This window comes from Bradyrhizobium sp. Ken01, from assembly GCF_055807355.1.
The window spans coordinates 1-57671 of record NZ_JBVVPC010000019.1; the positions used below are offsets into that span (position 1 = coordinate 1).

At 61.2% G+C, this 57671-nt stretch carries 48 protein-coding genes and 5 pseudogenes (1 of these 53 running past the window's edge); 13 read left to right on the top strand and 40 right to left on the bottom strand.

Annotated elements, in window-relative coordinates; all coding sequences use genetic code 11:
- Both AC0L3S_RS19030 and AC0L3S_RS19035 read left to right on the top strand, forming a co-directional pair.
- The coding region (locus AC0L3S_RS19030) for a polysaccharide biosynthesis protein (RefSeq protein WP_473280352.1) at nt 1–594 on the top strand (594 nt) is incomplete at its 5' end.
- A 34-nt stretch (nt 595–628) separates the two neighbouring features.
- Nucleotides 629–1603, top strand: coding sequence for an NAD-dependent epimerase/dehydratase family protein (locus AC0L3S_RS19035; protein WP_473280353.1), 975 nt, complete (start codon nt 629–631; stop codon nt 1601–1603).
- Between the two features lie 419 nt (nt 1604–2022).
- On the opposite strand, the gene AC0L3S_RS19040 is transcribed toward AC0L3S_RS19035, so the two are convergent.
- The 21 genes and pseudogenes from AC0L3S_RS19040 to AC0L3S_RS19140 form a co-directional block, all read right to left on the bottom strand.
- Nucleotides 2023–2469, bottom strand: a complete 447-nt coding sequence (locus AC0L3S_RS19040) for an NUDIX domain-containing protein (protein WP_473280356.1) — start codon at nt 2467–2469, stop codon at nt 2023–2025.
- A 217-nt stretch (nt 2470–2686) separates the two neighbouring features.
- Nucleotides 2687–2965: an ElyC/SanA/YdcF family protein gene (locus AC0L3S_RS19045; RefSeq protein WP_473280602.1), complete on the bottom strand. Its 279-nt coding sequence runs from the start codon at nt 2963–2965 to the stop codon at nt 2687–2689.
- A gap of 645 nt (nt 2966–3610) precedes the next feature.
- Nucleotides 3611–4576, bottom strand: coding sequence for a glycosyltransferase family 2 protein (locus AC0L3S_RS19050; RefSeq protein ID WP_473280359.1), 966 nt, complete (start codon nt 4574–4576; stop codon nt 3611–3613).
- Nucleotides 4576–6072 (bottom strand): hypothetical protein, encoded by a 1497-nt coding sequence (locus AC0L3S_RS19055; protein ID WP_473280362.1) that lies wholly within the window; start codon nt 6070–6072, stop codon nt 4576–4578. Before AC0L3S_RS19055 ends, AC0L3S_RS19050 begins: the two co-directional genes overlap by 1 nt.
- Nucleotides 6073–6677: 605 nt before the next feature.
- Nucleotides 6678–7271, bottom strand: a pseudogene (locus tag AC0L3S_RS19060) (sugar nucleotidyltransferase); the annotation flags it as partial.
- 53 nt (nt 7272–7324) lie between these two features.
- Nucleotides 7325–7822 (bottom strand): annotated as a pseudogene (locus AC0L3S_RS19065) (SDR family oxidoreductase); the annotation flags it as partial.
- A gap of 109 nt (nt 7823–7931) precedes the next feature.
- Nucleotides 7932–8993: a dTDP-glucose 4,6-dehydratase gene (rfbB, locus tag AC0L3S_RS19070; RefSeq protein WP_473280365.1), complete on the bottom strand. Its 1062-nt coding sequence runs from the start codon at nt 8991–8993 to the stop codon at nt 7932–7934.
- A gap of 15 nt (nt 8994–9008) precedes the next feature.
- Nucleotides 9009–9561 (bottom strand): annotated as a pseudogene (gene rfbC / locus AC0L3S_RS19075) (dTDP-4-dehydrorhamnose 3,5-epimerase).
- A gap of 149 nt (nt 9562–9710) precedes the next feature.
- Nucleotides 9711–10631: a glycosyltransferase family 2 protein gene (locus AC0L3S_RS19080; protein ID WP_473280367.1), complete on the bottom strand. Its 921-nt coding sequence runs from the start codon at nt 10629–10631 to the stop codon at nt 9711–9713.
- 166 nt (nt 10632–10797) lie between these two features.
- On the bottom strand, nt 10798–11607 hold the full coding sequence (locus AC0L3S_RS19085) for a hypothetical protein (RefSeq protein ID WP_473280369.1): 810 nt from the start codon (nt 11605–11607) through the stop codon (nt 10798–10800).
- A 27-nt stretch (nt 11608–11634) separates the two neighbouring features.
- Entirely contained in the window at nt 11635–12768 is a 1134-nt protein-coding gene (locus tag AC0L3S_RS19090) for a hypothetical protein (RefSeq protein ID WP_473280371.1), read from the bottom strand.
- Entirely contained in the window at nt 12765–13721 is a 957-nt protein-coding gene (locus tag AC0L3S_RS19095; RefSeq protein WP_473280374.1) for a glycosyltransferase, read from the bottom strand. The genes AC0L3S_RS19090 and AC0L3S_RS19095 overlap by 4 nt, the downstream gene beginning before the upstream one ends.
- A 111-nt stretch (nt 13722–13832) precedes the next feature.
- Nucleotides 13833–14936, bottom strand: coding sequence for a DegT/DnrJ/EryC1/StrS family aminotransferase (locus AC0L3S_RS19100; RefSeq protein ID WP_473280377.1), 1104 nt, complete (start codon nt 14934–14936; stop codon nt 13833–13835).
- The gene (locus tag AC0L3S_RS19105) at nt 14933–15769 is read right to left on the bottom strand and encodes a GNAT family N-acetyltransferase (protein WP_473280380.1); all 837 of its coding nucleotides are present in this window, start codon (nt 15767–15769) and stop codon (nt 14933–14935) included. The genes AC0L3S_RS19100 and AC0L3S_RS19105 overlap by 4 nt, the downstream gene beginning before the upstream one ends.
- Before the next feature lie 117 nt (nt 15770–15886).
- Nucleotides 15887–16816 carry a glucosyl hydrolase gene (locus AC0L3S_RS19110; RefSeq protein ID WP_473280383.1) on the bottom strand — a complete coding sequence of 310 codons (930 nt, stop codon included), beginning with the start codon at nt 16814–16816 and terminating at the stop codon, nt 15887–15889.
- A gap of 9 nt (nt 16817–16825) precedes the next feature.
- Nucleotides 16826–17488 (bottom strand): acetyltransferase, encoded by a 663-nt coding sequence (locus AC0L3S_RS19115; RefSeq protein WP_473280386.1) that lies wholly within the window; start codon nt 17486–17488, stop codon nt 16826–16828.
- Complete coding sequence (locus tag AC0L3S_RS19120; protein ID WP_473280388.1) at nt 17488–17895, bottom strand: sugar 3,4-ketoisomerase; 408 nt, start codon at nt 17893–17895, stop codon at nt 17488–17490. Before AC0L3S_RS19120 ends, AC0L3S_RS19115 begins: the two co-directional genes overlap by 1 nt.
- A gap of 421 nt (nt 17896–18316) precedes the next feature.
- On the bottom strand, nt 18317–18472 hold the full coding sequence (locus AC0L3S_RS19125) for a hypothetical protein (RefSeq protein WP_473280391.1): 156 nt from the start codon (nt 18470–18472) through the stop codon (nt 18317–18319).
- 102 nt (nt 18473–18574) lie between these two features.
- Nucleotides 18575–18793 (bottom strand): annotated as a pseudogene (locus AC0L3S_RS19130) (transposase); the annotation flags it as partial.
- A gap of 105 nt (nt 18794–18898) precedes the next feature.
- Nucleotides 18899–20377: a lipopolysaccharide biosynthesis protein gene (locus AC0L3S_RS19135; protein ID WP_473280394.1), complete on the bottom strand. Its 1479-nt coding sequence runs from the start codon at nt 20375–20377 to the stop codon at nt 18899–18901.
- Nucleotides 20378–20824: 447 nt separating this feature from the next.
- Nucleotides 20825–23188 (bottom strand): FG-GAP-like repeat-containing protein, encoded by a 2364-nt coding sequence (locus AC0L3S_RS19140; protein WP_473280397.1) that lies wholly within the window; start codon nt 23186–23188, stop codon nt 20825–20827.
- 198 nt (nt 23189–23386) lie between these two features.
- On the opposite strand from AC0L3S_RS19140, the gene AC0L3S_RS19145 reads away from it, so the two are divergent.
- Together AC0L3S_RS19145 and AC0L3S_RS19150 are read left to right on the top strand one after the other, a co-directional pair.
- The gene (locus tag AC0L3S_RS19145) at nt 23387–23701 is read left to right on the top strand and encodes a hypothetical protein (protein WP_473280401.1); all 315 of its coding nucleotides are present in this window, start codon (nt 23387–23389) and stop codon (nt 23699–23701) included.
- A gap of 136 nt (nt 23702–23837) precedes the next feature.
- A pseudogene (locus AC0L3S_RS19150) lies at nt 23838–24155 on the top strand (CoA transferase); the annotation flags it as partial.
- Between the two features lie 493 nt (nt 24156–24648).
- Here the strand turns inward: AC0L3S_RS19150 and AC0L3S_RS19155 are convergent.
- Nucleotides 24649–24783, bottom strand: coding sequence for a hypothetical protein (locus tag AC0L3S_RS19155; RefSeq protein ID WP_473280404.1), 135 nt, complete (start codon nt 24781–24783; stop codon nt 24649–24651).
- Between the two features lie 157 nt (nt 24784–24940).
- Here AC0L3S_RS19155 and AC0L3S_RS19160 point away from each other — a divergent pair, with 157 nt between their 5' ends.
- The gene (locus tag AC0L3S_RS19160) at nt 24941–26017 is read left to right on the top strand and encodes an acyltransferase family protein (RefSeq protein ID WP_473280407.1); all 1077 of its coding nucleotides are present in this window, start codon (nt 24941–24943) and stop codon (nt 26015–26017) included.
- A gap of 280 nt (nt 26018–26297) precedes the next feature.
- The gene (locus tag AC0L3S_RS19165) at nt 26298–26711 is read left to right on the top strand and encodes an NUDIX domain-containing protein (protein WP_473280409.1); all 414 of its coding nucleotides are present in this window, start codon (nt 26298–26300) and stop codon (nt 26709–26711) included.
- An 894-nt stretch (nt 26712–27605) separates the two neighbouring features.
- Here AC0L3S_RS19165 and AC0L3S_RS19170 read toward each other — a convergent pair.
- The 9 genes from AC0L3S_RS19170 to AC0L3S_RS19210 all read right to left on the bottom strand — a co-directional run bounded on the left by AC0L3S_RS19170 (nt 27606) and on the right by AC0L3S_RS19210 (nt 37463).
- Complete coding sequence (locus AC0L3S_RS19170) at nt 27606–28751, bottom strand: hypothetical protein (protein ID WP_473280412.1); 1146 nt, start codon at nt 28749–28751, stop codon at nt 27606–27608.
- Nucleotides 28752–28924: 173 nt separating this feature from the next.
- Nucleotides 28925–30130 carry a glycosyltransferase family 4 protein gene (locus AC0L3S_RS19175; RefSeq protein WP_473280415.1) on the bottom strand — a complete coding sequence of 402 codons (1206 nt, stop codon included), beginning with the start codon at nt 30128–30130 and terminating at the stop codon, nt 28925–28927.
- Nucleotides 30123–31055: an NAD-dependent epimerase/dehydratase family protein gene (locus tag AC0L3S_RS19180; RefSeq protein WP_473280418.1), complete on the bottom strand. Its 933-nt coding sequence runs from the start codon at nt 31053–31055 to the stop codon at nt 30123–30125. The genes AC0L3S_RS19175 and AC0L3S_RS19180 overlap by 8 nt, the downstream gene beginning before the upstream one ends.
- A gap of 3 nt (nt 31056–31058) precedes the next feature.
- Nucleotides 31059–31910: a class I SAM-dependent methyltransferase gene (locus AC0L3S_RS19185; RefSeq protein WP_473280423.1), complete on the bottom strand. Its 852-nt coding sequence runs from the start codon at nt 31908–31910 to the stop codon at nt 31059–31061.
- Nucleotides 31900–32505: an acyltransferase gene (locus AC0L3S_RS19190; protein ID WP_473280426.1), complete on the bottom strand. Its 606-nt coding sequence runs from the start codon at nt 32503–32505 to the stop codon at nt 31900–31902. The genes AC0L3S_RS19185 and AC0L3S_RS19190 overlap by 11 nt, the downstream gene beginning before the upstream one ends.
- Before the next feature lie 41 nt (nt 32506–32546).
- Nucleotides 32547–33635: a glycosyltransferase family protein gene (locus AC0L3S_RS19195; RefSeq protein WP_473280428.1), complete on the bottom strand. Its 1089-nt coding sequence runs from the start codon at nt 33633–33635 to the stop codon at nt 32547–32549.
- A 3-nt stretch (nt 33636–33638) separates the two neighbouring features.
- Nucleotides 33639–35477: an asparagine synthase (glutamine-hydrolyzing) gene (gene asnB, locus AC0L3S_RS19200; protein ID WP_473280431.1), complete on the bottom strand. Its 1839-nt coding sequence runs from the start codon at nt 35475–35477 to the stop codon at nt 33639–33641.
- Between the two features lie 3 nt (nt 35478–35480).
- A complete protein-coding gene (locus AC0L3S_RS19205; RefSeq protein WP_473280433.1) occupies nt 35481–37034 on the bottom strand; it encodes a lipopolysaccharide biosynthesis protein in 1554 nt (517 codons plus the stop codon).
- Nucleotides 37035–37256: 222 nt separating this feature from the next.
- Nucleotides 37257–37463: a hypothetical protein gene (locus AC0L3S_RS19210; protein WP_473280436.1), complete on the bottom strand. Its 207-nt coding sequence runs from the start codon at nt 37461–37463 to the stop codon at nt 37257–37259.
- Between the two features lie 660 nt (nt 37464–38123).
- Here AC0L3S_RS19210 and AC0L3S_RS19215 point away from each other — a divergent pair.
- Nucleotides 38124–39317, top strand: a complete 1194-nt coding sequence (locus tag AC0L3S_RS19215; RefSeq protein ID WP_473280439.1) for a CaiB/BaiF CoA transferase family protein — start codon at nt 38124–38126, stop codon at nt 39315–39317.
- Nucleotides 39318–39788: 471 nt separating this feature from the next.
- Here AC0L3S_RS19215 and AC0L3S_RS19220 read toward each other — a convergent pair whose 3' ends face one another.
- The 5 genes from AC0L3S_RS19220 to AC0L3S_RS19240 form a co-directional block, all read right to left on the bottom strand.
- Entirely contained in the window at nt 39789–41276 is a 1488-nt protein-coding gene (locus tag AC0L3S_RS19220) for a tripartite tricarboxylate transporter permease (RefSeq protein WP_473280441.1), read from the bottom strand.
- Nucleotides 41277–41288: 12 nt separating this feature from the next.
- Nucleotides 41289–41831, bottom strand: a complete 543-nt coding sequence (locus AC0L3S_RS19225; RefSeq protein WP_473280443.1) for a tripartite tricarboxylate transporter TctB family protein — start codon at nt 41829–41831, stop codon at nt 41289–41291.
- A gap of 171 nt (nt 41832–42002) precedes the next feature.
- A complete protein-coding gene (locus tag AC0L3S_RS19230; protein ID WP_473280445.1) occupies nt 42003–42989 on the bottom strand; it encodes a Bug family tripartite tricarboxylate transporter substrate binding protein in 987 nt (328 codons plus the stop codon).
- 127 nt (nt 42990–43116) lie between these two features.
- Nucleotides 43117–43914 (bottom strand): enoyl-CoA hydratase/isomerase family protein, encoded by a 798-nt coding sequence (locus tag AC0L3S_RS19235; RefSeq protein ID WP_473280447.1) that lies wholly within the window; start codon nt 43912–43914, stop codon nt 43117–43119.
- 44 nt (nt 43915–43958) lie between these two features.
- Nucleotides 43959–45158, bottom strand: a complete 1200-nt coding sequence (locus AC0L3S_RS19240; protein ID WP_473280450.1) for a pyridoxal-phosphate-dependent aminotransferase family protein — start codon at nt 45156–45158, stop codon at nt 43959–43961.
- Nucleotides 45159–45375: 217 nt separating this feature from the next.
- Between AC0L3S_RS19240 and AC0L3S_RS19245 the strand changes: the two genes are divergently transcribed.
- Together AC0L3S_RS19245 and AC0L3S_RS19250 are read left to right on the top strand one after the other, a co-directional pair.
- A complete protein-coding gene (locus AC0L3S_RS19245) occupies nt 45376–48387 on the top strand; it encodes an FAD-binding and (Fe-S)-binding domain-containing protein (RefSeq protein WP_473280453.1) in 3012 nt (1003 codons plus the stop codon).
- Nucleotides 48380–48808, top strand: a complete 429-nt coding sequence (locus AC0L3S_RS19250) for a GlcG/HbpS family heme-binding protein (protein WP_473280456.1) — start codon at nt 48380–48382, stop codon at nt 48806–48808. Before AC0L3S_RS19245 ends, AC0L3S_RS19250 begins: the two co-directional genes overlap by 8 nt.
- Nucleotides 48809–48961: 153 nt before the next feature.
- On the opposite strand, the gene AC0L3S_RS19255 is transcribed toward AC0L3S_RS19250, so the two are convergent.
- Both AC0L3S_RS19255 and AC0L3S_RS19260 read right to left on the bottom strand, forming a co-directional pair.
- On the bottom strand, nt 48962–49744 hold the full coding sequence (locus AC0L3S_RS19255) for an enoyl-CoA hydratase/isomerase family protein (protein ID WP_473280460.1): 783 nt from the start codon (nt 49742–49744) through the stop codon (nt 48962–48964).
- A gap of 135 nt (nt 49745–49879) precedes the next feature.
- Nucleotides 49880–51970, bottom strand: a complete 2091-nt coding sequence (locus AC0L3S_RS19260) for a molybdopterin-dependent oxidoreductase (RefSeq protein ID WP_473280463.1) — start codon at nt 51968–51970, stop codon at nt 49880–49882.
- A 252-nt stretch (nt 51971–52222) separates the two neighbouring features.
- Here AC0L3S_RS19260 and AC0L3S_RS19265 point away from each other — a divergent pair, with 252 nt between their 5' ends.
- Genes AC0L3S_RS19265 through AC0L3S_RS19280 form a run of 4 tightly spaced genes read left to right on the top strand, consistent with a single transcriptional unit; the run spans nt 52223 to nt 56492 of the window.
- Nucleotides 52223–53179 (top strand): tripartite tricarboxylate transporter substrate binding protein, encoded by a 957-nt coding sequence (locus tag AC0L3S_RS19265; RefSeq protein WP_473280605.1) that lies wholly within the window; start codon nt 52223–52225, stop codon nt 53177–53179.
- Between the two features lie 15 nt (nt 53180–53194).
- Complete coding sequence (locus AC0L3S_RS19270; protein WP_473280465.1) at nt 53195–53665, top strand: (2Fe-2S)-binding protein; 471 nt, start codon at nt 53195–53197, stop codon at nt 53663–53665.
- Nucleotides 53662–55797, top strand: a complete 2136-nt coding sequence (locus tag AC0L3S_RS19275; RefSeq protein WP_473280467.1) for a xanthine dehydrogenase family protein molybdopterin-binding subunit — start codon at nt 53662–53664, stop codon at nt 55795–55797. Before AC0L3S_RS19270 ends, AC0L3S_RS19275 begins: the two co-directional genes overlap by 4 nt.
- Nucleotides 55794–56492, top strand: coding sequence for a molybdate ABC transporter substrate-binding protein (locus tag AC0L3S_RS19280; protein ID WP_473280469.1), 699 nt, complete (start codon nt 55794–55796; stop codon nt 56490–56492). The genes AC0L3S_RS19275 and AC0L3S_RS19280 overlap by 4 nt, the downstream gene beginning before the upstream one ends.
- A 9-nt stretch (nt 56493–56501) precedes the next feature.
- Here AC0L3S_RS19280 and AC0L3S_RS19285 read toward each other — a convergent pair whose 3' ends face one another.
- Together AC0L3S_RS19285 and AC0L3S_RS19290 are read right to left on the bottom strand one after the other, a co-directional pair.
- Nucleotides 56502–57308: an SDR family NAD(P)-dependent oxidoreductase gene (locus tag AC0L3S_RS19285; protein ID WP_473280471.1), complete on the bottom strand. Its 807-nt coding sequence runs from the start codon at nt 57306–57308 to the stop codon at nt 56502–56504.
- A 24-nt stretch (nt 57309–57332) separates the two neighbouring features.
- Nucleotides 57333–57671, bottom strand: the final stretch of a protein-coding gene (locus AC0L3S_RS19290) for a TRAP transporter large permease (protein ID WP_473280474.1). The gene runs 954 nt beyond the window's last position; only the last 339 of its 1293 coding nucleotides appear in the window; its start codon lies off the right edge, out of view; the stop codon is at nt 57333–57335.

Sequence of the window (57671 nt, forward strand, 5' to 3'; positions counted from 1 at the left end):
CAGGCGCTCGACCATGATCTTGCGGCGGGTCACGGCGGCGCCAGGCGGTCGATGCGGCTGATCTCGGTCCGGTTCGGCAACGTGCTGGCGTCGAACGGCTCGGTGGTGCCGAAGTTCAAGGCCCAGATCGATGCCGGCGGTCCCGTGACGGTCACGCATCCCGACATGGTCCGCTACTTCATGACCATCCGTGAGGCCTGCGATCTCGTCATCACGGCGGCAACGCATGCGCTCGGAACGCAGCGTTCGGACGTGTCGGTCTATGTGCTCAACATGGGCCAGCCGGTGAAGATCGTCGATCTCGCCGAGCGCATGATTCGTCTCTCGGGCTTGCAACCCGGCTACGACATCGAAATCGTGTTCACGGGCATGCGGCCCGGCGAACGCCTGCACGAAATCCTGTTCGCCTCTGAGGAACCGACCCGCGAGATCGGCGTCGCCGGCATCATGGCCGCGCAGCCGAACGAGCCGCCGATGCAGACGCTGCGCAAATGGATTGCGGCGCTGGACCAGGCGATCGCGCGCGACGATCGGGCCACCATCAGGGCCATCCTGAAGGATGCGGTTCCGGAATTCGGGTCGAGCGCGGCCTGACCATGACATGCTGATGCACGGGGATAAGCGAACGATGAGCGACGTTAAACAGATTGTGCTGCTCACCGGCGCCAACGGTTTCATCGGGCGACACCTTGCACCCGCGCTCCTGCGAGAGGGATGGGAAGTCCGGGGTACCGTTCGAAAACCGGCGAAGATGGAACACGAGATTTTACTTAAATCGATAGGTCCCGGAACCGACTGGGGGCCTGCGCTGGCGGGTGTCGGTGCCGTCATTCATCTGGCCGCGCGAGTGCATCACAAGCACGATGAGCACGCGGCTAGGTTGTACCGCGACGTCAACATCGAAGGCACACTAAACCTCGCTCGCAGCGCGGCAAAAGCTGGAGTGCGCCACTTCATCTTCCTCAGCACCGTGCTCGTACATGGCCGCAGCAATGACGGTCGCGCCCCCTTCGATGAAGAAGACGACCTTACCCCTGTCGGCCTTTACGGAATGTCTAAGGCCGCGGCCGAGAGGGGGCTCAGAATGCTCGCACGCGATAGCGCTATGCGTATCTCGATAATTAGACCGCCGTTGGTGTACGGTGCCGGCGCTAAAGGGAACTTTGCCCTGCTGGCACGTGCAGTGAACTTGGGGCTGCCACTACCCTTTGCGGCGATTCGTAATCAGCGAGCCTTCCTGGCCGTACAAAACCTCTCATCTTTTATTCTTCGGCGGCTGGCCCACCCCGATCCTACGAGCAATTTCGAGATCTTCCTGGTGGCTGACGGTCAGCAAATCTCCACGCCCGAATTCATCGAGAGCTTGGGAAGAGCATCTGGCAAGAGCCCGTGGCTCTTCCGCGCGCACCCCGACTTGTTGAGCTTCCTCTTTAAAGCGCTTGGCCGACAAGACACGCATGATAGCCTGCTCGGCTCGCTAAAGCTGAACATCTCCAAAGCCATCGAAACTGGATGGAGGCCGCAGATTTCCATTGACGAAGGCTTGGCCCTTGCGCTGTCGTCTCGAAAGGTGGGAGGGGCTCACTCGCACTATCATCGGTGACTTGCCAATTTCAGCAGATGCATCACCGCACTTTAGGGAGCACGGCACTAGTTCGATTCAATTTCGCCTCGATTGCATCTGCGGCTCGCCGCCGATCCTCGGCCACCTTCAACAGGGCATCTCGCTCAAAGGTCAGTCGTCGCGAGACCCGCCTGCCGCGAGCAGATCTGCTCTAACCTCCTGAACTCCTTCCGTCGAACTACCTTCTCGCTGCAGCTGCGAGATCGGCTGGTGGTCGCGCAGAAGATCGGTCCAAGGGCCAGTTAGGTTCCGGTGCCTCGGTAGCTGGGTCGTCAAGCCGATCGATTGGCCTCGTCAATGAATCGCCGAATTAGCGGGTGCCAAGCCCAATCGGCCGATCAGATATGTACGAAGTCCGGCGCACCTCGGTCAACGACACTAAATCAATAGCAAGACTTTCAGGCGCGCGCCAGAAAGTGGCGCAACGCCATTGATGTCACGGGTTCGAGCTCAGTTTTGACTGACCGTAGGCTCTCCGAATTTACGATCAAAAGCTTGCCTTCGGTAATTCTAAGACGTTCGGCCGGAACGGCCACCGCAATATAGATTTCGGCTCTTACGTAACCGCCAATATCGTTCAAGCCAGGCGAGTATAGACTCGCTAGACGGCAAAACCGTTCGGAACCGAGAGAATAACTGGTCTCTTCAGCAATCTCACGAACAATACAATCCAGGCGACTCTCTCCAGCTTCTCGTCGGCCGCCGAACAGTGAGATCTTGCCGGGCCACATGATGCCGGCCTTCATATCCCGGCGCTGCAACAGGAAGCGCCCGAAGGTGTCGATCAGGATTGCTGACGAGTACTCTTGAATGGAAACCCCTAGCATGCGACGGCCGTAGTACATCAGCTTTGAACTTCACTCAGCATACGCTTCCCACTCAAGCCTAGCTATCGTTCCGAGCAGTTCCAAGACTAACTGACGCTCGACGCCTGAAATAAGTGCTCTCTCAGCTCCCTTCGCATCCCAGACCGATTGATCCCCCTAACATTCTACCGGCAACTTCACGCTGGATCATGACGGAATGCATTCGTGTTTCTGTGGGGTATCAATCGACGAGTAACTATCCATTTTCTGCGCACAAATCGGTGCGACCCGACGCGAGCGAAGGACTAGCCACCCAAAACACATAAGCGTCGCCCGTCACCAAGTCCGTGGGGTAAGCCACGGACCGGACCCAACCTGCACCTGGGAACAGGCCGACAGAGCGCCGCATGTGATATGCCGAAGTGAACGTCGCAGGTTTGGGGTATGCGGTGGCCTTCGTCGAAACGGCATTTTCTACGGTATTTCGTGCTCCTTTTTCTCCCTGAGATGAACGTCGAAAGCTATCGAAGGAGATCCGCTCTCAAGCAAAAACGGGGTTCAGGACGCTTAACCCCGCATGCGACAACCAAAACCGTCGCTGATTGACCCTGCGCGAAAAGCAGACTTCAACAAAAACTGTTGCGTGCGACAGCCGTCGCGGCAATCATCACCGACTCGATACTGATACCATCCTGATTGCCGCGCCAATCGACCCGGGAGCGGCGGGAGGCGAAAGAGACACATGAAAACAGCACTCATCGTGCTCGCTATCGTTGCAGGATTGTTAATTGTCAGCGCTGTCACCTACGACGAGACTCCAGAAGCTCCGAGGCACACGATACACTGAGGACTTTCGACATATGTGTACACCGGCGAATCTAGATGCCCCCACGAGGAGCTCGCATACAGAATCCTAGTACACAGGCGCATACCGGTCGTACGCGGCGACATCTGCAATTCGGCGCCGATCTCCTCAGCTGCTCGCTGGCATTCCTCTGAAAGCTTCAATCGGGCGGATCATCTCAATATCCCTAAGTGAAGCAAAGCATCGAATTGTCATTCCTTCACGGAAGCGAGCTCCTTAGGAGAAGCAACGTCGACAGCTCACGATCGGAGTCTTGGGCTGACACAGAAACCGAAGCTACACCGCACTTCTTCAAGGCCAATGTCGGATTCACATTCAATTCGCCTGGGACGAATGCTGTTCCTCGGACGGCCCGTCAACGATCTGATCAATTACCGCATAGGGATGTCGATTTACCTCGTCGAAAATACGCCAAACATACTCGCTGATGATGCCCAGCATGAGGATTATAAGCCCGAGTAAGAACGACATGAGTGCCGCGAGCGTGGCGAATCCGGGCACAGCGATCTTGCCGACCAGAGCGCTGACGACAACTAATGCGCCGTAACCAAAGCTCGCAACCGACACAAACAGGCCGATGCCGGAAATAATTCGCACCGGCGCGAACGAGAACGAGAAGATCGAATCGATCAGAAGCTTCCACTTCTTGCCGAACGTCCAACGGGACTTTCCGTGCTTTCGCGCGAGCCGCTTGTATTTGATCTTCTCTGGAGTAAATCCCAGCCAAAACGGGAACAACGGGAAATTGACGTGCTTGCCGCTTTCCCGCAGGTACGGCAGGAATGCCTTATCCATCAGAGCCAGGTCAAAGCCTTGCTTAGGATATGATGGCGCCACGAATTTGCGAAGCAGCTTGTAATAGATGACCGAGAACATTCTTGAGCTCAGAGGATCCTCTCGATCTGTGCGCTCGCAAATGACATACTTCTTCCCACTGAGCCAATGGGCCACCATCTCGGGGATAAGATCGGGCGGGTCTTGCAGATCGGCGGCCAGGAAGAGAAACGCATCCCCGGAAAGGTGGTCGATTCCGACCTTGACGGCGCTAATCGCGCCAAAGTTGCGTGCGAGCTTGATGACCATCGTTGTTGGACGGACCAATTTGAATTGTCGCAACAAGGCCAGAGAATTGTCCCCCGAACCATCATCAACGAAGATGAGCTCGAGCTTGACACCCTGCTTCTCGAGCTTGTCTTCGACATAGCGCAACTTGCTGAAGAGATCCGGCAGCGCCTGCTCGTTGAAGTAGATCGGCACGACGACGGATAAGGTTTTAGCCATCACGACTTAGCCCAAGAGTGGGATGGTTGAATCGGAAGCTTGCGCAGCAATGCAGCGATCGCGAGACTGCAAATCAGCGTGACCGCTAGAAAGACCTGATACATCTGGTTCGACATCCAGGGGCCCGTGTACATATAGAGCATCTGGTCGGGAAAGTGCTGGAAATCACCGGTCCAGGGGCCGACATTGATGGAAATCCAGCAGCGCGAGAGAAGGAATCCCATACCAGCAATGGAATAGGTGAACCACCAATCGATGCGATAGCGTTCATCAAGTTGATTGAGCGCCTGGCAGACGAGCACGATCAGCGCGGGCCAGGCATTCAGGAATTGGCGAGATTCCGACCCTACCGAGAGCGCCGCGAACAGCATCGTGAACAGAGTGAGGCCAAGACCTTCGGCCCGTCCTACGGCGACGACTCGGGGCCACAAAAACAACGCCAGCAGATAGAACGGACCGTAGTGCATGGCGTGCGCGACAACGTTTACCAATGGATTGGCCAGCGAGGCCTGGGTGAGAAGCCCAATATAACTGACGATCGTGAGCGGCCCGGTCGTCCGGTCCGAAAAATGGGTGCTCAACCATTTGGCTGCGATGAGAAGGACGAGTGCCGCCACCATATGCCGCCAGTTAACGTCCCGCAACGCGCGCAATTTCGCTGGAATGTTGATGAGCGGAAGCTCCGCAAAGTAGAGGTATCCTACATAGAGGACCGCGCAGAGCGGTAGGAATGCGAGCCTGATCTCCGTCGTACCGGGCGTTTGACGGAGCCCTTTAACAAAATAGAGCCACGCCGATAGCCCGAGCAGAAAAACACCACCGGCCAGCGCCAAAAGATGTGCGTGACGCGGGGTGGGTCTCGTTTCCAACTTGGCATGCCCAAAGGCGATCAAAAGAAAGGAGCCGTAGATCATAGTCGGCCAAACAAATCCGCAGAGGAAGCTGAAGAGCCAGAGCGAGAGCATATTGCGGCGCAGATAGGCATGAACGATCGCCAAGCCCAACACATAGCCCGACATGTCGGTGAGCGTCGGATTGTACGAAAGATTGGTTAGCACCGCATAATTGAACAGGAAGCCGGAGATTGCGAGATAAGAGATGTTGCGTCGCCATTGGAAGTAGTGCGCGATGGAGAAGATCAAGCCCACACCGCAACAGAGAAGCGCGCAGTTCAGGAGGAAGAACGCTCGGATTACGTTAGCGGTACCGCTGATGTCGTAACGCAACCACTCACTTAGGAAGTGCACGACCAGCGATGGGAGGATGCGCCCTACGTAGTATTCGGAAATTGTGCGGCTGCGCAATACTTCAATTGTGTCGCGCTGGGCCCAGTCTGCATAGGCCGCGCCATCCCAGCCGAGACCGGAATTGTGCTGAATCCGTTCCCCGTGCAAAAACCAATAAGAGAAGAGTAGAATGCAGCCCAAAAAGACGAGGAGACCTATGAAATCGTGGATGTCTGGGCGACCACAGAGCTGAAGTCGGTCAACTTTCATTGTTGGATAGCCGTCTAACCACTTGCCGGACCCGCCGACAACCCATGTGCAAATTGAATTGCCCTTATACTGTCTTGAGGCAGCTCGGCAAACGGCCAGCGCCGGAAAACGTCATTTTTCAGTCCAGCGCATTGGACATCTACAATTCGTTCTTTTCGACCCCCATACCTCTTTTCCCAGGTGTCGTTTCTCAAGTCTCTGGTGTCAATCCCTACGACTTCCCTCTGTCAATCGCTTTGCAACTCGATGGGTTACATGAACTCTTCTCTGTTTGCGACTGAGGCGTAGCGTCGATAGGCCTGTGGTGGGCTCCGATCTCGGCACTAGCTTGCGGCGTAGTTTTCGCGATCGCCAATTGAGCTTCGTCGGAGCTGCCGCCCCGGTTCATTTCTTTTGTGGAGCGGATTGATGCCGCAAATACTCACTAATGTACCGATCACTGCTGACGCACGGAATGGCGTTACCTCTTGCACGATGGTACGTTGCGCCAAGATCGATCCTGGGAGCGCCGCTTAATGGTGAGGACCACGCGTGGGCACCAGCCCGCCGGATGAGCTGATTTGGCTTTCAACTCAGTATCCATTCGGTATTGATTGCAAGGCGCCTTAAGCGTTCGCCAGATTATGCAGGTAGGAAGCGTAATCGCCCTTGCCCATGTTAGTAGCCAGTCGCTCGAGTTGAGCCCGGTCGATATAGCCCTGATTGAAGGCGACCTCCTCGGGGCAAGCTATTCGGAACCCCTGCCGTCTTTCGATTGTCGCCACAAATTCTGCGGCATCGAGCAGACTCGCGGGCGTGCCAGCATCCAACCAGGCGAAGCCGCGGCCCAATCGTTCGACGTGCAGTTCGCCGCGCTCGAGATATAGGTTGTTCAAATCGGTGATCTCCAGCTCGCCACGGGCCGAAGGCCTGATGCCCGAAGCCAGGCTCGCCACTCGCTCATCGTAAAAATAAAGACCAGTGACCGCGAAGTTCGATCTGGGGTTTTGCGGCTTCTCCTCGATGGAACGGGCCCTGCCCTGTTCGTCGAAATCCACCACACCATAGCGATTTGGATCAACTACTCTGTAAGCGAAGATGCTCGCTCCACTCGTTCGAGCGGCGGCGTTGGCGAGCAGGCGCTGGATCCCCTGGCCGAAGAATATGTTATCGCCCAGAATGAGAGCCGAGCGCGCTCCCTCGACAAAATCGGGTGCCAATTGAGAGCGTCAGGACCCGCGATGTGTGTGATCCCGGAATATTCGGGCCGCCAGCCAAACCGCATCATGCGGCGCGCCAGCGCGATCGTCGCATCAGCTAGGTCCGGGGCATAAGTTGGACAACCCGTTTGGTCGTTGACGATCCTGAGCTGCCCCTCGAGTAGTTTCCGCCAGATCGTCCCGACGAAATTGGTGCCAAACGGCGCGTATACCCAGCACGTTCGTAGCACGAGGTGTTGCGCATTCGCCGACATCACGGCTCGTTCGCCTGCCAGCTTCGAACGACCGTAGACGTTCTGTGGATTCGGAATGTCCTGTTCATTATAAGCGCTGGACTTCATTCCATTGAAGACATAGTCGGTCGAGAAATGGATAATGGGAACGCCGCAGCTTGCTGCTGCGACCGCAACTTCCTGTGCGCCGTTGCAGTTGATCGTAAACGCGAGATCGGGTTCGTCTTCTGCCTTGTCGACGGCGGTATAGGCCGCCGCGTTAACGACAATGTCGGGGCGGAACTTGAAAATAGCCGCCGTTGCACTTCCGGGCCGCAACAGATCTGCATCAGGACGTCCGATACATTGCAGGATGAGACGTTCTCTTTGGCAGCCGATTCACGCAACGAACGGGCGATCTGGCCTTCGCGACCGGCGACCAAAAGCCTCATGAGGCGTCCTGCCCGAGAAGACCCAGCCGCGCGCCGCTGTAAACTCGTTCCCGCAACGGCCGCCACCAATCAGCACGCTCCATGTACCAGCGCACCGTTTTATCGATGCCAGTTTCGAACGTCTCGTTGGCGCGCCAGCCCAGCTCGCTCTCCAGCTTCGTCGCATTGATTGCATAGCGCAGATCGTGACCCGGGCGATCTGTGACAAACGAGATGAACTGATGGTGGGACACACTGGTCGGGCGAAGCCGGTCCAGCAGAGTGCAGATCTGCTGCACCACGTCCAGGTTGGTCTTTTCGTTTCGCCCGCCGACATTGTAGGTCTGACCCGGCCGGCCCTTCGCCAGAATAGCTGCGAGTGCGCGAGCGTGATCCTCCACGTAGAGCCAATCGCGAATGTTCAATCCATTTCCGTAAACAGGTAAAGCCTTACCCTCGAGCCCGTTCAGGATCATCAAGGGGATGAGTTTTTCTGGAAATTGGTAAGGCCCATAATTGTTCGAGCAGTTTGAAACGATGACGGGCAGGCCATAGGTGCGGTGCCACGCCTTCGCCAAATGGTCCGATCCGGCCTTACTCGCGGAATATGGAGAGCTTGGATCATAAGGCGTTGTTTCGCTGAAGGTACCCTCAGGCCCCAAAGATCCAAATACCTCATCAGTCGAAACGTGCACAAAACGAAACGACTGAGCAATGCTCGCCGGGCTGCGCTCGACATAACGACGCGAGGCATCAAGTAGCGTATATGTCCCAAGCACATTCGTTCGCACGAAAACCTCTGACTGTGCGATCGAGCGGTCGACATGGCTCTCGGCCGCGAGGTGAATAACCGCGGCCGGCTCATACTTCCTCAAAACGGAATCCACGGTCTCCCAGTCGCAGATGTCGCCCTTTTCAAAGGCGTAGCGCGGACTGCTCGAAACTGGAGCGAGCGAAGCCAGATTGCCTGCATAACTCAGGTTATCCAGCACGACGACATCGAGTCCAACACAAGAAATGAAATGACGGCAGACTTCCGATCCGATGAACCCTGCACCCCCAGTAATAAGAACCCGCATGATCGTCCTATAGCTCTAGTTGGAGCGCCGTGCCAGCTCGTTCAGACGGGGAAGATTACGATCCTTGTCTGATAAGGTCGCCCCGGTCGCCGAGATCCGCCAATCAATCTGCAGTGCGGGATCGTCCCACACGATTCCGCGTTCATGACCCGGCGAATAGTAGTCGGTAGTCTTATAAATGACCTCGCAATTATCGTCTAGCGTGGCGTAGCCGTGGGCAAAACCGGGCGGGCCACAGCTGCTGCCAATTGGCCTCGGACAGCTCGATGGCGACGTGCTTCGCATAGGTCGGAGACGTTTCGCGAAGGTCTACCGCAATGTCGAGAATGGCTCCTTTCGAACTCCTCACGAGCTTACCCTGAGCACGAGGCGCGAGCTGATAGTGCAAGCCGCGAACGACTCCCCTGCTCTTCGACAGCACGTGATTATCCTGCACAAAGGCCACATCGACGCCATGGGCGGCGAGAAGATCCGCCCGAAAAGTTTCCGAAACCGAGCCACGCTCGTCGGTGTGCCAGAGCGGCGTCACCGGCAACACGTCCGGGATGCTCAAGCGTTCGATCTTCATTGCTGCCGTCCCTGAGGTTGAACGCGTTCAGTCATCCTGGGCCTGATGGCCTGACCCACTCGCAAAAACTTTTCGCCCCCCTTAAAGTCCTTATCCACGCGGACCGACCCTGGTGTCCGGCTCCAAACGGGAAAGCTCGACGCCGCCCATCAAAGCCGACCAAAGACGGCGGCGAGGTAAAGCGCTAGATTTTCGACGGCCGTTTGCCGGTAGACACCTGATCGCCAAAGTAGCCATATTCGAACGGGCAGCCAAGCGGCTCGTGCCTTGGCGAAGCGATCAAGGATTACAGCATTTGCCGGAATCAGTTCGCCGCGGACGCGATTGAGCGAGCTCAAGTTGACCTCGTTCCATATGGCCATCTGTCCAGAAGCAAGTCCAACTGCTCTCGTCAGACGCGCCTGAAGGCCGACATTTTTGCCGAACGTGTTTTCCCCATGCTGCCGGTAGGCTAGACTGGGCCGAGCATCATAGTGCACGAGCCCTCCAACTCCCGTAATCATCTGGTACGTCCACCAATCGTGCGCGATCATCTCCGCGTCCGCCGGACTTTTCTGAAGCACCAATTGCGCCGCGCGGTTGAATACCATGGTGTTTCCGCCGCCCATGTTCTGCACGAGCGCATTAGCAAATCCCGGCGCTCGGCCAAACTTTCGCGAATACCCCATTGGAGCTCCCTCGCGGGTGACCAGCTGGGTCCGCGTGAAGAAGACGGCCGGCTTGTCTTCCGGAACCCGTTCGAACCACGCGACAGCATCCGCCAACTTGTGAGCGAACCAAATGTCGTCCTGATCGCTGTAGGCGAACAGGTCGCCCACAACGTCGAGGCTTCGGACCATCGATGCAAAGTTTTGCCAGAAACCGAGCCTCGGACCATCACAGATCGTCACTTTCTGCGATACGGATTTCGAGAATTCTTCGATGAGCTCCAGCGTGCAATCGGTCGACCCGTCATCAGAAACGATCAGCTCCCAATTCGAATAGGTCTGGGCGCGATAAGATTCGAGCTGCTCGCGGATGAACTCCGCGCCATTTCTAGCCGCAAGCAGGATCGTGACTTTGAGTTGCATTGACAACTGAAATCCTATTGACGCGCCGCCTTTGGAACTCACTCCGGATTGGTCCGTTCGGGGCGGAAATCGAATAGGCCTGTTTACCAAACCACCGCGAGCTTTCCACGCGCTTGTGTGCGCCTGTTCGGGCGACACAGGACCAGATCCCCAAGGTTGCTCATAGCTAGGGGGACAGTCGTTGAGATCGCATCCTGATGACGTGGTCGCGCAGCAGGCCGACTATCAACCCGGCAGCGAGACCCATAATGATGCCGAAGAACACGACGAGCCCCTTGCTCGTTGATGCGATCCTGACTGATGAAACCTCGCCCATCATCTCGGTGGGAGCTGACTGGAACCCGTTGCGACGAATCAGGAAAAATCTCTGGCGCGTCACCTCCGCTATCTCCTTTGCATTTTTTTCCATCGCCGGCGCAATTGCGGCCAGAGCCGCTTGAGCCTCATTCGCACCCGGACCGGTCGCAGACGAGAAAGCCTTCTGGAGGCTGGCCTGTACTTCGCGCAGGCCGGCAAGCTCCTCCCTGTACTCCTCGGCCAGGAGATCGGCTTCCGAGCGGGCCGCCCGTGCGAGTTCTTCGTGGACGGATCTTAGGTGGTCGACGGGCGTTGCTACCAGACGTATCGCCTTTTCCGAGCTGGAGTCCCGCGCCGTGATGCGGATCAGCCCGGTCCCCGGAATGGATTCGATCCTTGTACTTTCGAGCCCTGCCTGCTGCGAAGTTACGCGCATTCGCTCTAGCACTTCCTGAAGCGGCTCGATCGGCCGGCTCACAGCTGCCAACGCATCATAGAGCTGGCCAATTCGGATGGTGGCCTGAGCTTCCCACTGTGGCTTCACTCGGCTGAGCGGCACGATCGTGAGTAAGGACACGATCACGAAGGTCGCTGTGATCCATCTCCATTGCCGCGTGAAGAGACGGACGTGATCCATCGGCTCGAACCGGCCCCCCCTAGTAGTATGTTCTGTCAGCATCGACGCACTCCCTTGAACCACCATTGATCAGCTCACCTTCAGCCGTTCGTTCGCACTGCAAGGGAGAAAGTGCGCGGCGATCGGGATCATCAAACAGATCGCCACAAAGCCGAAATTCGTCCAAGTAAAGGCCTGCGGGGCAAAGGGAGACATTACGGACACGTACGAAATGCGGAGGAAAATAAGCAGGCGCCAGACTGACATGCCCCCACGCAAGAGCACGATGCTCCACAGCAGCATGCCGTAGAGCCCGAGAACGCTGGCGAGCGCGCCACCCCATCCGAGCGCCATCAGAAATGGAAAGAATTCCGTGCCGACATTAATCGTCGGCGCATCCAGCGGTATGTCCGTCCCGAGCGTAGCCACCGAACCGCTGAGCGGGACGAGCTGACCGACCAAGAAGCCGGCGTTGTGATAACCCTTCGCCAGGATGGAAGAGAAGTTATAAACGCCCGCGCTCACGTACAATAACAGCCACTTCACTCCTTGCGGAGCCACCCGGAAGAAGCCACTTACCGGCAAAACGCCACCATCCAGACTCCCGGTGCGAATCGCTCCGAGCAACGAGAAAGTTGCCAGCCCGCCGAGCAGCAGGGGCACGATGACCTTCCAGGAAAACAGCAGCGACTTCTTCTGTCGCAACAGAAGCGTGAGCACCAGAGAAAACAGGGCTGCAAACAGACGGTTTCGATCAATCACTAGGATAGGAAACGTCAGACCGACGACTATCAGCACAACGCGTACGGCCCGGCTCCTGAAACAGAGCAATGCGAGCGGCGGCAATATCCAGCTTAAATTCGAGATGTGGCGCACATGATTGCGTCCGCCTTCGAAGGTTGCATAGGATGACGGATCGACGATAAGCGGGATCGGAAATACGCTGAGGTCGATTACGCAAAACGCGGTGACGACACAGCAGAGTGCCGCAGCGACCTCTCCTTCACGCGTCCCCCAAAAGTCCATACCTTCCAGGGCCCCCAGCGGCGGCAGACGAATACCAAGGACGAAGTCGAGCAAGACAATGGAGACGGCGGCCGCCGTGAAGAACAGCACACCTCCGAGCATACCAACAGAGAACTCAAAACTCACGACCATCACCGACAACGCCAGCAAGATCGGGAACGCGAGATAGAATGACGGATAGCGCAGCGCCTCGCTCACTGCCCCTCCCCCGATTGATCGCTCGGCGAACCACGAGAGGCGATGGCGCTCAGTCCACCAAACATCAGGACATTCCAAGTCGATTTGACATAGCGACTTTCGAGGTAGGCGATCTTTGCCGCGATCAGCCGGCCCTGCGCCTTGAGCATCGTCCTGTACTGGCCGTTGAACAAAGCGAGGTTCCGGCTGACGGCCTCGGCCATATTGCGAAGGTTGGCGATCCGCTTCGCAGTGTCCTTCGTCTTGCTCACGTTCGCCCCGTGAACCCGGTAGGCACCGACCTTGAAGTCGATGAAGCCAACTAAGTCCAGCGCGGCAAGACGAAGGAAGAAATCCCAATCGTCGATTAAAAGATTCTCGTTCCAGCCCTCGGCGGCGTCGAGCCCCTTCTTTCGAAGCAGCGGGACGGGACCGCCGATCGCCCATCGGCAGATGATTTCACGCCGAATTCCCTCATCTGTCCGGTAGCGAGATTTGTCAACGTGGAACAGACCGACCATTGCGCTATCATGGACGATCCGTTCTTGATCATCGATCACAATCGAGTCGCCGACGACCGCGAGCTTATTCGGATTGGCTTCGAGATAAGCGACCTGCGCGGTCGTGCCTTCGGCCAGGAAATAGTCGTCACTCGCGCCCAACCGCAGAAAGTCTCCGCTGGCCAGCGCTGTGAGTTCGTTCAACGTTGCGGCAATGCCCCGGTTCTCGCGATCCACGTAGCGGATATCCAGCAAGGATTCGTGCTGCGAGATCCACTCTGAGATAATTTTCCCCGTCCGATCGCTCGAGCCGTCATTGACGATCACCAGCTGCTTGTTTCCATATTTGTCGAACAGAACGCTGTCTAGGCATTTCCCGATAAACCGCTCGTGGTTAAAGGCAGGAATGAGAAATGACACCAATGGAGGATAGTTCGGTCTGCCCGTTGCGACGTGATCGGGACTGGCACTCATCACGGGGACCTTTCCCTGCGTTGCGGGCGACGAGCTAGACGCTGAGCAGAACGGCCAGCAAACCGACTGCGGCGCCCACAGCGGTGACGATGTCAGCCTTCTTACCAAATTTCAGAAATTGCAGCATACGGATATGACCTTGCTGACCTGCTCGGGCCGCAGCGTCGGTCCGAGGGGAAGGCTGAGGACCTCGCGATGCAGTCTTTCGGATATCGGAAGGGATAGATCTTTGAGGCCTGGATAGGCCGCTTGTAAGTGAGGCGCTACCGGGTAGTGTATCAGCGTTTGGATATCGCTGGATGCAAGATAACGCTGCAACTCCTCACGCTCCTCGCATTGCACGACGAAGACATGCCAGACGTGGGTGTCGGGATCGCCAGCGACAAAGGGCAGCCGAATTCTCGGGTTCTTTATGCCGTTAAGGTAGGCGGTGGCGATCCTGCGGCGAGACGTAATCTCGTTGTCAAGATATTTCAACTTGACGCGCAAGAGAGCCGCCTGAATCTCGTCCAGTCGAGAATTGATCCCTTCGCACTCGTGGTAATATTTGACTTTCGAGCCGTAGTTTCGCAGCGCGCGAAGGCGTTCCGCCAACCCTTCGTCGTTCGTCAAGATCGCACCGGCGTCGCCGAGCGCGCCCAGATTTTTGGTCGGGAAGAAACTGAAGGCGGCAGCGTCGCCCAACGCGCCTGCCTTCACACCACCGTGCATCGCGCCATGGGCCTGCGCTGCATCCTCGATCAACAGGATGCCGCGCGCACGAGCAATTTGGAGCAACTCCGGCATGGCCGCCAATTGCCCATAGAGATGCACGGCCATGATCGCGCGCGTCCTCGGACCTATTGCCCGTGATACGCGCTGAGGATCGATGTTGAAGGTGAGCGGATCCGGCTCGACGAGAACGGGCCGCAAGCGATTCTGCGTGATCGCCAGAATGGTGGCGATGAACGTGTTGGCGGGCACGATGATCTCGTCGCCCTCGGAAATCTTACCGAGCTGCATATAAGCGCGCAGCGTTAGCGTCAGAGCATCAAGGCCGTTCCCCACGCCGATGCAAAAGCGAGACTTGCAATAGGCCGCGAATTCACGCTCGAACGAATTAAGCTCCTCGCCGAGAATGTACCACCCCGACTCGATCACACGGGATGCCGCAGCTTTGAGCTCATCCATGTAAGGGGCATTGGCCTCTTGCAGGCTTAGAAACGGAATGGTCATCTCAGATCCATCTCATAAAAATCGTGGACGACACCGCGTCCTCCGAAGCCTTCCTTCTGCGCCGCGAGCCCTTCGTTGAGAAAATGGCCCGCCTGCTCGGTCGAAATACCGAAGCTGAAGTAACGTCTGTCCGCATAGACCTCATTGACCAGTTCCGAGATCACAAGATCGAGCGCACCGTTCGTTCGGCCCAGTTCGCTTGATCCCATGTACTGCGTGTGCACCGTCATGCCAAAGTCGAAGATAATGACGCCGGCCTGAAGCAGACCGTCCGCTCTCGCTTCGTATAAACCGATCTGATCCGGAAATCGAGATTTTAGCAATTGCAACTCGGGAAGCGAATGGACTACCTGCCTTCCTCGCTCAATCGCCTGGTCCCAGAGCAGTTCGTAGAAGGCATCGAACCTGTCCGACGCCGCCACGACGAGGTTCGCTTTCTTGGCTTTGTTGATCGTCCACTTCCGCCCCTTCGAATACTTTGGCGCCTTGCCGATCTCGACGACCGATGAAATGTCCCGGCGCTGCAGTCGCGCGCCCATCCTGAACAGGGCGTATAAGTCCTCCTCGGACGGATAGCGATGAAAGACGTGAGGCACGGCTTTGTAGATCAGCTTGTCCCGGCCGGCGGCCGAATAATGAGCCGCAATCTTCTCAAGGGCTTCGAGCGTCGAATGGGACCGCATGTCGCTCGTAGAGAGCAGTCCGCCATAGGTCAGCCCTCCGTGACTGCTGATAGCGTCCCCGTGCAAGCTCGCCGGGAACACCGCACAAGGCTGCTCACCCTGCAGAATGATCAGCGACTGATCGATGAAGCGATCAGAGTGATAGTCCATATAGGGTCGGAGATGCAGAAAATTACCCGTCCTGGATCGCAGAACGATCGCGTTCCAAGCTTCCTCGTCCTGAGCCGAGTATGATCGAACGCAAATCATTCGCTCTATCCAATGGGCCTAGTCGAGCGCGCCCTTGGCACGCGCGAGGCCGACGCCGTCAGCGCCCATGTCGTTCCCGTTGTAGAACATCAGAACGTCGTCCCGATGCTGAATCAAAGCGGGATAGCACAAGGTGCGTGAATCCCAACCCGAGGGGCTCAAGGTGATGCCCACGTCCTCGTCTTTACGGACCCATTCGATTCCGTCAACCGAATAGGCAATGCCAGGCAAATAGTCGCCCGAAGTGGTTCCATAGGTGAAGTACATAACGTATTTCCCCCCCACTCTGTAGACGCGCGGCCGTCCGATCCGATACTCGTTGCCCCTCGGCTTCAGACATTCCCGCCCGACCCGCGGTATAGCCATCAGATCGGTCGTCTCGACATAGCGGATGTGGTATTGCGGATACGGCTTTCCGCCAACGTACTCCCAGTCGTCGCCGCAAGCGTACCACATCTTCCACAGCCCCTGCTCGAACATCACGGAATGCACCGCGCCGATCGTGGTCTGCCCTGGCCCCCGATCGAGGATCGGCCCCTCTGAGATTCTACTAAAGCTCTCCCCTCCGTCCGTCGACTTTGCCAGTCCCGTAAAGGCTAGGAATTTGGCCTTAGCGACCAGTTGAAACCCGACATAGAACATGTAGATGCCGTCCGCCGCTACAATGACATCTCCGAGAATGACTCCGTTGTCGTCGAAACAGCCGTTCCGGCCGATGTCCAAAACCGGACGTCGAGACACCCCGACGACCCTAGTCGCAGCCTCGACAAGCACATCCACATAGCCGATGCGGCTCACGCCCTCGCCGTCCCTGAACCCCGAGTAGACACGAATTGTGCTGTCATTCAGGCGCATGGGCGTTGGCGTCAGTGCAGAATTCGCCATCCAACTCCCGGCGCTGTGCTCGGACGTCCGAAAGACCAGCCCTTCCTTCTCCCAGCTGAACATTTTGGCCGCTCAGGTTTCGGTATCTTGGCTCGATTTGCCCGGAACGGCACGCGCGGGCGCGCTCGCATAGATCTTGTCCGCCTCGGTATCCTTCGCGATTAGCGAACCGGATCCGATCACACAACGCGGTGCGATGGTGACGTGGTCATTGATGGTCGCGTTGACGCCAATGAACGAGCTCTCACCGATGTTGCAATAACCGGAAATGACGGCGTGAGACGTAATAAACACGTTGTCGTTGATTACAGTCCGATGACCGATATGATTGCCGCTCCACAGCACACAGTTGTTACCGACTGTCACAAAAGGCTGAATCACATTGTTTTCAAAAATGAAGGTATTTTCTCCGATCTTGGCGTTGCGCCATACGAAAGCACGAGAACTAATGTAGGTCGCCAACCGGTATCCCTTTTGTTTGGCATCGTTGTAGAAGCGAGTCCGCACGCGGTTCAGCTGGGTGGAGGGAATCGCAACGAATAGCTCATAACCGCTGGGCGGATATCGATCCATCAGCTCGCCATAGGGAACGATCGGAAGCCCCTCAAGTTCAGGGTTCTTGATGTACTCAGCATCGACTGAAAAAGCTGCAACCTCGTAATCCGTGTCGTGAGAGAAATATTGAAACGCGATCTCAGCGAATTCACCCGCTCCGACGATGACGAGACGCTTCATCACTTTCCCTCCTGTTTCGCGAGCGTACAGAACTCCTGGTAGTCGCGAATGTAATCTGCTGGATCGTAAAGGCGATCGGCTAGCACCATCAGTACGCAGTCACGGCTAAAGTCGAACATTTCACGCCAGACCATGCTTTCCAGGAGCAGGCCTTGGTAAGGATTATCGAGCGATACTTCGGCGGTTTCATGCCCATTATCCAGGTGAATTTTGACGCTTCCTGAGACCGCCAGCATGATCTGTTTCAGCTGACGGTGCGCGTGGTAGCCGCGGCGAACGTGGAGCTTCGTGTCCAGCAAGTAGTACACGCGACGGATCGTGAATGGAATATTGCGCTGTTCTTCGAGAGCGACCAACATTCCACGCTCGTCTCCGTGACGATCGAAATCGACAAATGTGACCTTCATAGCGCCGCAAATCTCAGGTGGAAATCGAAGGATTCGACCTTTGCAAAGTTTCATGTCGGGGTCAACGCGGGTAGCTTGAGTGCTGGAACAGCCGACTAAATGACCGTTCCGCAACGGGACTGACTACCGCCCGGATCAAGAATCGTCTCGTAGCAGGCCAGGAACGGAATTGCGACACTTGAATTCATCGCTCCGGCCAACACGGCTGGACTGTCGATACCCGAAAGGGACCAGATTGGCAACCTTGCGTTGCGGCGTATGGCGCCGCCCCGACTCTTTATTCTGACTAGGTACCCCACAGCCCTGAGCGAGGGGAAGACTTCGTTTTTAGATCAAGCCTTAATTTGTCGATCGCCTTCTTGCGGACGAGGCGAGCTTTCCAAACGCCGGAGCGGTGCGCCTCCGCGACTGGGCGCAACTGTCAGGCCGGAAAGTCGAGCACCCCCAGCACCACCTTCAGTTGCGGGCGGGCGATTCCCGCGAACATCGGCAGCGAGATAGCGCTATGCTGCTCGAATCGCTGATAGGCTGGAAGCAGGGGCAGCGCCGTCGGATAGTTGATGGCGGTCTGGATCACCTGAAGTTCAGATGCGCGGCAAGCTCGTCTCGCTTGGCACGCCTCATCGTATAGCAGCTGGAATCCACCGATATCGGTCCGTACATGCCAGACTATCCGGTCAGCGCGAAAAATGCCCGTCCAAATCCTCCGTCGGCTCAAGCCGTTGAAGCGGTTGTGGACCGTCGTGTAGGGGCCGTAGACATCCGGGCAATCGCGCCAACGCGAACCAGATTTTAGCATGTGCATAATGCAGCTGATCACGGGTCTATCATCGACCCGATGCGCTCCCTTGCGCCCTCGCGGCAACAACGGCTCAATCCGCCATTCCGCATCGCTGAGTCAGTAGACCTGCTTTGCCATTCAAGCCTCCCTTCCACTGAGAAGCTTGAATCGCAATCTAATTTCAGATGGAATTCCTATTGAGTGCAGACCCTAAGGCGATCACTAACTCGGAATAAGGCCCATCAGGTGCTCGCGAAACCCCTTGCTCAGGAGGGGGCTCGCCAGCAAGCCGACCAAAATCAGCCAAACCATGCATTCGATCAGAAAATGTGCAAGCCCGCTCCCCGGCACTACCACCGCGACCGCAATGCCGATGCCCCACCCCGACAACACGATGGCGGCGGCTGCGAAGATTACGAAAGCGCCGTGGCGAAGCGGGTGTTGCAGGGTTTGGCTCATGATCATGAGCGCAAGCAGACCGAATTGAATGGCGAGATCACTTGCGACGATGGCAACCGCCGCCCCGAGCGGCCCGAGCTTCGGGATCAGAACAAAGGACAGCACCAGGAAAATGACAAGCTGCAGCCCCTTGGTACGGACCAACAGATCACCGCGATTACTATGATAGGCAAAGACCAGGGCTAGCAGAGAGGGCGCGACTGCGGCGGAACCGAGCAACAGCGTGATCGCGAGCGGCGCATCATAGGGGACGCTGCCGTGCGTCCAGAGCGCGAAAAAATCGGGCCAGAACGGCAGCAGTCCCCCGACGATCAGGCTGGCGATAACCGTAATGAAGACTGATCCATGGGCGTAAAGCCGGCGCAGCCGCTCCTTGTCACCCATCGCGTAGTCATGGCCGAGCTCGGCGGCAAGCGGCATGCTCACCTGCTGGCAGAGCCCTCGTACCATACTTGCTATCACCCTGGTCAGGCCCCACTGGGCCACTGCCAACCGATCGGTGACGAGTGAGCTCACCAGCAATACCGGCAGGTTGACGAGTGCCAGCTCCGTGAAGCTGCCGGCCGCAAAGGGAAGCGCGAGGCTAAGTTGTCCAAGATTCCACCGCCACGATCGGGGCAACCCCCACCGTCCGCGGCCACCAAGTAGAAAAGGAAACAGACGCGGCGTATCAAACACGAATAGAAAAAACGCAAAAAGAATCTGCGCCGAAACAAAGGCGACCGCCACGGAGAGCAGACTGCCGAAAACCGCAATCGCGACCACCTGCGCAATCTGGCCGAGCATGAGCGCTGCATTCTGCTGCCAGACCGACCGACTATATTGTCCGCGCACCCGATAAAGGCCTAACGCCAGATTAGCGGGCACCGTCACCAGCATCCCCACGGTCATCACGAGTAGTGCGGAATCAAAGGTTGCAGTCGCTTCAAACCCGAGCACCACTGAGGGCGGCCAGAGCTGCGCGGTCCCGATCAGCAAAACACCCAGCACCACGGCAACGCAGAGATAGATCCGCAACATACCAGCATAAAAGCTTGCCGTCCTTCCATCGCAATCTACGCAAGATTTGAAGGCGAGAAAGCGGTTGACGGCGCGCAACTGCAATCCCGCGTCGGCAACAACGACGAGACTTCCGGCCGCATAGACGGCAAGCCAAGCCGCCAGGATATCTCCCGTCCAGAAGTGCAGGAATGCCGGAATCAGGAAGAGCTGCTGAGAAAGACTCAACAGAACCTGCACCATATTTGCCGACCAGCCACCAACGAGCCGCCTGAGACGACTGACGCCACCACGCCCGGCCGGATCTGCCGTGTTAGTTTGTCCAGGAGGGACGTTCAAGCCTTCACCTCTTAGCTGTGAGTGTGTCGTCTCAATTCGCAGGAGATAAATCGACGGCGCGACATCACGAAGGTTTCACGGGAGCTCAAACTGGAGCCAAGCCGTCCGCTGATCTTAGTCCAGCAAGGGTCCTGTCCCGTTTAACTCAAAAGGCAGTCCTCGTATCGCCAATGCGATGACACCCTTCAACTTGGAGCCCGGCGCATTGGCTTGCGCGGCGAACGCAAGGCCGGCCATTATGACTATTGCCAGACGCGCCGAATGCCCGAATGTCTCCAGCTGAACTGCGCAGCGCTGTCCGCTGGGCTGACTTCCATGGTGCAAGCGAGCACGCGTGTCGCACGAACTAGCTCAGGTGACGAGATGCCAGCCACCAGCCGCATTGACCGCACCGATCTGGGCGTTCAGCGCGATCTGGGTACCGTTCATCTCCCATGCCGTGAGGACATGCGTCGTGTTGTTCTGGAACAGGATGTCGGACTTGTGGTCACCGTTGATGTCCTCCAATCGGGCATAGGTATCGCCCGAGGCCGCAGCCCCTACTTGGGGATTAGCGATGATCTGGGTGCCGTTCAACTCCCAGACGGCAACACCATGCGTGTTGTCGTTGAGCAGCATGAGATCGGATCTGCCGTCGCCGTTGAAGTCGCCGATGTCGGCGAAGCGCCAGCCGGCTGAGGCGCTGATCGTGCTGATCTGCGGGTTGGCTGTCACCTGTGTCCCGTTCATAAGCCAGACGGCCACGCCGTGCGTGCTGTCATTGACCAACAGTAGATCCGTCTTGCCGTCCCCATCGAAATCACCGACGTCGGCAAAGCGCCATCCGGCGGAGGCACTGATTGTGCCGATCGTCGTCTGGCTGACGACTTGGGTGCCGTTCATCAGCCAGACTTGGAGGTCGTGCGTGGTGTCGTTGAGCATCAATAAGTCGGTCTTGCCATCGCCATTGAAATCGCCCTCTTTGGCGAAATGAAAGCCGGACGCCATGGTGCCAACCTGCGGGTTAGAGATGACCGCGGCGCCATTGAGCTCCCAGACCGCAACCCCGTTATTGACGCTATTGAGGAGCAGCAGATCGGACTTGCCGTCGCCGTTGAAATCCCCGACGTCGGCATAGCCCCACCCTGCGAAAGCACTGATCGTGCCAACCGTCCCGGCGGCACCGACCTGTGCGCCGTTCATGAGCCAGACCTGAGCATCATGCGTGCTGTTGTTGAGCATGAGCAGATCGGCCTTGCCGTCGCCGTTGAAATCACCCTCCTTGGCAAGATGAAAGCCGGCCCCCATGGTCCCGACTTGCGGGTTGGCCAGCACCTGGGTGCCGCTCAGCTCCCAGACTGCGACACCCAAAACCCCATCATTGAGAATCAACAGGTCGGTCTTGCCATCACCGTTGAAGTCCGGCGCATGGGTCGTGAGGTGACTGACGACAGGCGTGATTCCGCCGGTGAAGTCGGAACTCGCCGCAGCGCCATCGGCGAACTGAAAATACTCGACTCCCGTCAGTGTGTCAGTGCCTTCGGGCGTGCCGGAACGCTGGTCGGTGACGGTGAATGTTTGCGTGGTCGAATTGTAGGAAATAACGTAGTTGGCTTCGTTGCCCGAATACACCGCCGTGTCGGTGCCCAAGCCGCCAATAATGGTGTCGTTGCCGCCGCCGCCGGTGATCGTATCGTTGCCGGAGCCGCCGTTCAGTACGTTGGCGATGGCATTGCCGATGATCGTGTCGTTGCCGGAGCCGCCGATGGCGTTGTCGATGTAGGAACGGCCGTCGTCGTTGTTGAGATAGGAATTGTAGACGTTGCCCGACGCGTAATGGCCGTTTCCGAGATTGGCCAGTTGAACCGACGAGAACAGGGACGAAGCACCTGGATTGAGGTTGATGCTCAGGTTCGTCGTGTAGTTCGAAAGGTCATAGGTATCGACGCCGCCACCATCCCAGATCGTCTCGTAGATGCGATTGGCCGAGCCACCGGCACCGCCATTGTCGGCCGGCTGGCCGGCGCCGTTGATGAACTCCTGTCCGGTGGTCGGGCTCCATGTATAGACGGTGGTCCCACCCTGGGTGGTGTAGTTCGCGCCGTACATCGTCTGCAGCGCGAGGATATCGTTGGCCATATAGGTCTGCGGATATCCATAGGCCTCGTTGGTGTAGCCGCTCGTCGTCGAAGCACCGACATAGCTGCGATAGCTCATGACGGTGTATTCGCTGTCGTCATGCGCGCTCGGCACCGCGACGTTGGCGACGCCGCCCGTTTCCTGACTGTGCTTCAGGCCAAAGGCGTGTCCGAGCTCGTGCAATGCAGTCGTGAAATAGTAGTTGCCGAGCGCAGCCAGCGAATAGTTGTAGGCGGTTCCGAACCACACGTCGCCGCCGGACGCGTAGTTGCCGGGATAATAGGCGTAGGATGTCGGATTGGCCGCTGGCGACTGCGCGACCATGATGTCGGCGCCGTTCGTCCCTGCGTACTGGATGTTGGCGTTGGTGTAGCCGAGGATCAGTCCGATCGCGTAATTGATCGCCGCCTGCATCTGACTCGGCGCCGAGGCAAAACCCGACGTCGTCGGCTCACTGCTGCCGCCGGAGTAAGGACCGGAGTAGTCGCTGGGGGAGTCGGGAAAGCTGTAGGTGATCGCGCCGGACCATTTGTAGCCCGACAGCAGGCCGTCGATTTCGGCGTTGTTGGTTGCACTGGCGTTGACAGCGGTGGCCAAGGGAATCTCCGAAGCAGCAAACCCCGTTCGATTCGGGGCGCGAGAGGTGATTCTAGCTTGAGAGTTAAACGTTTGGTTTAATTTTGGCGAGACATCCGAACTCCTTCTATGAGGCCGCGTTAGCCATCAAATCCCGTAGTCATACGGGCCAGAACAGGGATGTCGGTTCCGACCAGCTGCCGTGTTGCGAGTGAAATCATGAAACTACGTTCCCTCTCGGCCGGCCTGTTCGGCGCCCTGATGGCGCTCGCCGGGCCGGGCCATCCACCCTTCGGAGGACTGCCTATCATGGTCGGCAAAGCCAATGCGGATGAGAGCGGCAAGCAAGGCGGCACAGCGGGGCGCGCGCCCTCCGTCCCAATGGCCCGCGACCCCTCGGCTGCGGTCGCGGAGGAGTACGAATCCGCCCGTCGCAAGGGAACGCGGGAGGCGTTCGAGCTGTTCATTGCGCGCCACGGCGATGACCCGCTGGCCGAGCAGGCGCGCGCCGAGCTGAGGCAGCTGGCGCGCTGATCGTTCGCGGACGCCCCCTCCAAGTATTGCATTTCGACAGGCGGCATCCGCGCGGCCCAGACCTGCCGCGTGATGTCTTGCCGCATGGTCTTTCGGCACTATGGTAGGCCCGCAATTTGTCCCGGAGCCCATCAAGATGCCCTTTCCGCATGCCTCGGAAGCCCTGTCGCGCTTTACCGTGCTCGATCTGACCCGCGTCCGGTCTGGGCCCACCTGCGTACGGCAGCTCGCGGACTGGGGCGCCAACGTGATCAAGATCGACGCGCTCACCGAGGATGCCGGCGGCGAGCAGCCGGGCGGGCCGCGGCGGGGCTCCGACTTCCAGAATTTGCATCGCAACAAGCGGGCGATGACGCTGAACCTGAAGGACGAGCGCGGGCTCGCCGTGTCCAAGCGCCTCGCCGACAAGGCCGACGTCGTGGTGGAGAATTTTCGCCCCGCCGTGAAGAAAAAATGGCTTGCTTAGTGTGGCTCCGCGGTTTGCGCGGTCCGACTGCTGAGATCTGGCGAGACCACAGCGAAATTTACCGCAAACGATCAGAGCCTCGAATTTTGGGGGTCCGCGAGCTCACTGACGCCGAGACGCATGAATCTCTTGATCGGCTGGCCAGGAAGTACCCGCTGGACCAGCCGGTCGATTGACGCAATTTGGCGTTGATCTGAGTGGCCAGGAGCTCAACACGAGCAGATGCGCTCGCCGGGCGGTTTTAGGGATCGCTCCCATTGGACATGCCACCCCGATCCTGGCCATTGTCATTCTGTCATCGTGCAGCTCTAAAGAAAACCCGCCGACCTTGTGATAGCCGGCGGGAGTTCTTGACTGATTTTAACGATCGGGGGCACCGATCACACGGCTAGGCTAGCAGAGCAGCCCGCCAGCGTGAACCGGCGGGCGTAGCCTGCTGATCTCTTCAAATTATAACGCCTCAGCCGCCTGCTATGCGACATCAGCCGGCTGCCGGGTGCGCTTGCGGTGGATCCTGCGCCGCCGCGTCATTGGCACGCTGCGCCAGGATGAGCTTGATCTCGGCCGTCACGATCGCCTGATCCTTTGGCGGCAACTGCGCCCACTTGGCGACCATCGCAGCGGTGCTCGGTGCAGCCGCCGCTTGTCCGCGCCGGCCATCCATCATCCGCTAAAAGTTCCGATGGAGATAAGACGAGTTTGGCGGGGTCGGGGGCCAAAATGCGGCGCATGCGACGCAAGTTGCAACTACCGTCGGTTGACTCCATCGTGAGTTGTGGTGCTATGTCCCGCCTGGGGAGCTAGCACGGGCTCTGGAACACAAAACTAACTGCTTCGATCCGATCCGCCACTTTGCGGCATTCATGGTGCTGTTTTCGCACCATTTCGCGCTGTCCGGCCGCCCCGAGCCGACTCTCCCGAGCTGGGACACGCTCGGCTTTGCAGCGGTCGCGATTTTCTTTGCCATCTCCGGCTTCTTCATGCCGCAGAGCTATGCCAGCGCCGGGAACTACCTGGCATTCATGTCCAAGCGTTGCCGCCGCATCTTTCCCGGCGTGGTCGTCTGCAGCTTCATCATGGTCTACGTGATCGGAGCCGCGTTCACGCAAACCGACTTCCTGCCGTACCTACTTGGCAAATGGCAGGCGGGGACTTTCCTTTCGTTTGCTGTGCTCCAGGGGCGGCCGATCCCGACTGTCTTCTCGGACTTCATCTACAAGGACGCGATCAACGGAAGCTTGTGGACTCTGCCCGTCGAGTTCGCATGGTACGTCGTCATCGCCGGCGCGCTCGCCTTGAACTACTCCTGGAAGACAGCCGCAGCCTTGTTGTGGTTATCAGCCGCCGCGATCGTGGTGCTAGCCTATTCCCACGCCGACTTCAGTTTCTATGGCGTGCCGGCGAGCTTCTTTGCGTTGTTCGGGGTCTCTTTCGCGATGGGCGCGCTGCTCTCGATGACGCGCGCCTGCTGGACTCCTTATCGCTGGCATCTGGTCGGCATTGCCCTTCTCAGCTTCGTCGTGACCCGCGGCGTCGAGCGCCAAGTACTGGGCACTGCCGGTCTGGCAATGCTGACCGTTGTGATCGGCACTTCGTTTCGCGATCGCCTGATCCGGGGGCGGTTCGATATCTCGTACGGAGTCTACATCTACGCATTCCCAATCCAGCAGATCGTCATCAATCGATTGGTAGAAGGATTTTGGTCGAGCATGCTGGTGTCAGCCATCCTGACGACATTAGCCGGGTTCTTGTCTTACTATCTCGTTGAGCGGCGCTTCCTTCGCCGTTCAATTAAAGCATCACCTCGGATTCAACCGGACCTCACGAACTCAGCTGTCGTCCGCTCATGATCTGGGAATTGGTACTAACGGTCATGCTTAATGGCGAGCCGCGGGAATTAGATTGGAAGACAGTTGAAACGCAGACTGCCTGCGAGCAGGATGCGGCTGATTTGAACAGCAAAGAGGGTTTCAGCAGTTACTACGGAGCCAAGGCATTCTGCCAAGAATTGCCCCGAGGGCTAGGGCACCATTGGAACCCTGCCATCCCATTGGCCGCACTTTCGAGTCACCTCCAAAGTAGAAGTTGCGCTAATTGTTCGCCACGATTCGCTCATATAGTGAGAACGACATGCGCGAAGCGACTGCCGCGATCATCGTTGCTGAGGATACCCGCCTGATTTTGCAGCAGCGCGACAGCATCCCAGGAATTCTCCATCCAGGGAAAGTTAGGTTGTTCGGCGGACACCGCGAAGGCGACGAATCGTTCGTTGACTGCACCATACGCGAACTTCACGAGGAAATTGGCTGCTACCTGCCAGCAAATCGGTTCGTGCATTTGGCAACGCGAACCGGACCCGACCTCCATGTAGAGGGGGGCACGGTGCACAGAGAAATCTTTGTGGTTCGCGATGTTGCCGTCGAACAGCTGGTCGTCACGGAAGGAACATTGCTTGTGATACATCCAGCAGAGATTTCAACGATCGCCAGCAAGCTCGTGCCGTCGGCGTACTCTGCACTGAAGTTCTTTGGACTGCGCCTTTAGTGTGGGCCTAATTGTTCGCCCCAATGCGCCGGAGTTGCCTTGCGAGGTTACGGTGTCGCCTGGACCTGAATGGACATCGAAGTCGGATCCGCAACGGCGAGCGACGTGTTCAGCGCAGAGACGTGCCTTTCGTATGCGCGATTACGCCCTCGCGGCTCGACGCGTCCTTGTCCGGTAAACGGCGGACCCTCCAGCGACTTTCCCCCACCTACGACAAGCGGTAGCCCGCGCGCGTTCCGAGCTACTAGGAAGCGATAATTAGCGAGATCTCTCAGATGCCGCTTTGCTGGCGGCATGCGCGTTCGTCGATATACGAAATGGTCTGGCCACTAATATGGGGAGTCGTCAGGGCTCACAATGAGTCACAATCCACCGCCAGTAGTTGTGGTAGGTCGGGGCGGTCCGCGAGATCAAGCAGGTGTTGAACTGTACCGTAAATCATCGATTTGGCGGGGCAACTTCGACATTGCTCCACTTTCGCAAGCATCTGAAATTGTAGGTGCGGTCGGTCGAATGTTTCCGTCATGCCCCGTGTCTTACACCCCCAACGAGCAACCCGCATCCAAGTCCGTGCCCGTAAGGCGACGGTCCAGCGTCAAGGCGTGAATGCAAGAGGCCGCCCTCTGCCCTCTGAGGCGGCCTTACTTCTTGCTCGAAATCGATAATTCACGATGTACTTACGACGCCCCTTTGATGGCACCATGTCTCGCCCTCTTCGACGCCACTGGTCGACCGCTCAAGATCACGTTCGGTGAAATGCGCGAGATGGGATCACGCGACGTCCTGGTCTACTGCCATTGCGGTCACAACGTTGCACTAAGCGTCGATCGCTGGCCGGGCGATGTTCGCTTGTCTGATTTTGCGGCAGCTACGGAACCGAGGGCGGGCTGCGGTTCACCGGATCTCGCGACCGTCACTTTGGCGCAGCCCGACCGCCCACCCCATAAACCCAAACAGCAGCGCTGAATTCGTCAGCGAGCCGCTCATCAAGAACTCGATCCCTACGAAGACCAGGCCAGCGAACACAAAGGATGCGACGGCATCAAAGCGGGCCTGCCTGCCTGCCGACATCAATCCCAGAGTGAACACAACAACCAGAATCAGCGCGGCGGAAACACCAACCTCCACCGCCGCTTGCAGTACAACGTTGTGCGGCTCTGCCTTGTAGCAGGATCGTTGGGCGAACGTTCCTATGCCCTGACCGAGGAGACCAGCTTTTGGGAGCAGGTTTAAGGCTTCCTTCGTGAGTATTATTCGAATGGCCAAGGTGTCCTTGGTATCGCACGCCACAATCGGCTTTTGGGCATTCTCCACGACAAGCCCGATGATCTTGCCGGACATCGCGGGACGAGCTGCCAATCCAATGAAAATGGTCAGACATACTATACCAAGCGCCGCGATCTGTCGCCGACCGCCTATCTTGATCGCCGACGCAACAAAGCTGAGCGCCAAGGCGATGAAAGGGTGTCGCACCATTGCGGCGGCAAACACGAACGACGGCAAGGCGATCAATCCGCCGGCAACACGCCATTGACGCGCCGATAAGTTCATCGAAAGGAGAACAAAGACCAGGAAGCACCAAGTCAGCGAAAACACGGTCGGGCCTTCGCTGAAGCCGAAGACCAGCGGCTTAAACTCGCCGCTCTGATCGTAAACCACGGCCCAAGCCGTAAGCAGCGTCCCCACCACGACGATCGCCGCCGTCATATAAGAGAAGCGCTTGGGATCAAAACGATGACCCACGGCGCGGAACGCCGGATAATAGGCCATAGAAATCGCGAGCAGTGCATACTCGCGACCCGTCCCCGTCCTGCCGTTCACGACAACTGAAGCCACCACGAGCGCTGCTAGTGCTGCAAACAAATAGTCGGCCGCGATAGGTCGAAATTTCCTCGATATCGCGACGACCGGCCCGATCAACACAGCCGCCGTTATGGCTGCATGTCCCTTCGTGCCCAGCAGACCATATAGAAGGACAAGGACTGCGTTAGCTGAGATCCAAACCGCTATCGCTGCGTTGGTTAACCACGTCTTCGCCATCAGTTGATCTCTGATACCCGATCGCCGAGAGGATCAATAACTCTGTCCCCGCGACGACAAAAAAGCCCCAATGGCATCAACATCGATGATGACTAAAACTGATCCAGCAACGAGACCTAACACGCGTACCTGCTAGCATTGCGGTCTTAACTTGTAAATATCGCCACTAGCTCTCAGGCACAGCAGGCCAAACTGCTCCGTGAGGCCATCACATCCCGGGTCAATCGGATAAAATCCGCAACGAATGCCTCTACGCACTGGAGGTTCGGCAACAAATTGCGGACGGTCGGAGCCCCAGCTGTTTGCACAACCCGCAACATTTGATCCGCCAGCGCCTCGGCGTTGCGGATGCCGAAATATCGCGCGTTGCCCCCGGCCTGCTCGTGATGGACATCGATGTCCGACAGAATCATCGGGACACCAAACGACTTCGCTTCTTCGACCGTGGTGCTCCACCCCTCGCACTCCGAAGGATTGATGAGGGCCATCGATGCGCGCAGGAGGGCGTAGACGTGATCCAGCGGGATCATTCCGAGATGCCTGAAGTTCATATCGAGACCGCGCGACCGGACCTCACTCATGGTCCTCTCGAAAAGTCCGGATTCGCGGAAGTCCTGCGTATTGCCGGATGCCGCGACGACGATGTCCAGCCCCCGACATTTCAGCAGATCAAGCGCATCGACCACGATCTGATGATTTTTGTGCCGCCAGAACTGGTTTGGCAGATAAAAATACCGTGACGGAAGACCATAATGCGCAATCACGTCGGACGGCTGCGTGGCGAGCAGACTGGCGGGCGGCTCGGTCGCAAACCGGACGACCGAGACGCCGTTCGAATTGCCCGGATAGAACTTCTTGAGATCGCCGAGCGCCGTGGCGCTGCTCAACATGATGTGCCGACCCGATGCGATCTGAACCCGAAAGCCGAGATCACGCCGCCAATATGCGCTCCTGGAGAACAGATGCGGGAGCAGTCGATGCTGGAAATCCGGGAACCATGCGACCGCCGGAAATGGCAGGCGCCAGCCAAAGAAGCGTGCGGACTCGAACACCATGTCGATCTTGCTGGCCTTGAATTCGGCGACGGCAGGTGCGTCCAAACCAAATACGATCGCGCGGGCGAGGTCTGTCGCCCGGGCAAGACCGGTCGCGGCGTGATCGAACACCGGCGAGCGCACGACCTCAACGCCGGGAATGCCGGCAAGCACCGCGATCTCCTCGGGATCGTCCGCCGTTCCGGCAAACAGCACGGGTACCACCGTCCCCGGAGAATGCCGGTTGAGCACCTCGAACAGATTGCGTTGATAGTTGTAACCACCCGCCCATAGTCGACGTGGAATGTTGGTGAATGCAATCCGCAGCGGCGCGCGCTCAGGCACGAGCCTGGCTCCTGAACCATTCGACGTAGTCGGCCAGCCCGCGCTCCAGCGGGATACGCCAATCGAAATTCATGTCGAGCACGCGCCCATTGTCCGCCAGCAAGCTCGTCGGATCCCCTGGCCGCGCGACGCCGGAAAAGCGCACGACCGTTTTGCTGTCCCACTGCCTCATCAGTCCCTCGGCAATATCGGCCACGCTGACGCCGCGCCCCGAACCGCCATTGATCACGCCAAAACCGTCCTGCCACTCCGCCTCCGCGACGCGCGCCAGCAAGCGAACGACGTCGCGAACGTCGGTCCAATCCCTGATCTCGGCCCCCGTCCCTCCGAGATCCACCATTTCCACCTCGCTCCGCAGCCGAGAGCAGATATCCCAGAACAGTTGCTTGCGAAGGTGGGGACCGTAGACAGAAAACAGTCGCACGACCATGCAGTGAATGCCGAAGCTCTGGACGTAGCTTTGGCACAACTGTTCCATGACCAGCTTGTGGTGTCCGTAGGGCGACATCGGCAGAAGCGCCGCGTTCTCGGGAATCGGACCGGTGTGATCGGCGCCGTAGACCGCGGCGCTCGACACCACGATCAGCCGGCTGCTGGGCGCAAAACTTCGAAGCCATTCGAGCAGCCGCGCCGTGCTCGTCACGGTCCGCGAAAAATCCTCGAACGGGCGCGCGATTGACAGCCCGACCGACGATCCGCCAGCCAGATGGAAGACCTGCGACGGCAGCCCGTGCAAGGCTGCGAGCGCGCTCAGATTGGCCGCGTCAACTTCGCCATTGATCCAGGTCTGCAAACCGAGGGCCTGTGCCTGGGCCTGATCGAGCGCACCGTGACCGACGCCATGGACCGCATGCCCGGCGCTCGCCAACTCGCGAACGAGATGACGTCCGATGAATCCGTTCGCACCGGTAACCCACGTGGACATGTCCTAGACCTTGTGACAGACGAACGAATAGAGCCGACCGGGCCGGTGGTCAAAGCGCTCGGCAAGCGAGAGCAGGGACGCGAAGACATGCTGCGAAGCAAACGCCGCGCGCCACAGCGGGCCGGCGGGAATCTTCCGCGTCAGTTTTTCGACGACCGCGGATCGCAGCGTCTGCATCGTATACGGGAACAGATTGATCGCGCTCTGCAGCGGAGCCAGTGTCCCGACAGTGGCGAACCCGGCCGACTTCAACGCGCCGGTATAGCGGTCGAGCAGGTAGGCATGCTCGCCCCCGTAGAGGTGATGCAGCGGATGCTGATCGAGGAATTTTTGAAGATCGCCTTCCTTGCTGATCACGTGCTCGCGCGCCGCGATCAGCATACCGCCGGGGCGAAGCACGCGAAACATCTCGCGGCAGGCACCATCAAGGTCGCGCGTATGATGGAGCACGGCGCGCGCGAAAACGAGATCGAAAGTGTTGTCGGCGAACGGCAGGCGCTCGGAAAACTCCTCGACCACGTGGATAGGCAGCTGCGTGCTCGCCGCAAGAGCCCGGATTGCCGCAGCGCCGACGATGGCGCTGCCATCGGGCTCGAGGGCAGTCACCTCGAATCCGCTGCGAGCCAGCGCGTAGCTGGCAATGCCGCGACCAGCTCCCACATCGAGAGCCGAGCCGGAGCGCCCGGCCAGGAGCGCCGTGACCGCCTGCCATTCGGAACTCTGAAAATAGCGCTCGGCGGCCGCGATCAGCGGATCATCGTAGAAGGCGTCACGCACGAGCTGACCCTGATCCGGCTGATTGCGCAGCCAGACAACGGCATCCTCCCACGTCGTGAACTTGTCGTCACCGCTCATCGGACCGGAGCTCCCTGACCAGCACAGCCGGATTTCCGGCCACGATCGAGAAGGGCGGCACGTCCTTGGTCACGACAGCCCCGGCCGCCACCACGGCCCCCTGCCCGACGGTCACGCCGCGCAGCACCATGGCTCCCGCGCCAATCCAGGCATCATCGCAAATCCGGACCGGGCTTTCGTCGAGCGAGAGTTTGCACGGATGACCATTTGTGAAGATCTGCCGGACCTGCGCGTGCCGCGCGGCCGCCCCGATCGGATGGGTCAGACTGTCGAAGACATTTGCCGAATGGGAGATCAGAACCCGGTTTCCGATCTCGATGGAGCCGGCCGACCAGATCCGCGTTCCCTCGCCGACATAGCACCATTCGCCAATCTTGATCTCGCCGCCATGGGCGAAAGTCATGAGTTCGCCGAGGATCCGGCTCTGTGGGCCGATGACGATCCTGTCGGAATCACCGCGGATGTTCCTGATCCTCGCGCTGGCTCCGAGCGCTGCCCCGTCATCGAGACGGCAAGTCGCCCGGCCCATCATGCGCTGGATCAGGTAGTCGCTATTGCGGCCGGTGAGCCGCTGGATCAGGAAGTCGAGGGTCATGAATCAACTGAAATCGCGTCGTCCTGGACGCTCTAGCACGGCTAAACCCGTCCGACGAGGTCGCCGAACTGCTTCCATTGCACGTCCTTGCTGTAGATCTCCCGAATGCGGGTCCGACCGAGCGCAGCGATCTCCGCCGATCTGGGCCAGTCTTGCAGACTGCGTGAAATGACCTCGACGGCCTGTTCCGGGTTGCCGTAGGTCTCGATAGTCACTCCCTCCTGCATGCCGGCCGGATAGCTACCGGCGTCGGAGACAAGCAGTGCGCCACATCCCATCGCCTCGAAGCAACGCATGTTGCCGCGATCCGTGCCGGCCATGTCGATCGCGCCGTTGAGCACGATCTTCGACGAGCCGATCAGTTCGTAGAGGGCTCTGCCGAACACCGGTGGCCTCGCAATGGCGGCGATGGCATCGGGGCGCCGGTGTTGTCGCAGCGGCAGCAATCGCCCGATCGTGCTTTCCGCGAGCCTGGTCAGGCGCGATGCATCGAGACAAAGCACGATATTGCGGCTATCGGCGAGCTGCGCGACCTGCTCCAGCGTCCTGGCGCGCACGCGATGATGCCGCGAGTAGCCGCCGGCGAAGGCGACGTCGATGGGACGCTCGCCGTGACCATACTCGTCCATCACCGGATCATGCGCCGGAAAGAATGTTTCGACCCGGCATCCCTTGCGGCGCCAGATATCGAGGATAGAGGGAGCATTTCCGAGCACTGCGCGATAGGCAGTGAAATCGGCATTTCCCGACGGCGCGGCACGCCAGCACAGCGCCTTCTTCACGCAGCCCGGCAGCTTGGCAACGAATACGCTTGGGTAGCGCACGGGATCGAGATTGTAGAATACCTCGGTGGCGTGATGCTCGATCTGCGCGAGCAGAATGGCCTCGAGCGTGGGCTCGCCCGACATGCCCTGCTCGCGTGCCCAGCGGCGCTGCAGGACCTCGTCGTCACCGTTGGTGAAGAAGGCCTCCGGCGAACCGTCGAGCACCGGTTGAAGAAAATGCGACGCGCCGAAACGGTCGTCCAGAAACACGCGCCGCCGCTCCGCGAAGCTCTGCGTGCCCGCCGCGAGCTGGTTCAACCGCGGCAGATAAGACGGATAGAGGGCGCTATTCTGGAACAGACGCATTGTCTACGCGTACCTCGCCAACATCCATTTCATATTCAGATACGGCCAGATCCGCCCGACCGACTCCCAGTCCCAGGACTTCGAGGCCGTCAAACGGCTGACCGCCGCGCGCAGACCCGCTTCATCCACCAGCTCCGCAAACGCCGGCACATTCTTGTCCAGCAGGTCGGCCGTCCAACCGGCCAGCGGTCCGTTCAACCATTCCGGCATCGGCGAGTTGAAGCCGACCTTGCGGCGCGCGGTGCGGATGGACTCCGGCATCAAATTGGCCATCGCCCGCCGGGCAACAGCCTTGGTATAGCCGTCTGCCGACTTGCTGCTTTCGGGAAGCGCCATCGTATAGGTCACCAGCCGCCAATCCATGAAGGGCATGCGAACTTCGACGCCGTGCGCCATCGAAAGGCGGTCGAAGTTGCGCAGGATGGTGGGCAGCACCGTGCTGTGAAACATCCGATAGAGGCGCTTGTTCAAGCCACCCCATTCACGCGGCAGCACATCGTCCTCCGCTATCAGCGGGAGCGGGGCGGGAAGATTGCGCAGGCCACCGCGCAGAAAATACACGCCCTTGCGCTTGAGGGCCAACGCACGCAGGGCATCCACACAACGCCGGGCCAGTTTCGAACGCGACGCGAGGTCCTCTGCCGCGTTCCGTATTTGAAACGCGCGCGCTTGTCCTTCCTGCAAATAGCCGCCCATCAGCTCGTCTGCCCCGTGGCCGTCGAGTGACACCGTCACGTTGTTTTGGGTCAATTGCCGATAGAGCAGCCATATCGCGCTGGGCAACGCGATGTAGACGTCATCGAGATCGTCGAGAATCTGATCGATGTCCGTCAGCGCATCGGCCTGTCCGATTTCGAGAAAAGTTGGCGCGACATTGGCCCAGACGGCGGCCTCCTCGGCCATCGGCCTCTCGTCGTTCAAGGCGCCGGGGAACGTCGCAACAAAGGCGTGACGCCATGCCGTGCTGTCGCGCGGCCCCATGCCTTCTTTCTCATGCGCCGCCATGGCGCAAATCACGGCCGACGAATCGAAGCCACCGGACAGGCATGTTCCGATCGGGACGTCGCTGCGCATGCGCAGGGCCACGGCGTCCTGGAACAGCTCGCGAAAGCGCGCGACACGCTCGGCTTCGGTGGCCGGCACCGGCGGCAGATGATCCACGGTCCGCCACCAACGCTTGACACTGACCTTGCCCTGACGAAGCCACATGCAGTGGCCGCCCTGCAGGCGGCGAACCTGCCGAAACAGGGTCCACTCGCTTCCTTCGATCCCGAAGGCATCGAGCAGCAGCCGGCGTGCAACCTCCATGTCAACGGAAGTATCGATCAGTCCGCTCCGCACCAGCGCCCGCTGCTCGGAGGCGAAGATGAATCGTTCCGGCGACGCGGCATAGAGCAGCGGCTTGATGCCGAAGCGGTCGCGCGCAAGGAACAGCTCGCGGGTGCTGGTGTCGAAGATCGCCAAGGCCCACATGCCGTTGAAGCGGGGCAGCATGTCCTCCCGCCAAGCCTGCCAGGCGGCCAGGATCACTTCGGTATCGGATTGGCTGCGGAACACCGCGCCCTGCGCCTCGAGCTCGCGGCGAAGCTCGAGGAAGTTGTAGATCTCCCCGTTGAACACGATCACGTGGCGGCCGTCCGCAGACAGCATGGGCTGATAGCCGCCCTCGCCGGGATCGATGATCGCCAGGCGGCGGTGGCCGAATGCGACGCTTCGGTCCGCGCTGAACCAGGTCCCCTCGCCGAACGGACCGCGATGCGCAATCAGCGCCGTCAGCCGCGAGATGTCGGCCGGTTCGACCGCATTGCCACCCAGATTTACGATGCCTGCGATTCCGCACATGTCCTAGACAGCCTTGAGGGGCAAGAAGCGACTGACGATCGAACGAATATCTTGCCGGCAAGCCCTTCGATACGGACCCAATTGCGACGCCGCAACCGCGATTGCGAAAATGATCGCGGCCGTCACCGACGAAACAGCTCCCACCGACCACCAGGACGGCGCGGGCTGGAATGGCGCGCGGTCGAGACCGTATCGCACCGCCAGCGCCGTCGCGATCCCGATGCCGAGCGGCATCAGCACGCAATGCACGATGCGCGACCACATGCCGGCGACGTCAAAACTACGGCGCAGCAGGAAGACAATGGTCGCCATCTGCGCGATCATTCCGGCGCATGCGCTCCAGCCTGCGGCCTGCCATCCGAAGCGTGGCAACGCGATCGCGCTGGTAGCGAGTGTGACGACCCCCGTGATCAACGCGATCAGTGCATTGGAGCGCGACCGCCCGTGCGCCAGCAAGTAAAAGCCGAAGACGTTCGCGCTCGATCCGAGGATCCCGGCAATCGACAGGACGACGAGAACCCGTGCAGCCTCGGCCGCGACCTCGGCGCCGGTCCAAACATGCAGCATCGGGCCGGCCACGGGGATCAATCCGCCCAGGGCACTTGCGGCCAGGACGTTGAGAACCCACGACGATCGGAACAGCAGATCGACCTTGCGGTCCTCGCTCTCCCCTTGCAGCGTGCTGAAGAAGGGAAACAGGATCTCGCCGACCTTCAGGATACCGATATAGGTCGCCTCCTGCAGGCGCTGCGCAACGCCGTAGAAACCGACAAACTGCGGTTGCAGCAGCGCACCGAGCAGATATCGATCGGCCTGCCCCGCAAGCAGCGCACCGCCCTGCGCGGCAACCTGCCATCCGCCCAGCCGCACCAGCCTGCCAAGCGCCTCGCGATGCAATGCGGGGGGCGCCAGCCACGGACGCATGTGGCCGCTGCACCAAGCCAGGGCCAGCAGCAGGCCGATCGCTAACCCCAGCGCCTGGCAACCCAGGAATGTCGATGCGTATGGGGCGGCGGGGATCAGGAGGAGCATCGAAAGAGTCGAGACCACGGTGCTGACGATGCCGATCGAGGCGATCCGGCGATAGTCTTGCCGCGCGGTGAACAGCGAAATCAAGACCGCCGATATACACTGGCACAACCAGCCGATACCGGCCAGTGCGAAGGCCAGCGCGAGATCCGCGGCGGCCGGACCGGCCAGATGAAATCCGAGACGCGCGAGCGGAGCCCCGGCAACCAACAGGAAAATGGCGATCGGCCCGCCCGCGCCGACCGCGAGCAGGACCGCGGTCGCGAACAGGCGTCGCGCGTCGTCGCGGTCGGACGGCTCCAGTCGCTGTGCAAGCTCGCGCGACGTCGACAGTCCGAGCGCGTTGCTGAACACCAGTGCTGGCGCAATGCATGCGGTGACAAGACTTGCGACGCCGAATGCAGCGAGACCGAGGTGAGTGATCACGAAAGGCAGGATGGCCAGGTTCAGCACCACGGCCACCAGGAAGGCCATCGCATTCCACGCGGAATTCCCCAGCAGATCGGGCGGTGTTTTTCTCAACGTCATGCCAGCCACCCGGCCATCACCTCACCAAGCCTTTGCCCGCGCCGATCGGGGTCCCCAAGGCATCGCGAATTCGGGCTAGCAGTCAGTTCGCGGAATGTCGATAGCCGGCAGGGACCGCAGCCGGCCCGGCTGGGCCGGACCCGTTCGACCGTTCTTTCAAGGCTCGGCCCGAGGCTTGCCAGGACGGATCACGGACGGCTGCGGCTTCCCGGGAAGGCACGCTCAGAGCCCATCCGACTCGCCGTTCTTCGGCGTGGAGCGGGGCGCGGAAGGCGAGAGCGCCGGATCGGCCGGGCCCGGCATCGTCGGCCTGCCGCCGGCATCCGCGGGCGGGCTGACGGGGGCGGCTGCGTCCAGCCGCTGAAGAGCCAGGACCTCGCTGCGCTCGCCCTGCTTCAACGTCACCTCGCCCGGCTGCACTGACGTCAACGACTAGCCGCTGAGCGATGCTGCCTCTGCACACGCGCGACCTTCTGATCGATGCGGTTCACGAGAATTGCGGTCGCGTCCCTGATGGTGCTGCACCGCTCCTGGCGTGGCCGGGACGGACTAGAGCCCGGCGACATCAAGTTCGACGCAGGCCGCTGCGCACCACCGCATTCCTTCCGTTCGGCCTCTTCCTGACCCCGGCGATCTGGCAGAATGGCTAACGAGACCTGGTATCCGCAAATTTTCTAATGCGCACCGGATCAGGCAAGGTTTGTCCAGCGGGAACTACTATCTGTACGACTGCGCGGACAGGGGTCCCACGCTGAAATCTGGCAGCGCTGCGGTGATCGCGGCCAACTGCGGCACGTGGTTACGATCGGCCTGCCGTCATCCCCGTCAGCGGCGTCACGAATAACGAAGCCGTCCGCCGGAAGGGAACGCGGGAAGCGCTCTGAGCTCTTCATTGCGCGGTACGGCGATACTATCTTGGCCGAGCAGGCACGCGCGGAACTAAAGCGCTTGTCGCGCTGAGCTTTCAGGCACCGCAGCAAAGCTGCATCAGGCATGGCGTTTCGGCAGGCGGGATCGGCTTCGAGCCGGCTTGTCGCGTGATCTTTCGGCACTATGGTAGGCCCGCAATCTGTCCCGGAGCCCATCAAGATGCCCTTTCCGCATGCCTCGGAAGCCCTGTCGCGCTTCACCGTGCTCGATTTGACCCGCGTCCGGTCCGGGCCCACCTGCGTGCGGCAGCTCGCGGACTGGGGCGCCAACGTGATCAAGATTGACGCGCTCACCGAGGATGCCGGCGGCGAGCAGCCGGGCGGGCCGCGGCGGGGCTCCGACTTCCAGAATTTGCACCGCAACAAGCGGGCGATGACGCTGAACCTGAAGGACGAGCGCGGGCTCGCCGTGTTCAAGCGCCTCGCCGCCAAGGCCGACGTCGTGGTGGAGAATTTCCGGCCCGACGTGAAGAAGAAGCTCGGCATCGACTATGAGAGCCTGCGCGAGATCAATCCGCGCATCGTCTATGGCAGCATCTCCGGCTTCGGCCAGGACGGGCCCTACCACAAGCGGCCGGGCTTCGATCAGATCGCGCAAGGCATGGGCGGGTTGATGTCGATCACCGGCGCGCCGGGCGAAGGCCCGATGCGGGTCGGCATTCCGGTCGCCGACCTCACCGCCGGTCTGTTCTGTGCCATGGGCATCCTCACCGCGCTGCTGGAGCGCGAGGTCTCGGGCAAGGGCCAGTGGGTGCAGACCTCGCTGCTGCAGGCCCAGATCTTCATGCTCGACTTCCAGGCCGCGCGCTGGCTGATGGAGAAGGAAGTGGCCAAACAGGCCGGCAACAACCACCCGACCAGCATTCCGACCGGCGTGTTCAAGACCTCGGACGGCTACATCAACATCGCCACCACGGGCGGCCGGATCTGGGAGCGCTGCGCGCAGGCGATCGGCGCGCCGGAACTCTACAGCCATCCCGACTATCTGACCGCGCCGGCCCGCTCCAAGAACCGCGACGCGCTCAATGCCGAGATCGAAAAGCGTACCTTGACGAAGTCCACCGAGACCTGGGTCCGTGAACTCAACGAGGCCGGCGTGCCCTGCGGGCCGATCTACGCCATCGACCAGATGTTCGAAGACGAGCAGGTCAAGCATCTCGGCATCGCGGAGGAGGTGCCGAATGACGAGGGTCGCGAGATCCGCCTCGTCGGCCAGCCCGTGACGCTATCGCGCACGCCAAGCAGAATGGTAGCGCGGCCGCCGGACTTCGGCGAGCAGACTGACGATGTGCTTAAAGAATTCGGCTTCGGCACGGACGAGATCGCAAGCCTGCGGGACGCTAAAGTGGTATGAGCGTCTTGCGTGAGGTATCCAAAAAAATGGCGCGGCTCTTGCGACGGATTTCGGTAGGGTTCGAACAGAGACGGTGTGCTGTAGAGACAACGTCAGCGCTGACATACCCTCACCGGTACATCCAGTATGCATGACTGTGTGATCTGCCCACAATGTCTCAACATCTATCACCGCTCAGTGAAAAAAGCTCCGGCAAGAGAGTCGGGAGAATTCCAATGCCATTGCGGTAGTGTATTGGCCCAATGGCATACCGAGCGCGTTCCGATTTACGATTTAGTTCAAAACCTTTCAGATGCAGAACGAAAAAGTCCCGCTAGTCACTTTATACCTAGGAAGCCAAATATGGCAGCAGTCTTGGGAGAGTTCCTAGATTCAGATGTCAAGACAGGCGTTATATGTCATGATGCCGTTCCGGTATCCTGGACAACGACGTAAGCATTCTAGCATTTTTGGCAAGAGGATTGGCAAAGTTCAAGAAATCCTCCGCGCGACCTTTTCGATAGCCGGCCAAAACAGCAGCACGATGGCCAAGGTCGTGATCGAGCCTACCAGGCCATTCGACCAAAACACCCTGAGGTCGCCGCCGGCGCCGATCATCGACAGGCGGAACGCATCCTCGGCGCGGTTGCCGAGCACGAGCGCCAGCGTGAACGGCGCGAGCGGAATGCCGATCTTCTTGAAGACGTAGCCGACCACGCCGAAGCCGAGCATCAGCCAGATATCGAACATCGCGTTCTGGATCGCATAGGCGCCGATCGCGCATGACACCACGATCATCGGCGCAACCGCGGCGAACGGCACGCGCAGGATCGAGGCGAAGATCGGCACCGTCGTCAGCACCAGCACGAGGCCGACGACGTTGCCGAGATACATCGAGGCGATCAGGCCCCAGACGAAGTCCTTGTGCTCGACGAACAGCAGCGGTCCCGGATTGAGCCCCCACACCATCAACCCGCCGAGCAGGATCGCGGCAGTGCCGGAGCCGGGAATGCCGAGCGCCAGCATCGGCAGCAGCGCCGCGGTGCCGGAGGCATGCGCGGCCGTCTCGGGCGCGAACACGCCCTCGATGCGGCCCTTGCCGAAGCTCTCGGGATCCTTGGAGAAACGCTTGGCGAGATTGTAGCCCATGAACGAGGCGGCGATCGCGCCGCCCGGGGTAATGCCGAGCCAGCAGCCGATGAAGGAGGAGCGCAGCAGCGTCACCCAGTATTTAGGCAGGTCCTTCCAAACGCTCAGCACGACGCGCAGCGAAATGCTCGCCGCGTGTCCGCGCAACGCGAGGCGCTCCTCCATCGTCAGCAGGATCTCGCTGATGCCGAACAGCCCGATGACGGCGACGAGGAAGTTGATGCCACGGAGCAGCTCGGACGAGCCGAAAGTCATGCGCAGATTGCCAGACACCGTGTCCATGCCGATGCCGGCGAGCAACAGCCCCAGCGACATCGAGATGACGGTCTTGTGCTTGGCCTCGCGCCCGAGGCCGACGAAGGAGCAGAAGGTCAAAAGATACACCGCGAAGAACTCCGGTGGGCCGAACTTCAGCGCAAACGACGAGATCATCGGCGCGAGGAAGGTGATCAGCAGCACCGCGACCAGCGAGCCGATGAAAGAGGACGTGAACGCCGCGGTCAGCGCCTCCGCCGCCCTGCCCTGCTGCGCCATCGGATAGCCGTCGAAAGTGGTCGCGACTGACCAGGCTTCGCCGGGGATGTTGAACAAGATCGAGGTGATCGCGCCGCCGAACAGCGCGCCCCAGTAGATGCAGGACAGCATCACGATCGCCGAGGTCGGATCCATCGTGAAGGTGAGCGGCAGCAGGATCGCGACGCCGTTGGGTCCGCCGAGCCCGGGCAGGACGCCGACGAAGATGCCGAGCACCAGCCCGACCATCATCAGCGCGAGCGTCTTCCACGTCAGCAGGACGGCGAAACCGTGAAGCAACAGGCCGAGAGCTTCCATCGCGGGCTCGCCTTAGTGGCCGAAGGCCGCTTCGAGCGGCCCTTTCGGCATGATGACGTCGAAGGCGATGTCGAAGGTAACGAACATGATCGCCGTGAATACGACAGCGGTGAGCAGCGACTTCCACAGCGCGATCTTGCCGACCAGGCGCATGAAGCTGGCGATCAGCAGGAAGCTCGCGACATAGAGGCCGAGAAACTGCGTCGCCAGGCAGAACAGAAGTGTCGGCACGAACACCGCCATCACGCGGCGGGCTTGCGCACGCGTGACGAAGGTTGCGGCTGCCGCGCGGTGCGCGACCAGCGCCACGATCAGGCCGTAGAGGCTGGCACCACCGAGAATGACGGAGAGATAGAACGGGAAATAGCCGGGCTCCGGCCCGGTCGAATCCCAGGAGGCGCCGGTGCGCCAATTGTCGTAGCCGAGCGTGGCGGCCAGCGCGAGCAACAGGAGACAGACGAATATCTCGATCGTGCCGGAGGAAACGACGGAAGGCGAGTCGTCTTCGGGCGCGGTCGGATCGTCGACGACGATTTCAAGATCGGTTTGGGGCATGAGCTACCAAGTCAACTTGCGCTGTCATCATCCGCCTGGTGCGCAATTGCGCACAGGAGCGGATGATCCAGTACGCCGTGCAGAAGCCGTCTTGGAGTTCTGTGCGATACTGGATGCCCCGCCCCCCGTGCGCAAGTGCGCACTAGGCGGGGCATGACGCGGAGGATGTGCTTACTTCGCGACGAATCCGGCTTCCGTCATCAGCGACTTGTTGACTGCATCGTCCTCCTCGAGGAATTGCACCATGTCCTTGCCGGTGAGGAAGATCGGCTTCAACGCCTGCTTTTCCATGTAGTCCTTGTATTCCGCGGTCTGCGTCACCTTGTGGAACAGCTCGACATAGAATGCCTGCTGCTCCGCCGTGACCTTGCCGGGCAGGAACGTCGCGCGCAGCATCAGATACTGCACATCGACGCCCTCCTCCTTGCAGGTCGGGATGTCGGCCCACGACTGCGTCTCCGTGACTTTGCCGGTGTAGGAGATCCGCTCCTTGTCGAACACGCAGAGCGGACGCACCTGGCCTGCGCGCCAGACTTCGAGATTTTCGGATGGATTGTTGACGTTGGATTCGGTGTGGTTGCCGACGAGCTGGGTCGCGGCCTCGCCGCCGGACTTGTAGGGCAGATAGGAGAATTTCGCGCCGGTCTTCTGCTCGAGGAACACGGTCAGCACGTGATCCTCGCGCTTGGAGCCGGTGCCGCCCATCTTGAACGGCGCGCTCGCCGCCTTCGCGGCCGCGACGAACTCCTTCACCGTCTTGGGACCCGCGCTGTTGTCCCACAGCACGAACTGGTCGAGCGCGATCACCGAAACCGGGGTCAGCTCACGCCAGTTGAACGGGATCTTTGCCGACAGCGGCAGCATGTAGATCAGCGAATAGGCGATCAGCACCTTGTTGGGGTCGCCCTCGCTGGATTTCATGTACATCAGCGCTTCCGCGCCCGACGCACCGCCCTTGAGCGAGACCACGATCGGCTGCTTCATCAGGTTGTTCTTCTGGATCGCGGCCTGCATCATCCGCGCCATCTGGTCGGAGGCGCCGCCCGCGCCCGCCGCGACCACGATCTCGACCGGCTTGGTCGGCTCCCAGCCGGCAAAGGCCGGCGTGCTCAACGATAGCGCCGCTGCAACGCCAACAGCTTTCACTAGAATTCGCACGAGTTTCGTCCCTTGAAGTGTTGGCTTTGTTTATCAACGCATTGTGCGGACTAATGCGAGCGAGTTCAAGCAGGCGAGCATGCTGCTGCCTATGACTTTCGGCTGACGAAGCCAAGCCGGGGCCGCGCTACTTGCCCTTCCAGTTCGGCGTGCGCTTGTTGAGGAAGGCGTCCATTCCCTCGCGGAAATCTTCGCTCATATATGCCTTGAGGATCAGATCCTCGCCCTCTTCGCGCGACAGCGTGCGGCGGATGCGGCGCACTGCCTCCTTGGTCGCTTCAAGCGTCAGCGGGGCGTGGCTCGCCACGAGCCTGGCGGTCTCGTCGGCGCGGCGCTGCAGCGTCTCGACATCAGGGACGACCTCGGTGAGGAGGCCGAGGGCCAGCGCCTCCGGCGCCTCGACGAGGCGCGCCTTGAAGATCATATCCTTGGTGCGGGCGGGGCCGACCAGCGAGACGACGCGGCTGATATTCGACATCGACAGGCAGTTGCCGAGCGTGCGCGCGATCGGAAACCCGATGCGCGTCGTTTCGGTCCCGATGCGGAGGTCGCAGCAAGCCGCAATGCCGGCACCGCCGCCAGTGCATGCCCCCGCGATCGCCGCGATCACGGGCACGCGGCACTGCTCCAGCGTGCCGAGCACGCGGTCGATGCGCGCCTCATAGTCGAGCGCATCCTGCGCGGTTTTGAACGCACGGAATTGAGAAATGTCGGTGCCGGAGGCAAACGCCTTGTCGCCGGCGCCGGTCAGGATCAGCGCCTTGATCGAACGGTCGGCGTTGATCTCCTGGCAGATCGCCGCCATGCGCTCGTACATGGCGAAGGTCAGTGCGTTGCGCGCCTGCGGGCGGTTGAAGGTGATCCGCGCGATGCCGTCCGTGACGGAGTAGAGCAGGTCTTCATTGGCAGTCGTCGGTGCGTTCATCGCGCGCTCTCTTCTCTCTAAGTTAGTTCAGGCGACCTGCGCCTTCAGGCCACTTGAGCCTTGGTCATCGGCACCGCATCGCGTCCCTTCAGGACGTCCATGGCCGCCAACACGCCGCCGCTCCGGTGCGGGATCTTTGCAAGATCGAGGCCCATCTCGACGCCGGCGAGCGTCCCCATCAGCATCAGATCGTTGAAATGGCCGATATGGCCGATGCGGAACACCTTGCCCTTGACCTTGTTCAGGCCGGTGCCAAGCGACATGTCGAAGTTTTCCAGCACCACCTTGCGGAAGGCATCGGCGTCATGGCCATCAGGCACGCGCACGCCGGTCAACGCCGGGGAATGCGCGGCAGGGTCGGCGCACTGCGTCTCCAGGCCCCAGACCTTGATCGCGGCACGCGTCGCCGCGCTGTGGCGCTTGTGGCGGGTCCAGACGTTCTCGAGCCCCTCCTCTTCCAGCATCTTGATCGCCTCGCGCAGGCCGTAGAGCAAATTGGTCGCGGGCGTATAGGGGAAGGTGCCGAGCTTGTTGAAGCCGATGACCTCCTGCCAATCCCAATAGGAGCGCATGCCGGGGTTGGCCTTGGCCACCGCGAGCGCCTTCTCCGAGACGGCGTTGAAGCCGAGGCCGGGCGGCAGCATCAGGCCCTTCTGCGAGCCGGCGACCGAGACGTCGATGCCCCAGGCATCGTGCTCATACTCGATCGAGCCGAGGCCGGAGATGGTGTCGACCATCAGCAGCGCGGGATGCTTGACCCGGTCGAGCAGCTTGCGCACCTCCAGCGGCGGCGTCACGCAGCCGGTCGAGGTCTCGTTGTGGACGACGCAAACCGCCTTGATGGTGTGCTGCTTGTCGGCGGCAAGGCGCTTCTCCATCTCGGCGAGGTCGGCACCATGGCGCCAGTCGCTCGGGATGAAGTCGACGTCGAGCTTGAACTTGTCGGCGATGCCACGCCACAGCACGGCGAACTGGCCGGTCTCGCACATCAGGACCTTGTCGCCGGGCGCGAGCACGTTGACCATCGCAGCTTCCCAGGCGCCGGTGCCGGACGAGGGGAAGATGATCACGGGCTGCTTGGTGCGGAACACCCGCTGCATGCCGGCGAGGACGGCGAAACCGAGCTCGGCGAACTCCGGACCGCGATGGTCCAGCGTCGGCATGTCCATCGCCCGCAGCACCCGGTCGGGCACGTTGGTCGGTCCTGGAATCTGGAGAAAATGCCTTCCAGTATGCACGGTCATCGGCGTCCTTCCCGGTCTTTGAGTCTGCCTTGGCTTAAGCCCAGCTTGACTTCGAGCCTTTCGGACTGAAGGGGCTGCGCGAGCCGCTCGAATATCACTATTCGCCGGGCTTGTCCCTCGCCGGGCGGGGTCCGTCAATGCACAAGAAGCAGGGCTCGCCTTGCCAAGGGCCGTGACCGTAGGCAAGACGGGGGCGGCGAACAGGCAAGAGCGGACCATGGCAGCGGAAGTGCCCGGGAAATCACAGGAATCGGCCAAAAAGGACGGCATCGCGGCCCGTCTGGCCCGGGAGATCACCGGCGACGTCCTGGTCGACGCTTTCAGCCGGGGCCGCTACGCCACGGACGCTTCCTTCTACCAGATCATGCCCTATGGCGTCGTGGTGCCGCGCACCATGGACGAGGCTTTGCGAGCGCTGGCGATCGCGCGCGACGAGGGACTGAAGGTGACCCCGCGCGGCGGCGGCACCTCGCAATGCGGCCAGACCGTCAATAACGGCCTCGTGGTCGATCTCTCGAAGCACCTGAACCGGATCCTGTCGCTCGACGTCGAAGGGCGCACCTGCGTGGTCGAGCCGGGCATCGTGCTCGACGACCTCAACCGCCCACTGAAGAAACACGGCCTCTGGTTTCCGGTCGACGTCTCCACGGCGTCGCGCGCCACCATCGGCGGCATGGCGGGCAACAATTCCTGCGGCGGCCGTAGCTTGCGCTATGGCACCATGCGCGACAACACGCTGTCGATGGAGGCCGCGCTCGCCGACGGCACGCTGAGCCAATACGGCGAGGTGTCGCGCGATCTCTCCGATCTCGATGCGAACGCCGGCGCGCGCGCCCTGTTCCGCGACATGCTCGATCTGGGCGCCCGCGAGGCCGGGGAGATCGCCGCGCGCTTCCCAAAGGTGCAGCGCCGTGTCGGCGGCTACAATCTCGATGCGCTGGTGCCGCGCAATGCGCGCAACAACATGGCCCACCTTCTCGTCGGCTCCGAGGGCACGCTTGCCTTCACCACCAAGGTCGAGCTGAAGCTGTGGCCCGTGATCCGCAACAAGGCGCTGGGCATCTGCCATTTCGGCAGTTTTTACGAGGCGATGGACGCGGCCCAGCATCTGGTCAAGCTGAAGCCGATCGCGGTCGAGCTGGTCGACCGCACCATGCTGGCGCTCGGCCGCGACATCGCGATGTTCCGGCCGATCATCTCCGCCGCGATCAAGGGTGATCCGGATGCGGTGCTCGTGGTCGAGTTCGCCGAGGAGGATCAGGCGGACAACCTCGTGCGCCTGAAGCAGCTCGGCGAGCTGATGGGCGATCTCGGCTTCGGCTGGAACAACGACAAGCGCAAATGGGGCGGCGTGGTGGAGATCACCGAGCCCGCGCTCCAGAGCGGGATCGCCGATTTCCGCGCCGCCGGCCTCAATGTCATGATGTCGATGAAGCAGGAGGGCAAGCCGGTCTCCTTCGTCGAGGACTGCGCCGTGCCGTTGCCGCATCTCGCCGACTACACCGCGCGGCTGAGCGAGGTGTTCGCCAAGCACGGCACCAGCGGCACGATGTATGCTCACGCCTCCGAAGGCTGCCTGCATGTGCGGCCCGTGCTGAATTTGAAGCTGGAGAAGGACGTCAAGGCGATGCGGGCCATCGCCGAGGAAGCCTTCGAACTGGTGCGCGAATACAAGGGCTCGCATTCCGGCGAGCACGGCGATGGCCTGGTGCGCTCCGAATTCCACGAGACCATGTTCGGCGAGCGCCTGGTCGCCGACTTCAGGGAGGTTAAGCAACGCTTCGATCCCGATGGCGTGCTCAATCCCGGCAAGATCGTCGACGCACCGAAGATGGACGATCGTTCGCTGTTCCGCTTCAAGCCCGATTATCGCGTCGTCGAGCTCAAGACAAAGCTCGACTGGTCCGCTTATCCCGGGGCCGGCGGCGGCTTTCAGGGCGCGGTCGAGATGTGCAACAACAACGGCGCCTGCCGCAAGCTCGAGGGCGGCGTGATGTGCCCGTCTTACCGCGCGACGCGCAACGAGAAGGACGTGACGCGAGGCCGCGCCAACACATTGCGGCTCGCGATCTCCGGCCAGCTTGGCGCGGGTGCACTCTCCTCCGACGAGATGATGGAGACGTTAAAGCTCTGCGTGTCCTGCAAGGCCTGCCGTCACGAATGCCCAACCGGCGTCGATATGGCCAAAATGAAGATCGAGGTGCTCGCCGCGCGTGCCGCCTCGCATGGCCTGCCCCTGCGCGATCGCCTGGTCGGCTATCTGCCGCGCTATGCCGGCCTCGCGTCGCGCCTCGCGCCGCTGGCGAATTTGCGCAACCGCAGCCCGCTGCTGCGAAAGCTGTTCGAGCGCTTTGCCGGCATCAGCGCGCGCCGCGCGCTCCCCGCCTTCCGGAGCGACGTGTTCGTGCCGCCGGCCGAAGCGGTCGGGCCGGAAACCGGCCGCGAGGTCGTGCTGTTCGCCGACACCTTCAACCGCATCTATGAGCGCGAAAACCTCGAGGCCGCGTTGCGGGTGCTCGCAGCCGGCGGCTATCGCGTGCATCTGCCGAAGCTAGCAAGCGGCGGCCGTCCGCTGTGCTGCGGCCGCACCTTCCTGTCCGCCGGCCTCGTCGACGAAGCCAGGTCCGAGCTCGATCGTCTCGTCGCCACATTCGCGCCCTTTGCCGCGCGCGGCGTCCCGATCGTCGGGCTCGAGCCAAGCTGCCTTTTGACGCTGCGCGACGAACTCGCCTCGCTGCGAAAGGACGACGACGCCAAGGCCGTCGGCACCCACGCGCTGACCTTCGAGGAATTCCTGGTGCGGGAGGCCGAGGCCGGCCGGCTGCAACTGCCGCTCGGCACCGTCGCCGACAAGGCCCTGGTGCACGGCCATTGCCATCAAAAATCCTTCGGCGCGTTCAAACCGGTCGAGCAGGTGCTGCGCCTCGTCCCCGGCCTGGAGGTCGAGACCATCGAGTCGAGCTGCTGCGGCATGGCCGGCGCCTTCGGTTATGGCGCGGAAACCTACGATGCCTCGATCGAGATGGCCGAGCTCTCGCTGCTACCCGCCGTGCGGCGCGCGGACCAGAATACGCTCGTCGTTGCCGACGGTACCTCTTGCCGGCACCAGATTAACGACGGCGCGGAGCGCCAGGCGCTTCACGTCGCGCGCGTGCTGGCTATGAGCCTTGATCGTGCCGAAACCCAATCCACAACCCCTCCCGTTGAAAAGGAAACCAGCCATGGCTGACCTCACCCTCGACACCGCCCGCAAGATCCTCGACGCCGCCTTCGCGAAATCCACCGAGCTGAAGCTGAAGCCGCTGGTCGTCACCGTCCTCGACGCCCGCGGCGTGCTCAAGATCGCCGCGGCGCAGGACGGCACCAGCCTCATGCGCGCCGAGATCGCGCACGGCAAGGCCTATGGCGCGCTCGCATTGGGCATGGGCTCACGCGCTCTCTTCCAGCGCGCGCAGGAGCAGGCCTATTTCATCGACGCCGTGAACACCATGGCCAAGGGCGCGCTGGTGCCGGTCCCCGGCGGCGTGCTGATCATGGACGGCACGACGCTGCTCGGCGCCGTCGGCATCTCCGGCGACACGTCGGACAATGACGAGGCGTGCGCGGTGGCGGGCATCCAGGCCGCGGGGTTGAAAGCCAACGCGGGGTGAGGTCTCTTCCGTAGCCCGGATGGAGCGAAGCGCAATCCGGGGTTTGCGCTGGAGGTACCGCGGTCCCGGATTACGCTTCGCTCCATCCGGGCTACAAGATCGTTCACGGCCTCTCCGGCGTCATCTTGGCTTTCGCCAGGACGACATCGAACCTCACCGTCCCGTCCACACCGGCTTGCGCTTTTCGCTGAACGCTTTCAGCCCTTCCTTGGCGTCCTCGGTCATCGCGAGCAGCGCGATCTGGCTTTCAGTGTAGGCGATGCTCTCGTCGAACGACATCGAGGCGATGGCGCGCATCGCGTACTTGCCGCGCCGGATCGCGGTCGGGGATTTGTCGACGATACGGCCGATCAGCCAGTCGACCTTGGCATCCAGCTCGGGCGCGGGCACGACATAATTGAGCAGGCCCGCTCCCTGCGCCGCTTTCGCGTCGAACGGCTCGCCGGTCAGCGCCCATTCGTTGATGAGGCGAGGTGGAGCGATGGACTGCAACAGGCTCAACACCTGCATCGGGAACACGCCGACCTTGACCTCCGGCAGGCCGAAGATGACGTGATCGGCGGCGAGGGCCATGTCGGCCATGCAGAGCAGGCCCATGCCGCCGGCCATGCAGACGCCGCCAACGCGCGCGATCGCGGGCTTGGTCGCGTTCTGCGACAAGCGCAACAGATCGGCATAGTCGACATTCGGCTTCGAATGATCCATCGCGAAAGCCGCGCCGGAGTTCTGCAGGTCCGCACCGGCGCAGAACGCCTTGTCGCCCGACCCCGTCAGCACGATGATTCGGACATCCTTGTCGTCATGGGCGTCGCGATAGCCGCGTGCGATGCCGGCGATGACCTCGCCGTTCAGTGCGTTGCGTTTCTCGGGCCGGTTGATGGTGATCCAGAGCGCCTGCCCGCGCTTCTCGGTGATCACGGCTGTGGTGTCGGTCATGGCACGCTCGCTTCCTTGGGCTCCCGTTTAGCGGCCATTTGCGGCAGCTCGGGCCGAAGGTGCAAGGACAAACTGCGGCACGGCGCCGCTTTAGCGCCTCGACACAAACTTGCAGGCGATCGAAGCGTGTGCGGCTCAGGCCGCAACCGCTTTCCTGATCCAGACCTTGTTGTCGTGGAATGCAGCGCCGCCAATCGGCGCAATGGTGTCCGCGCCCGTCAGCATGTTGATGCCGCGGTTGCCGATATGGTTCTTGTTGGGATGAACGGACTCCGCGATCAGCACGCCGCGTCGCACGCCCTCGAACAGCGTGGCGATCAGCGTGGTCTCGCCGCGGGTGTTGCCGAGCGTCACGGCATCGCCATCGGCGATGTCGAGCGCCGCCGCATCCAGGGGATGGATCATCACGCTCGCCTTGCCCTCACGAGCCTGGGAGGACGGCGTCTCGTTGAAGGTGGTGTTGAGAAAGCTGCGCGACGGGCTCGTGGCAAGCCGGAACGGATGGGCCTGGTCGGAATGCTCGATCACCGCCCAATGGTCCGGCAGCGACGGCATCTTGTCGAAGTCACCCATCTTCTGGCCGAACGGCGGATGCGCCCAATCGGCCTTGAAATGGAATTTCCTGTCGGCATGGGCGAAGCCGTCCAGATAATGCGACGTGCGGAAGTCCGGCTGCAGGTCGCGCCAGAGATCCGCTTCGAGGCCGGCAATGTCGCCGTGGTCGCTCAGCTTCAGCGTCGCGTCGATCAATTCACGCGGCGTCAGCTCGAACCCCGGATGCCTGGCGCCAAGCCGCGGCGCCAGCGCCTGCATGACCTCGTGGTTGGAGCGGCATTCCCCGGGCGGGTCGATCAGCTTCGGTCCGACCGAGATGTGCTGGTGGCCGCCGCCGTAATAGAGATCGTCATGCTCCATGAACATCGTCGCCGGCAGCACGATGTCGGCCATCTCGGCCGTCTCGGTCATGAACTGCTCGTGCACCGCGACGAACAGATCCTCGCGCGCAAAACCCTGACGGACCAGCGCCTGCTCCGGCGCCACCGTCATCGGGTTGGTATTCTGGATCAGCATCGCCTTGACCGGCCCCTTGCCGAGCAGGGCCTTGGAATCGCCGGTGAGGATGCGGCCGATCTGCGACTGGTCAAGCGCGCGGATAGTTGGGTCGATGGCGTCGTGACCTTCGATGATGGATTCGTTGAAGTGCCACAGCGCGTAATTGTTGAAGAAGGCACCGCCGCCTTCATATTGCCAAGCGCCGGTTACCGCGGGAATGCAGTTCGTGGCATGCATCTGCGCCGCGCCGTTGCGCGAGCGGGTGAAGCCATAGCCGAGCCGGAAAAAGGTCCGCTTGGTCTCGCCGACCAGTTTGGCAAAAGCCTCGATCTCCGCCACCGGCACACCTGAGATCGCGGACGCCCATTCGGGGTTGCGCGTCTTCAGATGCGCCTCGAGTTCGCCAGGGCAATCGGTGTACTTGTCCATATAGGCGCGATCGGCATAGCCGTCGCGGAACAGGACATGCATCACGCCGCAGGCGAACGCGCCGTCGGTGCCTGGCCGCAGGATGATCTTGATATCCGCCTGCTTCATGGTCTCGTTGTCGTAGATGTCGACGGCTGCGATCTTGGCGCCGCGCTCCTTCCGGGCACGGGCGGCGTGCGTCATCACGTTGACCTGCGTGTTGACGGGGTTGGTGCCCCAGATCACCACGAGATCGGACAGCGCCATCTCGCGCGGATCGACGCCGGCGATCTTGCCGGTGCCGATCGCGAAGCCGATGCGCCCGACATTGGCGCAGATGGTTTGATAGAACCGCGAATATTTCTTCACATGCGTGAGGCGGTTGAGGCCATCGCGCATCACCAGCCCCATCGTGCCGGCGTAGTAATAGGGCCAGACCGACTCCGCGCCGAATTCGCGCTCGGCCTGGTTGAAGCGATCCGCAATCTCGTCCAGCGCCTCGTCCCAGCTGATCCGCGCGAATTGGCCGGAGCCCTTCGGCCCGGTGCGACGCAGCGGATACATCAGCCTTTCGGGATGATGGATGCGTTCGGCATAACGGGCGACCTTGGCGCAGACTACGCCGGCCGTATAGGTCTGCTTTTTCGAACCGCGGACGCGACCGATGCTGCGTCCCTCGATCACCTCGACATCGAGGGCACAGGCCGACGGACAATCGTGCGGACAGGTCGAATGGCGGATTTCGATCTTGGCGTGCTGGTTCATGTCCAGTTTGGTAACACCAAAATACCTGTCAGCCGAGGGTATTTATCCGGCAACGCCCATGCGATTTGCTCAGACCGCGTGCGCCGCCGGTTCCTGCCGCGACCGCGAAGAACGGCGCCGCCACACCGAAAACCACCCGATATTCCAGGCAGCATCGGCCTTGTGAGGCGTCGACAGTCCGCCTCCCCTGCCGCTACAGTGCCGGCCAACAAGAACGACATCAGGGAGGTGGGTGTGACGGCCCGACAATTCATGCTGGCGCTCGCCGCCGGCCTGCTCTGCGCCTTCTCCGCAGCCCCGTCCCTCGCGCAAGACTATCCCAACCATGCGGTCCGGATCGTCGTGCCCTTTGGCGCCGGCGGGCCGGCCGATGTCGCGGCCCGGCAGATCGGCAATGCGCTCCAGGAGAGTTTTGGCCAGCCCTTCGTGATCGAGAACCGCACCGGCGCGGGCGGCGTCATCGGCACGGTCGAAGCGGCGAAGTCGCCCGCCGACGGCTACACGCTGTTGATGATGTCCAACACCCAGACCGCGAACGAATCCCTGCTGACGCCGGACAAGCGCAAATACGAGCTGATGCGCGACCTCGCGCCGATCGCACCGGTGAACGCTTCCGATCTCGTCATCGTGGTGAACCCGCAAGTCGCAGCGAAGACGCTGCAGGAGTTCGTCGCGCTCGCCAAGTCGCAGCCGGGCAAGCTGAACTACGCCTCCTCCGGCCAGGGCACGCCCTATCACATGGCCGGCGAGCTGTTCAAAGCCATGGCCGGCATCGATCTCGTCCACGTCCCCTACCGCAACAGTGGCGAGGCACGCAGTGGCGTGATCGGCGGGCAGGTGCAGATGATGATCGACGCGGTGCCGGCGATGGCGCCGAACATCGGCGAGAACCAGGTCCGCGCGCTCGCGACCACCGGCAAGCAGCGCTCAGCGGTGCTGCCGAACGTACCGACGGCGATCGAGGCGGGGGTCGCAGGCTACGAAGCCACGATCTGGCTTGGCCTGATGGCGCCGGTCGGCACGCCGAAACCTGTCATCGACAAGCTCAATGCCGCCGTGAACGCAATGGTGAAGCGGCCCGACATCGTCAAGCTCTGGACTGCGCAGGGCGCGGCGCCCATGTCGATGACGCCAGAGGAATTCGACAAGTTCCTGCGCGGCGACATCGAAAAATGGGCCGACGTGGTCAAGAAGTTCGACAAGTCCTGAGGCCGCAGAGCGACAATGCCGATGATTCAATTCCAGCTCAACGGCACGGCGGCGGCCGTGGATACCGATCCGGATCAGATGCTGCTCGACGTGCTGCGCGGCCGGCTCGGCGTCACAAGTCCGCATTTCGGCTGCGGCGCCGGCGAGTGCGGCGCCTGCCATGTCATGGTCGACGACCGCGCGATGGCCTCCTGCGACCTGCCGATGTGGTCGGTCGCGGACAAGGACATCGTCACGGTGGAAGGCCTCGGCACAGCGGAGCAGCCGCATCCGCTGCAACGCGCCTTTATCGCCGAACAGGCGATGCAATGCGGCTATTGCGTCTCGGGAATCCTGATCAGCGCGGCGGCTTTGCTGAAGCGCAATCCGTCGCCGACGGAGGCCGAGGTGAAAGCGGCGCTTGATCGCAATCTGTGCCGCTGCGGATCGCACAACCGCATGGTCCGCGCCGTGCTGCGGGCGGCCGCGGAGATGGCGACATCATGAGCGCGCCGTCCCCTGCCCTGACACTGCCGGTTAGTCTTGCGGCCAATCCAAAGCTGTCATCCTGGGTGAAGCTCATCGGCGAAGGCCGTGTCACGATCTCGCCCGGCAAGGTCGAGATCGGCCAGGGCATCGTCACGGCCCTAGCGCAGATCGCAGCAGACGAGCTCGACATCGATATTGGCCGCATCGAGATGATCCGCGCCTCCACGGCGGCAAGCCCGAACGAGGGCGTCACCTCGGGCAGCCTTTCGGTCCAGCAGTCCGGCCGCGCACTGCGCCACGCCTGTGCCGAGGTCCGCCAGCGCTTCCTCACCGCGGCATCGGAGCGTCTGGGCGTCGATGCATCACTGCTCGAGATCCATGACGGCACGATCTCGGGCCCGGGCAATGTCAGGACCAGCTATTGGGAGTTGGCCGATGACATCTCGCTCGACCACGATGCCAATGCGGGCGCGACGCCGAAGATTGTCGCCAAACGCACTGTGGCCGGACATTCGGTCCAGCGCGTCGACATTCCCGACAAGGTGTTCGCGCGGCTGCGCTTTATTCACGACTGTCCGCTGCCGGACTTGCTGCACGGACGCGTGCTGCGGCCGGACATCTCGGGCGCCAGGCTGATCGCGCTCGACGAGACGGCGACGCGAGCCGTTCCCGGCCTCATCGCGATCGTCCGCGACGGCGGCTTTGCCGGCGTGGCCGCCGACAGCGAGGTAGCGGCGGAAGCCGCGCTGAAAACCTTGCGCAGTGGCGCGACATGGTCGGCCGGCGAGCCGCTGCCAGATGAAAATGATCTGGCCGCGTTCCTGAAGAGCCAGCCGGTCGAGACTGATGTCATCGACACCAGGACCACGACGGCAACGCTAAAGAAAGCTGCTCGCACCCTCAGCCGGCAATACACTCGCCCCTACATCGCGCACGCCTCGATCGCACCGTCCTGTGCGATGGCACAATGGAACGGCGATCGTGTCCACGTGTGGACGCACAGCCAGGGCGTCTATCTGCTGCGCGCCGACCTCGCGATCGTGCTCAAGCTGCAGGCCGAGAACATCGTCGTCGAGCACATGGAGGGCGCGGGCTGCTACGGACACAATGCCGCCGACGACGTCGCGCTCGATGCCGTGCTGCTGGCGAAGACTGCCGGCGGCCGTCCGGTGCGGGTGCAATGGTCACGTCACGACGAGATGTCCCACGCGCCGTTCGGCGCGGCGATGGCGATCGAGATCGAGGCCGATCTCGCTGCGGACAACGAGATCGTCGGTTGGCGCCATGCGATCTGGAGCAACGGCCACGCGGCGCGGCCGGGACGCGCGGCGCAGCCCGCGCTGCTTGCCGCATCCGAGATCGCGAATCCCTGGCCGCGCATGATCTCGACCAATCCGCCCGCGGCCAATGGCGGCGGCGGCGACCGCAACTCCGTTCCGCTCTACGACCTCAAGGCCTGGACGGTCACGAGCCACCGGCTGCTGACCATGCCGGTGCGGACCTCGGCGCTGCGGACACTTGGCGGACAAGGCAATGTGTTCGCCATCGAGTCCCTGCTCGACGAGATCGCCGCCCTGCGCGGCGAAGACCCGATCGCGTTCCGCCTGCGTCATCTGCGCGACGAACGCGCGAAGGACGTCATCCGGGCCGCGGCACGACGCGCGCAGTGGAAACCGCAGAAGCAGTCCGGCATCGGTCATGGCGTCGGCTTCGCCCGCTACAAGAACACGGGGGCCTATTGCGCCGCGATTGCGGAGATCGAAGGCACCGATGACATCCGCGTCAAGCGGCTGACGCTTGCCGTCGATGTCGGCGAGGCCATCAACCCGGACGGCGTCATCAACCAGATCGAGGGCGGCGCGATCCAGGCGACGAGCTGGGTGCTGAAGGAACGTGTCCGCTTTGACCGCACGCGCATCACATCGACGTCCTGGACCGACTATCCGATCCTCACCTTCAGCGAGGTACCAATGGTGGATGTCGAGATCGTCCAGCGGCCGGAGATCGAGCCGGTCGGCGCCGGCGAGGCCACCCACGGCCCGGTGACGGCAGCGATCGCGAATGCCGTTTACGATTGCCTCGGCGTACGCGTGCGCGACCTGCCGATCACCCGCGACAAGATCATTGCAGCCATGGAGCAGGCATCGTGACGACAGTGAGCATTTTGAGCGGAGGCGCGGCGCAAGGCCTGGTGCGCGGCCTCGTCGACCCCTTCGAGACGCAGACCGGCTTCGGCATCGACGGCGAGTTCGGCGCGGTCGGCATCATGGCCGACAAGCTGCGCACGGGAACGGCGGCGGATCTGGTGATCCTGACGCAGGCGCTGCTTGCAAAGCTTGCCGAGGAGAAGCTCGTCATTCCGTCCTCGATCACAGATGTCGGGCGGGTCGAGACCGCGCTCGCTGTCCGCAGCCGTGATCCCAAGGTAGCAGTGAAGACCGAGGCCGATTTGCGCGACGTGCTGCGCAGCGCCGACGCGATCTTCGTTCCGGACACCAGGGCCTCGACCGCTGGACAGCACGTTGCAAAGGTCCTGGATCAGCTCGGCATCGCCTATGAGGTCGCTTCGCGCCTCAAGATCTTTACCAACGGCGCGACCGCGATGCGGGAGCTTGCGGCGTCCACCGCCGCCCGTCCGATCGGCTGCACGCAGGCGACCGAGATCATCGCGACGGAGGGCATCGCGCTGTCAGGAGCGCTGCCGCCGGGCTGCGAGCTCGTGACGATGTACACGGCCGGCGTGACCACGCGGGCCGCACATCCGCAAGAGGCGGCTGCACTAATCGCGTTGCTGACCGGCGCAGACCGCAAGGAGCTGCGGCATCGCGCGGGCTTTAGCGGCTAGATAACCGCCCTAGGTGTGCAACTGGGTGAGGCCGGTCGGGGGACCATCGACGGCGGTCCAGCCGCCATCGACGAACAGCGTGCTGCCGCTGACATAGCTCGCGGCGTCCGAGGCGAGATAGGCCACGGCGGTCGCGACCTCGTCGGCGCTGCTCCAGCGGTTGAACACGGTGTGGCCGGCGTAGAGATTGTAGATATCGGGACGCTGCTTGAACGGGCCGGTCAGCGCGGTCTCGGCGATGCTCGGCGCGATCGCGTTGACGCGCACGCCGGAACGTCCGACCTCGGAAGCAAAGCCCTTCACCAGCAGGCCGATCGCGGCCTTGGTCGAGCCGTAGACGCCGAGGCCGGGCTCGATGGTCACCGCGCGCACCGAGGAGCAGGCGATGATGCTGCCGCCCTTCTGCTCGACCATGATGCGGCCGAAGGCCTGGAAGAACCACACCGTGCCCTTGATGTTGAGGTTGAGGACGCGATCGAGATCCTCCTCGGTGTAGTCGAGGATGGTCTTGCGGATGTTGAGCCCGGGCGTCGTCACCGCGATGTCGAGCCGCGAAAATTTCTGCATCACGGTCTTGGCCAACGCATTGACATCAGCAGCGCTCGCCGCGTCGCACACAGCCGCCTCGGCCCAGCCGCGCTTCTCATGAATGCCGGCCGCGGTCGCTTCGGCGGCGTCAATCGCGCGATCGGCACAGACGACACGGGCGCCGAGCCCGGCCAGCGCCTCGGCCGACGACTTGCCGATGCCCGAGGCAGCGCCGAGCACCACGGCCGTCTTGCCGGTGAGATCGAAGAGCTTGCGATAGTCCGTCACGGATAGATTCTCCCTGCCTTGCTGCTATCCCTTGTAGCCCATCAGGAGGCGCGGCAGCCACAGCGAGAAGGCGGGGACGTAGGTCACGAACATCAGAGCTGCGATCAGGGCGGCGTAGAACGGCAGGATGGTGCGCATCACCGCACCCACCGAGATGCCGCCGATGGCGCAGCCCACGAACTGCGTGGTTCCGACCGGCGGGGTGTTCAGCCCCAGTGCGCAGTTGATCAGCATCAGCATGCCGAACTGCACCGGATCCATGCCCGCCTTCATCGCGATCGGCAGGAAGATGGGCGTGCAGATCAGGATGGTCGCTGCCATGTCCATGAACGTGCCCAGCACGAACAGGATGACGTTGATGAG

What these genes read in the sequence shown, in the direction of transcription:
- AC0L3S_RS19035 (WP_473280353.1), top strand. Translation starts at nt 629, where the DNA reads ATGAGCGACGTTAAACAGATTGTGCTGCTCACCGGCGCCAACGGTTTC.
- AC0L3S_RS19040 (WP_473280356.1), bottom strand. Translation starts at nt 2,469, where the DNA reads ATGTACTACGGCCGTCGCATGCTAGGGGTTTCCATTCAAGAGTACTCG.
- AC0L3S_RS19050 (WP_473280359.1), bottom strand. Translation starts at nt 4,576, where the DNA reads ATGGCTAAAACCTTATCCGTCGTCGTGCCGATCTACTTCAACGAGCAG.
- AC0L3S_RS19055 (WP_473280362.1), bottom strand. Translation starts at nt 6,072, where the DNA reads ATGAAAGTTGACCGACTTCAGCTCTGTGGTCGCCCAGACATCCACGAT.
- rfbB (WP_473280365.1), bottom strand. Translation starts at nt 8,993, where the DNA reads ATGCGGGTTCTTATTACTGGGGGTGCAGGGTTCATCGGATCGGAAGTC.
- AC0L3S_RS19080 (WP_473280367.1), bottom strand. Translation starts at nt 10,631, where the DNA reads ATGCAACTCAAAGTCACGATCCTGCTTGCGGCTAGAAATGGCGCGGAG.
- AC0L3S_RS19085 (WP_473280369.1), bottom strand. Translation starts at nt 11,607, where the DNA reads ATGCTGACAGAACATACTACTAGGGGGGGCCGGTTCGAGCCGATGGAT.
- AC0L3S_RS19095 (WP_473280374.1), bottom strand. Translation starts at nt 13,721, where the DNA reads ATGAGTGCCAGTCCCGATCACGTCGCAACGGGCAGACCGAACTATCCT.
- AC0L3S_RS19100 (WP_473280377.1), bottom strand. Translation starts at nt 14,936, where the DNA reads ATGACCATTCCGTTTCTAAGCCTGCAAGAGGCCAATGCCCCTTACATG.
- AC0L3S_RS19105 (WP_473280380.1), bottom strand. Translation starts at nt 15,769, where the DNA reads ATGGACTATCACTCTGATCGCTTCATCGATCAGTCGCTGATCATTCTG.
- AC0L3S_RS19110 (WP_473280383.1), bottom strand. Translation starts at nt 16,816, where the DNA reads ATGTTCAGCTGGGAGAAGGAAGGGCTGGTCTTTCGGACGTCCGAGCAC.
- AC0L3S_RS19115 (WP_473280386.1), bottom strand. Translation starts at nt 17,488, where the DNA reads ATGAAGCGTCTCGTCATCGTCGGAGCGGGTGAATTCGCTGAGATCGCG.
- AC0L3S_RS19120 (WP_473280388.1), bottom strand. Translation starts at nt 17,895, where the DNA reads ATGAAGGTCACATTTGTCGATTTCGATCGTCACGGAGACGAGCGTGGA.
- AC0L3S_RS19135 (WP_473280394.1), bottom strand. Translation starts at nt 20,377, where the DNA reads ATGGTGCAGGTTCTGTTGAGTCTTTCTCAGCAGCTCTTCCTGATTCCG.
- AC0L3S_RS19145 (WP_473280401.1), top strand. Translation starts at nt 23,387, where the DNA reads ATGAAACTACGTTCCCTCTCGGCCGGCCTGTTCGGCGCCCTGATGGCG.
- AC0L3S_RS19155 (WP_473280404.1), bottom strand. Translation starts at nt 24,783, where the DNA reads ATGGTCGCCAAGTGGGCGCAGTTGCCGCCAAAGGATCAGGCGATCGTG.
- AC0L3S_RS19165 (WP_473280409.1), top strand. Translation starts at nt 26,298, where the DNA reads ATGCGCGAAGCGACTGCCGCGATCATCGTTGCTGAGGATACCCGCCTG.
- AC0L3S_RS19170 (WP_473280412.1), bottom strand. Translation starts at nt 28,751, where the DNA reads ATGGCGAAGACGTGGTTAACCAACGCAGCGATAGCGGTTTGGATCTCA.
- AC0L3S_RS19180 (WP_473280418.1), bottom strand. Translation starts at nt 31,055, where the DNA reads ATGTCCACGTGGGTTACCGGTGCGAACGGATTCATCGGACGTCATCTC.
- AC0L3S_RS19185 (WP_473280423.1), bottom strand. Translation starts at nt 31,910, where the DNA reads ATGAGCGGTGACGACAAGTTCACGACGTGGGAGGATGCCGTTGTCTGG.
- AC0L3S_RS19190 (WP_473280426.1), bottom strand. Translation starts at nt 32,505, where the DNA reads ATGACCCTCGACTTCCTGATCCAGCGGCTCACCGGCCGCAATAGCGAC.
- AC0L3S_RS19195 (WP_473280428.1), bottom strand. Translation starts at nt 33,635, where the DNA reads ATGCGTCTGTTCCAGAATAGCGCCCTCTATCCGTCTTATCTGCCGCGG.
- asnB (WP_473280431.1), bottom strand. Translation starts at nt 35,477, where the DNA reads ATGTGCGGAATCGCAGGCATCGTAAATCTGGGTGGCAATGCGGTCGAA.
- AC0L3S_RS19205 (WP_473280433.1), bottom strand. Translation starts at nt 37,034, where the DNA reads ATGACGTTGAGAAAAACACCGCCCGATCTGCTGGGGAATTCCGCGTGG.
- AC0L3S_RS19215 (WP_473280439.1), top strand. Translation starts at nt 38,124, where the DNA reads ATGCCCTTTCCGCATGCCTCGGAAGCCCTGTCGCGCTTCACCGTGCTC.
- AC0L3S_RS19220 (WP_473280441.1), bottom strand. Translation starts at nt 41,276, where the DNA reads ATGGAAGCTCTCGGCCTGTTGCTTCACGGTTTCGCCGTCCTGCTGACG.
- AC0L3S_RS19225 (WP_473280443.1), bottom strand. Translation starts at nt 41,831, where the DNA reads ATGCCCCAAACCGATCTTGAAATCGTCGTCGACGATCCGACCGCGCCC.
- AC0L3S_RS19235 (WP_473280447.1), bottom strand. Translation starts at nt 43,914, where the DNA reads ATGAACGCACCGACGACTGCCAATGAAGACCTGCTCTACTCCGTCACG.
- AC0L3S_RS19240 (WP_473280450.1), bottom strand. Translation starts at nt 45,158, where the DNA reads ATGACCGTGCATACTGGAAGGCATTTTCTCCAGATTCCAGGACCGACC.
- AC0L3S_RS19245 (WP_473280453.1), top strand. Translation starts at nt 45,376, where the DNA reads ATGGCAGCGGAAGTGCCCGGGAAATCACAGGAATCGGCCAAAAAGGAC.
- AC0L3S_RS19250 (WP_473280456.1), top strand. Translation starts at nt 48,380, where the DNA reads ATGGCTGACCTCACCCTCGACACCGCCCGCAAGATCCTCGACGCCGCC.
- AC0L3S_RS19255 (WP_473280460.1), bottom strand. Translation starts at nt 49,744, where the DNA reads ATGACCGACACCACAGCCGTGATCACCGAGAAGCGCGGGCAGGCGCTC.
- AC0L3S_RS19260 (WP_473280463.1), bottom strand. Translation starts at nt 51,970, where the DNA reads ATGAACCAGCACGCCAAGATCGAAATCCGCCATTCGACCTGTCCGCAC.
- AC0L3S_RS19265 (WP_473280605.1), top strand. Translation starts at nt 52,223, where the DNA reads ATGCTGGCGCTCGCCGCCGGCCTGCTCTGCGCCTTCTCCGCAGCCCCG.
- AC0L3S_RS19270 (WP_473280465.1), top strand. Translation starts at nt 53,195, where the DNA reads ATGCCGATGATTCAATTCCAGCTCAACGGCACGGCGGCGGCCGTGGAT.
- AC0L3S_RS19275 (WP_473280467.1), top strand. Translation starts at nt 53,662, where the DNA reads ATGAGCGCGCCGTCCCCTGCCCTGACACTGCCGGTTAGTCTTGCGGCC.